Origin of the sequence: Streptomyces sp. DH24 (assembly GCF_029813775.1) — a bacterium.
GTDB lineage: Bacteria > Actinomycetota > Actinomycetes > Streptomycetales > Streptomycetaceae > Streptomyces.
On record NZ_JARVKW010000003.1, the window covers coordinates 1 to 57,671 of the forward strand.

Consider the following 57,671-nt stretch of genomic DNA (forward strand, 5'->3'; position numbering starts at 1 on the left):
CCCGATGCCGTGCGCCCGGACCTGGCCGAGGTGCGCCGGCGGCACGCCTTTGGGCTCGACGAGAACCGTCCGGCGGCGGTCGCGAAACGTCACGCGGCCGGTCGCCGCACCGCCCGCGAGAACATCGACGACCTGTGCGACGCGGGCTCGTTCACCGAGTTCGGGGCGCTGGCGGTCGCGGCCCAGCGACGGCGCCGCCCGATGGACGACCTGATCCGGTCCACGCCCGCCGACGGCATGGTCACGGGCACCGGCCGGGTGGACGGTTCGGCGTGCGTGGTGATGTCGTACGACTACACGGTCCTCGCGGGCACGCAGGGGGTGCAGAACCACCGGAAGACCGACCGGATGCTGGAGCTGGCCGGGCAACGGCGGCTGCCCGTCGTGCTGTTCGCGGAGGGCGGCGGCGGGCGGCCGGGCGACACGGACACCACGTCGGTGGCGGGCCTGCACGTGACGACGTTCCACCGGATGGGCCGGCTGAGCGGGCTGGTGCCGCTGGTCGGCATCGCGTCGGGGCGGTGTTTCGCGGGCAACGCGGCGCTGCTCGGCTGCTGCGACGTCGTGATCGCCACGCCCGAGGCGACGATCGGGATGGGCGGGCCCGCGATGATCGAGGGCGGCGGGCTCGGGGTGTTCCGGCCGGAGGAGGTCGGCCCGCTGTCGGTCCAGGTGCCGAACGGCGTCGTGGACATCGCGGTCGCCGACGAGGCGGAGGCCGTGCGGGTGGCCCGGCGGTACCTGTCCTACTTCCGTGGCGCGCAGCCGGGTTGGGAGGCGCCCGACCAGCGGCTGCTGCGGCACGCGGTGCCGGAGAACCGGCGGCGGGCCTACGACGTGCGCCGCGTCGTGACGGGGCTCGCGGACACGGAGTCGGCGCTGGAGCTGCGGTCCGGGTTCGGCGTCGGCGTGCTGACGTTCCTGGTGCGGGTCGAGGGCCGTCCGATGGGGCTGATCGCCAGTAATCCGGGGCATCTGGGCGGGGCGATCGACCGGGACGCGGCCGACAAGACGGCCCGGTTCCTGCAACTGTGCGACGCGTTCGGGCTGCCGGTGGTGTCCCTGTGCGACACACCGGGCTTCATGGTCGGCCCGGACGCCGAACGGACCGCCACCGTACGGCACTTCGCGCGGCTGTTCGTGACCGGCGCGAACCTGCGGGTGCCGCTGGTGAGCCTGGTGCTGCGCAAGGCGTACGGGCTGGGCGCGATGGCGATGATGGGCGGCTCCACGCGCGCCCCGCTGGCCACGGCGGCCTGGCCGAGCGGCGAGTTCGGCGGCATGGGCCTGGAGGGCGCCGTGCGGCTCGGCCACCGCAAGGAGCTCGCGGCGATCGAGGACCCGGCCGAACGGGCGCGGACGTTCGAGGCGCGGGTCGCCGAACTGTACGAGCACGGCAAGGCGGTGAACGCGGCGGCCGCGCTGGAGCTCGACGCGGTGATCGACCCGGCCGCCTCACGGGAGTGGATCCTGGCCGCTCTGGACGGCTGCCCCGAGGTTCCGGCGGGGCACCGGCCGTGCGTCGACACGTGGTAGACCGCGTGCTCGCGCGGAACGTCCGGAACTGACCTCGTCCGGCCCGTTGACGCTCCCCGGCCCCGTACCTATCGTCTGGTCGATCACTCGCACAACGTTCGTCATGTCGAACAGCAAGACATGACTGTCCCGTCCGTGGACCCGTGGAGGCGCACCCATGGCACCGCCCCTCTCCAGACGAACTCTTCTCCAGGCCGCGACCGTGGCCGCGACGGCGTCGGCAGCCTCCCTGGCCGGCGGCGGGCGCGGTCTCGCCGCACCCGCCGCCGGCGCGACGGCCGAGGCGCCGACCGCGTGGACCGTGCGCCCGTTCGCCCTGGAGGACGTCACGCTCCGCCCGGGCCTCTTCGCCGCCAAGCGCGAGCTGATGCTGGAGCACGCCCGCGGCTACGACGTGAACCGGCTGGTCCAGGTGTTCCGCGCCAACGCGGGCCTCCCGACCGGCGACGCGGTCGCCCCCGGCGGCTGGGAGGGCCTGGACGGCGAGGCCAACGGCAACCTGCGCGGGCACTACACCGGCCACTTCCTCACCATGCTGGCCCAGGCCCACCGGGGCACCGGGGAGCGGGTGTTCGCCGACAAGACGGACACCGTCGTGACGGCGCTGACCGAGGTGCGCGAGGCACTGCGCCGCGATCCCGTCGTCCTGAGCACGGACGGCCGCTTCGGCACCGCCGTCGAGAACGTCCGCGGCTCCTACCAGTACGTCGACCTGCCGTCCCAAGTCCTCGGTGGCGCAGCCGCGATCACCCTGTCCGCCTGGGTGCGCCCCACGCACGCCGGGAACTGGGCCCGCGTCCTCGACTTCGGCGACGACACGACCCGCTATCTGTACCTGGCCGCCCGAAACGGCAACGGCGTACCGCGCTTCGCCGTCACCACCTCCGGACCCGGCGGCGAACAGGGCCTCGACGGCACGGCCCCGCTGCCGCTCGACACGTGGAGCCACCTGGCCGTGACCCTCGCGGACGGCACCGGCACGCTCTACGTCGACGGCGCCGCCGTAGCCCGCGACACGTCGATGACGCTGACCCCGGCCGCGCTCGGCACCCTCGCGCACCACTGGCTCGGGCGCTCCCACTTCCCCGCCGACCCGGTGTTCGCGGGCGCCTTCGACGAGTTCAACGTCTGGTCGCGTGCCCTGACCGCCGCCGAGATCGCCGCGTTGCAGGAGGCCCGCGCGGCCGACACCCCCGCGGGCCGCGGCGACCTGGCGTCGTACGCCCTGGACGAGACGTCGGGCAGCACCTTCGCAAACGCCTCCGGCCGGGGCCCGGCCGCCACCCTGCGCCGCACCTGGGGCGGGCCGAGCCACCCCGGGTTCCTCGCGGCGTACCCGGAGACGCAGTTCATCGACCTGGAGTCGATGACCGGCAGCGACTACACGAAGGTGTGGGCGCCCTACTACACCGCGCACAAGATCCTGCGCGGGCTGCTGGACGCCCATCTCGCCACCGGCGACGAGCGGGCGCTGGACCTGGCGTCCGGCATGGGCGACTGGATGCACTCCCGGCTGTCGAAGCTGTCGGCGGCCACCCTGCAGCGCATGTGGGGCATCTTCTCCAGCGGCGAGTTCGGCGGCATCGTCGAGGCCCTCTGCGACCTGCACGGGCTCACCGGAAGGGCCGAACACCTCGCGTCGGCCCGCCTGTTCGACCTCGACCGGCTCATCGACGCGTGCGCCGAGAACCGCGACATCCTCGACGGCCTGCACGCCAACCAGCACATACCGGCCTTCACCGGCTACGTGCGGCTGTACGACGAGACCGGCGAGGAGCGCTACCTCACGGCCGCGCGGAACTTCTGGGACATGGTGGTGCCGGGCCGCATGTACGGCATCGGCGGCACCAGCACCGGCGAGTTCTGGAAGGCCTCCGGCGTCATCGCGGGCACGATGGGGGCGACGACCGCCGAGACCTGCTGCGCGTACAACATGCTCAAGCTGAGCCGGGCGCTGTTCTTCCACGAGCAGGACCCCAAGTACATGGAGTACTACGAGCGGGCCCTCTACAACCAGGTGCTCGGCTCCAAGCAGGACCGGCCCGACGCCAAGAATCCGCTCGTCACGTACTTCATCGGGCTCACGCCCGGCCACGTCCGGGACTACACGCCCAAGCAGGGCACGACCTGCTGCGAGGGCACCGGCATGGAGAGCGCCACCAAGTACCAGGACTCGGTGTACTTCGCGCGGGCCGACGGCAGCGCCCTGTACGTCAACCTCTACAGCCCCGCCACCCTGAAGTGGGCGGAGAAGGGCGTCACCGTCACGCAGACCACCGACTACCCGAGGGAGCAGGGCGGCACGCTCACCGTCGGGGGCGGCAGCGCCTCCTTCGAACTGCGGCTGCGCGTGCCGGCGTGGGCCGGCGCGGGATTCCGCGTGACGGTCAACGGCCGTGCCATACGGGGCAATCCGGTGCCGGGCAGCTACTTCGGCGTGTCCCGGACCTGGCGCGGCGGTGACACCGTGCGGGTGTCCGTGCCGTTCCGGCTGCGGGCGGAGAAGGCGCTCGACGACCCGACCCTGCAGACCCTCTTCCTCGGACCGGTCAACCTCGTCGCCCGCGACCCGTCCACCGACCACCTGAAGGTCGGCCTGTACCGCAACGCGGGCCTCTCCGGAGACCTGCTGCCCAGCCTCACCCCCGTGCCCGGCAAGCCGCTGCACTTCAGCCTGGACGGCGTCGAGTGGGCACCGTTCTTCGAGGGCACCGAGGACCCGACGCACGCGTACGTCCGGCGGTCCGAGCCACGCGTCGTGTTCGGCGGCACCGACTCCGGCGTCGCCAACCCGGCGAGGGCCGGCGGCACCACCCTGCTGGACGAGATCTGGGCCGGGGCACCGTTCGACGACAAGGCAGCGCTGGTGGCGCGGGTGCGGTCCACCGTGGCGGACTGGGTGTCGGCCGGACTGCTCGGGGAGGCCGACGGCGCCAAGGTGGTGAACACGGCGCAGCGGGCCACGTACGCGCCCTGAGTCCGCGCCGATGTGCGGGTGCCCGGTGCCGGACGGCCGTCCCTGACCGCCGGCATCGGGCATCCGCGGCTCCCCACCGGCATCCTGCAGCCCGGGGCCGGGCCCGCGCATTGCCGTGTTCCGGCAACGTTGACTAGCCTCCCAGTGCCGGACGGCGTCAAAGAGGCGTCAACGGCGTCACGGACACAGAAAAAAAGGGGGGCACGTGGGCGAGCCTGTGCGGGCACCGCGGCATCTGGAGGGCTACGCCGAGATCCTGGCCGAGGTGTCGGCGACCGGACGCCGGCTCACCCGTGACGAACTCCAGGCGCGCCGCGCCCTCGGGGAGCGCGCGGCCGACGAGGGTCTGAGCCTGCGCACGCTGGTCCGGCAGCACCTGGAGGCCACCCGGGAGTCCTGGCCCGGCGGCGCCCGCTCCGCGGACCACGTCCTCGCCGCCGTCTCCCAGGCCGTCGACGCGTTCGCCGAGGGCTACGAGCGGGCCCAGCGGCTCGCGGTGCGGCAGGAGGAGGCGGCCCGCCGGGAGTTCATCGACGACCTGCTGTACGGCCGCAGCGATCTCGGGCGGCTCGCGGAACGCGCCGAGCGGTTCGGGCTCGTGCTGTCCCGGGCGCACGCCGTCGCGGTGGCCCGGGGCCCGGAGGCCTACGACGACACCGCGCCCGTCACCCGCCGGGTCGAGGCCGAGCTCATCGCCCGCTTCGGCGACCGGCGCATCCTGCTCACCACCAAGAACGGGCTGCTGATCTGCATCGCGCCCGGTGAGCAGGACGACGTGCTGACGTACTTCGCGAAGCAGGCGCACGCGGCGACGGACTTCAGCCGGGTGGCCATCGGCCGCCCGCAGCCCGGCGCGGGCGGCGTCGTCCATTCCTACGAGGAGGCGCTGAGCACCCTCGACCTCGCCGAGCGACTGGAACTCCAGGACCCGGTGCTGCGCGCCGCCGACCTGCTGGTCTACCCGGTGCTCACCCGGGACCGGCAGGCGATGGCCGACCTGGTGCTGAGCGCGCTGGGCCCGCTGCGGGACGCCCGGGGCGGCGCCGAGCCACTGCTGCGGACGCTGGAGGTGTACTTCGAGTCCGGCTGCACCGCCGCCGAGGCCGCCCGCCGCCTCAGCCTGAGCGTGCGCGCGCTCACCTACCGCCTGGAACGCATCCGCGGCCTCACGGGCGCCGACCCGTCCGACCCGGTGCACCGCTACACACTCCAGACGGCCGTGATCGGCGCCCGGCTGCTGGGCTGGCCGGCCAACGAGCTGTGAGCGCGGCGGCGCCTGCGGCCCACGGTCCCGGGCGCGCCGGGCGTCTCGCGGCGGCGGGCGGGGCGGGCGCGGACGCCGCCCCGCGCGCGTGACGCGGTGGTGTGCTACCCACGCCCCCGCGGCTTGCCCCGGCGGGCGCCCTTCGGGCCGGCCGAGCCGCGCCGCGCGCCCTTGGCGCCGGTCTTCCCGCCGCCCGCCTTGCCCGCGCCCGACCTGCTCGCGCCGCCCTTGCCGGCGTCCGCCCTGCCCGTCCCGGTCTTCCGGCCGGCCGTGTCGCGGCGGGTGTCGGACTCGGCGGTGGACCGGGTGCGGCCCCGGGTGCTGTTGACCGTGCGGCCCCGGACGATGCCGATGAAGTCCTCCACCTCGTCGGTGGTCGCCGCCTCGGGCCAGGACAGCGCGACCCGCGACTCGGGGGCGTCCTTCAGCGGCCGGTACGTGAGGTCCTTGCGGTGGTGCAGCCGGGCCAGCGACAGCGGCACGACGAGCACGCCGATGCCCGCCGCGACCAGCTCGACGGCGTCCGCCGTGGTCGCGGGCCGCTCCAGCGCGGGCCGGCCGGGCAGGCCCCGCTCCCAGTCCAGGACGTCGTCGAGGGGGTGCAGCACGATGTCGTCGGCCAGGTCCTGCGGGGTCACCTCGTCGACCGCCGTGACGAGGTGGTCCTTGGGCACCACGACGACCGTCTGCTCCGTGTAGAGCGGGATCGCGCTGAGGACCGCGCGGTCCACCGGCAGCCGCACCAGACCCGCGTCCGCACCGCCGCCCACCAGCAGGTCCCGCGCCTCGGCGGCGGATGCCAGCAGCAGGGTCAGCGGGGTGTCGCGGTGCCGCTCGTTCCAGACGCGCAGCCACTTGTCGGGCGTCACACCGGGTACGTACACCAGCCGGAACGAGGGGGTTTCTGCCGAGCCTGTCACCGGGCCAGGCTACCGGGCGTGGTCGGGAACCGGTCACGCGCTCGATACCCTGGTCGTCATGAAGTCGCACCAGAGCACCCAGACGATGAAGCCCGCGACCGCGGCGAAGAAGCTGGGTGTGTACCTCGAGGCCACCCCCGCCGAGTTCCGTGAGGGTGTCGTCTCGCGCGCCGAGCTGAACGCCCTGCAGACCGATCCGCCCGAGTGGCTGCGGGAGCTGCGGCGCACCGGCCCGCACCCCCGGCCGGTGGTGGCGGCGAAGCTGGGCGTGTCGATCTCCGGGCTCGCGCGCGGCGGCGTCACCGAGCCGCTGACCACCGAGCAGATCGAGGCGCTCAAGGAGGAGCGCCCCGAGTGGCTGGAGCGGGAGCGCGCCACGCAGGCCGAGGTCCGCAAGGAGGCCGAGCGCGTGAAGAAGAAGCAGACGGAGGACGCCGAGCAGGCCGGCTAGGCCGGGCGGTTTTCCGGACCCATGTCGTCCGGCGTGCCCCTCCCCGGTGCCGCACCGGAGAGGGGCACGCCTGTGTTCACGTGCGGCGGGCGGGCACCTTCAGCCGGTCCCAGCTGACCTTGCCGGGGATGCCGTCGGCGTCCTTGCCGGTGAAGCCGAGCTTCTGCTGCCAGGCCGCGTAGGAGCGGCGGTCGGCCTCGGTCCACTCGGGGCCGGGGCCCTCCTCGTAGCGGCTGCAGCCCTCGGCGACCAGGCGGCGGCCCATCGCGGTGACGACCGGGGAGTTCTGCCCCGGGTGGAAGAAGGCCGAACCGGGGAACGGCTCGTACGACGGCTTCGGCTGCGGCTTCGGGTCGGGGTCCTTGCCGCCGCCTCCTCCGCCGCCCTTGAGCCGGTCGGCGATGCGCCTGCGCATGCCGTCCATGGTGAAGCCGCGCGGGTCCTGCTTGCCCGGTTGCCACTCCTTGTGGCCGATGACGGACCGCTCGCTCCAGCCGTGGTGCCGGCATATCGCGGCGGCGGCCTTCTCGATGGCCTCCTTCTGCGCCTCGGGCCAGGGGTCCTTGCCGTCGCCGAGGTTGATGCACTCGAAGCCGTAGAAGTGCCGGTTGCCGTCGGTGTCGGCCTCGTTGTCCGACGGGAGTCTCGTCTCGTTGATCACCGCGCGCAGTACGTCGCTGTCGCCGAGTCCGGCGTGGTTGGCGCGGCCGTTGCCGACGAGGTGGATGTGGCCCTTCTTGTCTATGACGCCGTGGCACAGCGGTCCCGGCAGGCCGGAGTAGCCGTTGTAGCAGATGTTCACGGACGCCTCGGTGCCCGAGGTGACGGTGTGGTGGATCATCACGCCGTTCACCGGGCCCCAGGGTCCCTTGGTGTTGCGGTTGTGGGTGCGCCAGTTGCGCACCTCGTGGACCGTCAGGCCCTCGGCGCGCAGGATCTCCACCATCTTGGAAGCGCTCAGGGGCTTCGCCATCACTCGTCTCCTTCCACCGCGGCCTCGGCCTCGGCCGTGGTCTGCGACCGGCCCCGGGAGGGGTCGGCCTCGGCGGCGAGCTCCTCCCGGCGGGCCTGTTCCTCCGCCGCGAGCGTCGCCTCGTCGGCCGCGGGCACGCTGCTGGCCAGCGGCCCGAAGGCGCGGCGCAGGTCGACGGCCCCGGCCTCGCCCTTGACCAGGGCCAGCGGGGCGAAGTGGCGGGCGATGCCGGCGGGCGCCCGCAGCAGGGGGCGGCGCGCGGCGTCGGCCGGCCACTCGACGCTGCCGGTGGCGGTGCGGGCGGGGATGATCCAGTGGTCGCCGGTGCGGTAGGTGCCGCCCTTGGCGAAGTACACCTCGACGCCGTCCTCCAGGGGCAGCCACTCCCCCTCCTCGACCCGGACCGCGCCGTCGCGCAGGGCGGCGGTGCGGCCCTTGCGCCGGGGTCCCTCGTGCTGGTCCCAGCGCCGCAGGAAGGGGTGCAGGTGGGGCAGGCGTCCGACGGTCGGGCCGGGTTCGCCGGACAGCCGCACCCGGCGGCCGGGCAGGTCCAGTTCCTCGACCCGCAGCAGCGGCAGGGCTTCGAGTCGGGAGGCGTAGGCGGTGTCCACGAACTCGACGTGGTCGCCGACGTCGAGGTCCAGCTTGTCGTCGTGGCCGAGGGACGCCAACCGCACCCAGGTGCCGTCGAGTTCGTCGACCGGGAAGACCACCGAGCCGTTCTCGCGGGACCACTTGAAGGTGGCCTCGCCCGCCTCGCCGCCGGCGTGGACCTCCACGCGGTACAGCTGGTTCTCCGGGCCCCGGTAGCGGGCGTCCGGCTTGACCAGGCACGGGTCCTCGTCGGCGTGGTCGGGCCGCTCGCTGCGGGCGGCGAGTCGGGCCGAGGGTGCCGCCCGGCGCTTCGCCCAGTCGTCGAAGGCGGCGCGGACGACCTCCTTCGACGGCTCGGGGTCCTCGATCCGCAGATCGGCCAGGGAGAGCGGCAGTACCTGCCAGACGACCTTGACGCGGGCCGCGGTGTCCGGCATCGCCGCGCCCAGGGCGACCTCGCGCAGCGCCGGGTCCTCGGCCGCGGTGACCGAGCGTTCCCACACCAACAGGTAGACCACGAACGGCGCCTGGGCGGGCGAGGGCAGCCGGTCGCCGGGCTTCTCCGGGTCGCGGAAGCCGTCGGGCTGGTCCCAGTAGGTCCAGTGGGCGAGCGGCTCGGCGGTCTCCTGCTCGGCACCGTCCTCGTCCGGCACGGGTGTCCCCGGTGCCGGGCGGGTGGCGTCGCACAGGATGCCGTCCACGTAGTAGCGGCCGCCGTGGATGTGCAGGGTGTCGAGGTCGTGCTTGCCGCCCACGTACTCGATGCGGAATCCGGCGGCGTCGCGCGGCCCGCCGTAGGGCCCGATCAGGTCGGCGGCGAGGGTGCGGGCCCGGTGGAGCTGGATGGCGGCCTGTTCGTTGAGGTCCGCGTCGAGCTGGACGCGGCCCTGCTGGGCGACGACCGCGGAGTAGTGCCGCTCCGGGCGGAACGTGGAGCGGGAGAGGTCAGCGTGCATGTATGGGGTCCCCCTGGTTCGGGAAGGTGCGTGCGGGTTCGGTGGCTCTGCGGTCGCTCACGTCACGAAGAAGATCCCGGCGTCGGTGCCCGCGGGCGCGTACTCCGCGAGCCGTGCCCGCAGGCCGTCCTCGCGCTGCGGCCGGTACAGGTCGTGGCAGGCGCCCATCTCGGCGCCGTCGTCCGCGCCGCGCCGGATCTCCTCGGCACACCGGTCGGCGAGCAGCCCGTACCAGGGCGTCCCGTAGCGCTGCGAGGCGAACAACGGCCTGACGCGGCCTGCCTGTCCGGTCCCGGCGAGGTCCGGCTGGCAGCGGTGGCGGCGCGGTGTCCGGGACCCGGCGGGCACGTACGAGTACCGCAGGCAGCCGATGCCGCGCCGGGCCACGTGCAGGCGCCCGGTGAACACCGAGTTCTCCGCGATCCGCACGGCGTGGGTGTGGATCTCGCCGATGACGGTGGTGCGGTGCAGGTGCAGCACGGCGTGGGCGTGGCGGCAGTCCGGGGCGGACAGCGCCTCGCGGTGGTCGGAGGTGGCGTCCACGACGCTGTCGCGGATGTGGATGGCGAGGGGGTCCTCGCTCACCTCGTCGCCGATGACCTCGATGGTGCCGAGGATGCTGTGCTCGACCTGGAGGCAGGCGGTGGTGCGTTCCAGGACGACGCTCGGTTCCTCCGGCGAGTGCGGCTCGCACTGGGGCTCCAGCGACCAGCCCGGTACGAGGGTGCAGTGCCGCAGGACGACGGAGCCCACCGGGCCGGTGACGTTGATGCCGCGTCCGGCGACGAGCAGCCCGTCCAGGACGATGCCGGGCCGCTCGTGCGGGGCGCAGTCGCCGGACACCGCGCGGACGTTGAGGGCGTCGGGGCGGTTGCTGTACCAGTCGAGCAGTCGGATCACCGGACGGGTGCCCTCGGCGGCGCGCACCTCCAGCCGGTCGCCCGGGTCCAGGTCGAAGTCGAGCTGTTCCTGGTAGGCGCCGCTGTGCGTGATCTCGATGATGCCCGCGGGCCCGGTGCGGTCGGCCCGGCGGTCGTGCTGCCAGGCCCGGTAGGCGTCCATGATCTGCCGGTAGGGCTGTCCGGGCCCGACCCGGTAGACCTCGGCGTCGGGCCGCGGTTCGCGGTCGCGCTCGTATGCGCCGCCGCCCATGTCGGCGCCGAACGCGTAGTGGTAGTCCACCCACACGCCCTGCCGGGGCGCGGTCCGGGAGCCGAACGCGATCCGCCCGAGCTCGGGGTCCACGGCGACCTGGCCGCGCCTGGGCCGGTAGCGCCAGTCGGACAGGTCGGCGACCACGATGTCGGAGGGCGGCACGGGCCGGTCCTCGCCGTCGCGGCGGATGACGAGGCTCTTGCCGGGGCCGTAGTAGTCGAGGAGCCGGTCGTGCAGCAGGCGGCGGGTGACGAACGCCGGGACGTTGTCGACGGCGGCGATGTGCGCGGGCGAGGGTTCCGGGAGGGCCTTGGTGACCAGCGGGGTGTCGTTGCCCAGGATGGAGAAGGTGTACAGGTTGCGGGCGCGGTCGACGCAGTACGCCGGGGACCGGGTGAGCGAGTACGCCTTCAGCCGCCAGACGAACAGGGCCACGCCGGCCGGGGTCAGGCCGCCCTGCCGGTGCCGGGAGTCGGCGCGGCGGACGTCGACCGTGCGGGCCGTGGCCCCGAACGGGCCGCTCTGGAGGGCGAGTGCGGCGCCGTCGCGGAGGTCGGCGAGCCGGCCGCGGTCCCCCCGCCGCCCGCTCCCGTAGAGCTTCACGGGCTGGGTGTGGGAGACCTGCCGGGACAGTTCGACGGCCCGCGCGGGCCAGTTGGCCACCTGCTCGGACAGCTCCTCCAGCAGGTGCAGGGTGCCTTTGCGGCGGCGGCTCGCGACCGTGCCGGCCACGTCTTGGCGCGGGGCGACCGCCTCGGCGAGTGCGGCCCGGCCGCCGTCGTGCAGGCCGGTGGTGAGGACGCGTTCGTAGCCGGGCAGTGTGCGGTAGCCGACGAGGTCGCCGAGGTAGGGCAGCACCCAGGGCGCGGCGGTCTCCACGAACAGGTCCTCGTAGCCCTGCTGGACGCCGTCGCGGACCCGGTCGAGCTGTTCGCTGATCACGGCGAGCAGGGCGCGCAGCGGCTCGCCCTCCTCGGCGTCGCGCAGCCGGTGCCATCGGGGCAGCAGCGCGGCGAGCCCGTCGGGGTCCCCGGTCACCGCCGGGGCGGGCGTCGCGGGCGGGGTGTCCGGGGACATCACTTGACCTCCGTAAGGATCAGGGTGTCGGCGGCCCGCGGTGACAGCATGGCGAGCTGGGCGGGGCGGACGCCGCGGAAGACGAACACCGACCTGCCCCTGGCCAGGCGCCGGGTGTCGGTGATGTCCGGGTTGAGGCGCAGGAGTTCGGCGAGCGGGACGCCGTACCGGGCGCAGACCGACGTCAGGGTCTCGCCTTTGTCGTCGCGGACGGTGTGGACCTTCTCGTCGTACGTCGCGGGGTGCGCCGGGACGGTCGCCCTGGGCGGGCCGGGGTCGGTGAGCAGGGCGGTGAGCTCCTCGGGGGTGGCGGAGGAGGGCACGCCGGTGAAGACGTCGACGTCCATGTGGTCGACGCCGGGCACGGAGTGCGCCGTGGCGAGCACCTCGGACAGCCGGGCGGGCCGGGCCAGTTCGCGTCCGTCGAAGCCGAGCCGGCGCAGCAGGGCCTGCCGCAGCCGCGGTTCGACGATCTCCCACGTGTGGTCGGGCGCCACCTTCACCTTGGCGGCGAGCAGCAGCAGGACCAGTTCGCGGGCGTCCACGCGGACGGGAAGGCCGGCGTCGCCGTACTCGGTGAGCGCGCCGCGCAGGGCGCGCAGGGTGGCGGAGTCGCCCGCGACGGGCACGTCGTCGGTGCCGGCGACCGTCACGTGCAGCACGCGCCGCCGTCCGTCGAAAAGTTCGCGTGCGGCGGCCCGGCCGATGCCGGCGCGGGAGCGGGCGAAGTCCTCGTAGTCGGCGGCGGACACCAGCCGGTCCAGGGCGGACACGGCGAGCGGGATCGTGCGGCGGGTCAGGCCGGGGCCGTCCGCGTCGGCGCCGCCCGTCGCCGGGCGCGGGTTGGTGACCGCGGTGACGCCGAGCGGGCGGGTGAGGGGCTGGGTGACGCGGTCGGCGGGCACGTTGGCGGCGCGGCCGGTGCCGAAGCGGTAGCGGGCGCGGACGTTCTCGTGGCCGGTGGGCAGGCGGGCGCCGTGCACGCCGTCCCCGAAGGTGACCGTGGTGCGTCCGCCGGCCGTGGAGCCGGTGATGTAGACGCGTTCGGCCGGGCCGCGTCCGGCGAGGCTGTCGACCTCGTGCCACAGCACGCCGTCGACGCGGATCTCCAGCACGGGTGTCGCGCCGAGGGGGTTGTCGTCGGCGAGCCAGGTCAGCGGGGACTGCCACAGCGCGAACGTCTGGTTCGTGCGGTCCGAGTCGCCGCTGCCGATGGCCTCCTCGCGGCTCTCGCCGTGGGTGGCCTCGACGACGTTGCCGAGGATGCGCACGGTCTCGCGCCGGTAGCGGTGGGCGAGGCCGGCGGTGAGGGCGAGCCGGGTGTGGACGTGGTCGCCGGGCAGTTGCGGGTCGACGGCCGGTTCGGCGGCGGCGACGGTGACCACTTCGGTGGCCCTGACGCCCGCGACGCCCGGGATGTCGGAGCGTTCGCCGGTGACGATCAGGGTGCGGCCGGGGCGCAGGCCGTCGTACAGCTCGGCGAGTTCGATCTCGTTGCCGTGCACGTCCTCGCCGAGCGGCTCGTCGGCCAGGAGGAGCGGTTCGCCCGCGGCGTACACGGTGGTGTCGCGGATGTGGGACAGCAGGACGTCGAACTCGTCCAGCCAGGGGTCGGCGAGGGTGAGTTCGGTGCCGCGGCCGGTGATGCCGTAGTTGGTGTACACGGCGGTGCGCGCGGCGACCACCTGGGTGGTGACGAACGCCAGTTCCGGGTCGCCGGGTACGCCGTCGTCGGCTCCCTTGGCGGGGCGTCGCACGGCCACCCAGCCGCCGACGGTGATGCCCTCGTGCACGGTGTCCAGTTGCAGGACGCGGCGGTTGACGGGTTCGGGCTTGCTGGCGATGACGATCTCGACGTGGGGCTCGGCGCTGCCCACCGTGTACTTGAGGCTGATCTCGTGATCGCCGTGCGTGAACTGCTCGCTGCTGCCGGGCCGCAGAGCGACCTGCTCGGAGGTGCCGTTGTGGACGCCGACGTGGACGAGGCCCTCGTTGTCGGGCCGCGACACGAAGACGGTGCGTTCGGGCAGGCCGGAGTGGAGGCGGGCGGTGACGCCGGGTTCCTGGGAGCCGGCCGGGATGGGGGTCCCCCCGCTCGAGCGAAGTCGAGAGTGGGGGAGGTTGAGCCAGCTCAGGTCGCGGTCCTGGCCGGAGCGCACCGACAGGTCGACCCGGCCGGGGCCGAGCGTGAAGGCGACGGGCTGGGCGACGGGCAGGTTCTCCGCGCGCTGGTCGGAGCTGCTGCCCTCGACGTACTGGAACTCGGCCCGCACCGGGGTTTTGCCCGCGGTGTCGTACACGACGCGCATGCTCGCCAGTACGGCGCCGGTCAGCGGCCAGTCGGCGGTGCGGATGACCCGGCCGCGGTCGTCCTGGACGGGCTTGAGCGGGGCCGTCGCGCCGAACGGGGCGGCGGTGACGCGCAGGGCGAGCAGTTCGCGCAGGAGCTGCGGCGTGCCGGGCGCGGCCGCCGTGCGCCAGGCCGGGTAGAGGCTGCCGAGGCCGGGGTCGAGGGCGGACAGCAGGCGGGCGGTGTCGGTGCTGGGACGCTGCGGTCCGAGGGCGCCCCGGGGTGCGGGTGCGCTGCCGCGCAGGGCGGGCAGTACGGCGCCGAGGGCGCGCAGGGCGGCCTCCTGGGGGGCTGCCGTGTTGCGGGGGCCCGACGGACTCGCCGCGGCCGCCGCGGCGGCGGGTTCGGCGGTCCGGGCGGGCGCCAGCGCCAGGGCTCGCTCGGCGAGTTCGGCGAGCACCGCCTCCAGCTGTGCGAACCAGGCCGCCACGTCCTCGTACGGCGTGGCCAGCACCTGTGCCTCGCCGAGACGGGCGACGGGTTCGGCGAGGCGGGCCGCGAGCCGCTCGGGGGTCCTGACGCCGTCCAGGTCGGCGCGCAGCGGCGTGAGGACCTGGTCCTCGAAGTCCTCGATCAGGCGGCTGACGGGCCGCGGGTTGGGCACCTCGGGCGTGGGCGGTTCGTCGCCGGGCTCGCCGGGCCCGGCGGGGTCGGTGGTCCAGCGCCGTACCTCGTCGACGAGTTCCTTCAGGGTGGGCGGGGCCGACTGCGGCAGGGAGATCGCGGTGACGTCGTCGTCGCGGTCGACGCGGACTCCGGCGACCGGCAGGAGTTTCCGCTCGCCGCCCGCGCGTTCCCCGAACACGAACAGCAGTTGGTCGCCGGTGCGCAGGGAGGCGGAGGTGCCCGCGACAAACAGCTGGGAGCGCTTCGCCAGGTCCTGCGGGGTGACCAGGGAGGGCCTGCGGCGGCGGACCTTCAGCTCGTTGAAGTCCCAGCGGGCGGTCAGGTCCCGGCTGGTCTCGAAGGTCAGCGACTCCTCGTCGGCGGACGCGGGCACGCTGTGGCTGCGGGCGCCGCGCGGCACGACGACGGGCAGGGCCTCGGCGCGCGGGTCGCGTTCGAGGGTGTACGCCAGGTGCGTCGTCGCGGCCACGCCGGGGCGCGGCCGGTGTCCGACGAGCCGGCCGAGCAGCACCAGGGAGCGGTGCTCGTTGGCCGTGCGGACGTAGGCCTCGTCGGCGATCCGCTCGGAGTGGAAGGTCAGCAGGTCGCCCAGGACGGCGGTGGCGTCGAGAAGCCCGATCGCCGGGTCGTCGGGCGTACGGACGGTCAGGCCGTGCAGGGCCGGGTAGGCGGGTGAGGCGAGCCGGTCGAGGAGGGCGGCCAGGAAGGAGCCGTACTCGCCGACGCGGTAGTCCAGCGCGGTGCGGCCGGGCGGGTTGTGGAGCGGGGCGGGCGCGAGCTGCTCGTCGTGGCCGCCGCGGCAGGCGCCGCCGCAGGTGCACTCGTCGGTCGCGGTCATCGCGTGCCTCCCAGGGAAATCGCCAGCCGCCCGTTCTCCGGCCGGTCCGGGTCGTTGTCGCAGGTGGCGATCTCCAGCGGGCCGAGCCGCAGCACGCCGTCCTCCCGTTCTCCTCGGTCCTCCTCGAACAGCCGCCGCAGCCGGGTCACTTCGACGCTCTCCACACCGGGGACGGCCGCCGCGGCGGCGACCAGGCGGCTGAGCCGCACCGGTTCGCCGAAGGTCAGCGCGTCCGGGTGGAAGAAGCCGAGCCGCCCGCCGGGCAGCCGGCCGTTGCCCAGTACGCGGTACAGCTCGGCGAGGATCTGCCCGTGCTGGTGGCCGGGCGCGGCGCACACGGTCAGTTCGACGTCGAGCGGCACCAGGCGCGCGGGCCCGACGACGAGGTCGTGGCCGATGCGCCGGTACGTCTCCAGGACCTGGGTCACCGCGTCCAGCAGCTGGGGTGACGGGGCGCCGGTGCCGTGCGCGTCGACGGCGACGTGCGCCTCCTGGACGCTGCCGGTCCAGCGGAGGGCGGCGGCGGCCCGCCGCACGCCGGGCAGGGCGGAGGCGAGGGCCGCGTAGTCAGCGGCGGTGATGGCGCGCAGCCGGGTGCGGCGCAGGTCGAGCGGCGCCAGCTGGCGTACCTGCTCGACGGGTTCGGGCTCGGTGCCGCCGGTGGCGGGCAGCGGGTTGCGGACGGCGGCGATCGGCGCCTCGCACCCGTCCCGTACGACGAGGTGGTTGATGGCCTCCGCGCCGACGTTGCCCGCGGTGCCGCCGCCGAGCCGGTAGCGCAGGGCGAGGCGGGCTCCCGGGGTGGGCCGCGCGCCGTGCCGGCCGTCGCCGAAGCGCAGCGCGAGCCGCCCGTCGTCCTCCAGCTCACCGACGAAGTGCCGCTCGCGCGGGCCGCTGCCGAGCAGGTCGCGGCGCGGCTCCCACTCCAGGTCGCCGTCGAGGACGCGCACGGCGGGCAGGGCGCGGCGCGGGTCCTGGGCGAGGGCGGCGGCCGCGGGGCCGCGCAGCACCTCCTCACCGGGGTGCAGTCCCGCCGCGTAGCCAGGTCCCCAACTGTGCGCGATCTCCCACGCGATGTGCCCGTCGAGGACGGTGCCCGCGCGGGCGCGTGCGGCCAGGATCTCCACGCGGCGCAGCTTGGCGTCGAGCAACCGGTCACTGCGGTGCAGGAGTTCGCGCAGCGCGCGGACCGGGTGGCGGCGCAGTTCGAGGCGTTCCAGTACGTCCAGGCCGTAGATCACGGCGAGTTCGGCGATCTCCGTCTCGCCGAGGCCGTCCCGGTCGCGGGCGCTGCGCCACAGCTCCACGAGGCGCTGCCGCACCCGGTCCGGGATGGCCGCGATCCGCTCGGCCTGCCCCCGGGCGACGACGGCCCGGTCGGGGAACGGCACGGTCTGCGTGACGGGCGTCCGGCCGAGGACGGGACGGAAACGGGGCCGTGTGCCGGGGTACACGGACTGCGCGAGCAGGGTGCGCAGCGCGGCGGCCTGGGCGTAGGCGGTGCCGGGCACGACGCGTTCGTGCCGCTGCCCGGCGCGTTCCAGGCCGAGTCCGGCGCGGTTGACGGCCCTCTCGCCGACCACGCCGAAGAGTTCGCGGACGTCGTCGGGTCCGAGGACCCGGCCGTCCTCCGTCCGGTCGGTGAGCGCGTTGATCAGCCGGGCGGGCGCGTTGCCCTGCTCCGGGTCGGCACAGCCGAAGGCAGCGGGGTCGCAGGGTGCGGTGACGGCCGGGTCGGGCGGCACGGTGACCGTCTCGGGCAGGCCGGTGAGCGTGCGTCCGTGGTCGACGAGGACGACGTTGCCGCGCACGAGGGTGACGTCCTCGACGGGCAGGCAGTCCCGTCCGGCGCGGGTGGTGAGGCAGAACGGGAAGCGCAGGGCGTCCTCGGCGGCCCAGGTGACCTCCAGGACCGGCTGGTCCTCGATGCGGTCGAGGCCGGGGGTGACGGAGGTGAGGCGGACGGCCTGGCGGTGGGCCGGGTCGGCGTCGCCGGAAGTGCCGGTGCGCGGGCCCCTGACCTCCTCGAACACGACGACGTCCCCGGGCCGCAGCGCGAGGCGGCGCTCCCGGCAGGTCTCCCGGTCCACCCACGCGTCCCGCAGGGTCGCCGAGGTGGCGCCCGCGGGCAGGGCGCACACCTCGCCGCCCCACGTCCACAGCCGGATCGCGTTGTGCGCGGCGCGCAGTTCCAGCGGGTCGGCCGCGACGACCGGTTCGAAGACCTCGACCGAGCCGCGTTCGTCCAGGTCGCCGAGGTCGTTCTCGTCGATGACCGTGCCGGGTTCGGGGCGGTCGTGCGGGTCGAGGCTGCGGACGTCGACGGAGGCGAAGCGGAACGTGCCCGGGGCGAGCGTCTGGTCGTCGGCCGTGCGGACGGTGACGTAGGCGCGGGCGTTGCAGCCGTCGTGCATCGCGTAGTCGATGAGCCGGACGTGCCGGCGCACCGAGACGCGGCGGCGCGCCGTGTCGAGGTAGGCCTCGGTGGCGACGGCGTCCTGCTGGTAGCTGATCCGGTCGCCGGTGTACGCGAGCAGTTCGACGAGGGTGGTGCCCAGGTCGGCGGGGTTGCGCTCGACCCAGTCGGGGGTGGTGAGCGCGAGCCGGTCCAGGAGCAGCTTGCGGATGGTGTCGTAGTCGCGGGCCGTGTAGTCGATGACGGGCGCGGCCGGGAAGACCGTGTCCGCGCCGTGGTCGTCCTTGCAGTCGAACGGTGTCGGGCAGTCGGGCCGGAACACGAACGTCGCGCTGTGGTAGCGCTGGTCGAAGCCGCGGTACGGCTCGCTGCCGGGCCGCCCGTACGGGTCGGTCTCGACCAGGGACAGCCGGTAGCGGGAGGTGTCGCCGGCCCGGTCGACGGTGACGTACAGCCGGTCGTCGAGCTCCGGGTCCTCCTCGCGTTCCACGCTGAGGTCCACTGCGGTGATGCCGGTGACGCGTCGGCCGCCGTCGATGCGGACGTTCTCCGGGCCCAGCCCCTGCGGTGCCTTGCCGAGGAAGGTGACGGTGAGCAGCAGCCCGTCGTCGCTCACCTCGACGGCGTCGATGCCGTTGAGCTGCGCCGCGCGGGCCTTGGCCCGGCGGGACGTGGTGGCGGCGCTGGTCACGCGGCCCTCCCTTCGAAGACGTCGTCGCGCCGTGCGCCGGTGGCGCGCACGGCGTACGACAGGTGCACGCGGACGAGGTGGTCCTCGCTGACGACGTCGAGGGCCTCCACCTCGATCAGGTCGCCGAGCCAGCGCTGGAGCGCGGCCTGCACGGACAGCTCCAGGGTGTTGATCAGCTCCGGGCTGTTGGGCGCGAACACCAGGTCCAGCAGCCCGCAGCCGAAGTCGGGGCGCATCACGCGCTCGCCGGGACTGGTGAACAGCAGCTGTTCGATGAGGTCGTGGACGTGCTCGCCGTGCCGGGCGTGCGCGGTGCGTCCGCGGCGGTCGGCGCGGAACGGGAACGCGATGTCGGAGCGGGGCCGGGTGTCCCGGCTGGTGGGGCTCATCGGACGGTGACCTTTCGCTGCGCGGCCTGGACGACGGGCGGCCCCTGCGGGACGAAGGCCGCGGAGAGGCACTGCGCCGCCGAACTGTCGAGCAGCACGGGCCGCCCGTCGACAGTGATGCCGGACTCCTCGGCGGCGGCCCAGCGGACCGTGACGCACGGTGACGGCACCCCGCTCGCGGTGTGCGGGCAGCCGGTGACGACGTACTGGTGGGCGGCCGTCGAGACGGCGGCGCCCGCGACCCGCACTCCCCCGGCGGATGGCCCGGCAGCGGTGACACGGCCGCCGTGCGGGCAGCCGATCACGGCGTCGGAGACGAGCAGACTCCCGGTCAAGGTGTTCCTCCCCCGTACTTCCTCATCGCTTTCCTCATCGCTTCGAGAGCACGGTCAACTGGCCCTCGTTGATCGTCACTTCACGGCCGCGCAGCACGACCTCGGCACCCGCGCCGGTCGCGATGACGACGGCGTCCCGGGTGATGCTGATGTAGGCGCCGCCCTGGGCCTGCAGGAGAATGCCCTGCTCGGCGCCGGGCGTGTCGTTCATCACGATCTTGTGCGCGCCGGGTGTCTGCACCACGACGGGCTTGTCCGGCGACGCCCCCTGCAACTCGCGGCGCGCGTCGGGCGGCAGCTCCTCGGCGGAGCCGTACCAGCAGCCGGTCCACACCGGGAAGCTGGGATCGCCCTGCTCGAACTCCACCCACACGCCCGCCCCCGGCGGCGGCACCACGAACTGCCCCGACTCGGGCCCGGTGAACGGCAGGCAGGGCAGCGCCCAGGTGGACGGCTCGTCGCCGAGGACGTCCGGGACCTCGACGGTGATCCGGCCGATCCGCAGCGGGTCGTCGTTGCTGACGACCCGGCCGCGGAACTTGCCGAGGTAGCGATTGCTGGGTGCCGCCATGCTGAACTGCTCCTGGTGGTCGGTGACTCGGGCCTTACGGCCGTACGTAGTCGCTGCGGGCTTCGAGACCCTCGCGGGAGAGGGTGAAGTTCTGCTGGAACGAGCCCGGCCGCAGGTTGTGCGTCACGGACTTGACGAAGTAGTCGCCGTCGTACGCCCGTCCGGCGCCGCGTACGCCGACGAGCTGACGCGGCTGGAGGATGTAGCCGTGCCGGTTGACGTCGAGGGAGCCGGAGCCGGAGACGACGTCGGCGGACACGGCGGCGCGGGCCAGCAACTCGGCCTCGGCCTGCTCGCGTTGCTGCTTGGCGGTGCCGGACAGCGTGCGCCGCTTGAGGGCGGGGGTGGGCCGCTTGCCGAGGGGCGGGCGCAGCGGGCTGATGGAGGGCTGGGGCAGCAGCGCCGACTGCCGGGTCCCCGGGTCCTGCCAGCGAGCCTGCGGCTCCTCCCGGGCGGTGCCGTCGTAGGCGAACGTCAGCTGGTCGACGGTGGAGTTGACGTCCATGTTGACGCTGAGGGCGTGCTGCCGGGCGCCGAGGCGCATCTCGGGTCCCCAGCGGGCGGAGGACTGCCCCGGGTCGGGCCCCGGCTCCAGGTAGAAGGTGTAGCCGTTGGCGCGCGCGAGGTCGGTGACGTACTGCAGGTCGGTGCCGGTCTGGTAGTGCACGCGCAGGTCCTGGTGCGGCGGCTGGGCGATCTTCTCCCGGTAGACGTCGGGCCGGATGCCGTAGTCGGAGTAGCGCCGCAGGATGGCGAGGACGCGCTCCGAGGGCGGCAGGTTCGGGTACCGGGCGGTGCGCTCCTCCAGGTCCATCAGCAGCGTCAGGTCCTCGCCGGTGACGGTGAGCGTGGAGTGGCCGGGCCGGTTGCTGGCGCCGACCTCGTGCCGCACGACGAGCCCGTCGAAGAGCACCGCGGAGGTGCCCTTGACGCTGACGGTGACGACCAGCCGGGTCTTGGGGTCGAAGAACCCCTCGGGCAGGAGCCGGCGGCTGATGATCCCGTTCTTGGTGAGGTCGAAGGCCAGCTGGAAACCGCTGCGTTCTCCCGCGGTGGCGGTGATCTGCGCGGAGAGCAGGGCCTCGGTGACCTCGGCGGGCACGGGGCGGGCGAGCCTGGGCCCCATGAGGAGGGTGATGTGGACGGGGCCCTGCCCCACGGGCAGATCAAACACGCCGGTCCCCCTGCGGGAACCCGCCGCCGGCGGGGATGCCGATGACGCGCCCGGCCTCCTCGGTCAACTCGCGTGGATCGAGTACGGGATTGGCGTCGGCGATCTGCCACCACTGCCCGGGGTCGCCGAAGTAGCGCTGCGCGAGCAGATCGGGCCGCTCACCGGCGCCGACGGTGTGCGCCCGCGTCTCCTGCTCCTCCACCGGGGGCAGCAAGCGCCGCTTGGCGTACCGCACTTCGGTCCCGTCCGGCAGCTGGTGCACGCCGATCTCGGCGTCGTGGTAGCGGCTGGTGCGGGGGTAGGGATGGGCACCGGGGACCGAGTCCAGGGCGCTCTCGTAGGGTTCGATGTCGGCCATGTCGGCTCAGGCCCTCCTGAACGATGTGCCGGGTACCGCCGCGGTGCCGCCGAACCCGCCGATGCCTCCGAGGCCGAGCGAGCCGACGCTGCCACGCCGGGCCGCCGCGGCGAGCCGCTCCTTCTGCGCGAGGTGCGCCATGTAGAGGTCGGCGCCGCGGTGCCCCGCGGGCAGGTCGCTGACGGTGAGGATCTTCATGCCGATGCTCAGCGAGGCGCGGATCGGATTGAGACTGACGTCGAAGGCGGACTCGTTGACGGACAGCTCGGTCAGCCGCACCGGCATGACCCGTTTGCTGCCCCACGTGAACAGCGTCAGCGGCATCTCGATCGGGCTGATCTCGATGGCGCCCTGCTTCGACAGCCGCATGGACTCCCGCAGTTGGGCGGTGGTGGGCTGGACCAGCATTTCGAGCGTGGCGAGCTGCGGGTGGATGCCGTCGGGGGCGGCGACCTCCAGCTGGTCGGTCGCGTCGATCTCGGCGGTGAACTTCCAGGTCTCCTGGGCGGGGCCCTTCAGCCGCAGCGCCTCGTTGCGGTCCCCGCTGCCGGCCCCGCCGCCACCGGCGTCGCCGCTGTCACCGGCGGACTGCGGGGACACGCTGCGTTCCAGGGTGTCCGGGTTGAACTGGAGCACGATGACGCGCTGGGGGGTGCCGGTGTCGGGGTCGAGGACGACTATTCCGGAGCGGATGGGTTTGGGGATGTCGGGGTAGCGGGTCATGTGCGCTCCCGGAGGCGGGCCTGCAGGTCGGTGTAGTCGTGGTGGGGGAAGAGGCGGGGGAAGACGTCGAGCATCTCCTTCAGCCCGTCCACAAGCGGGATGAAGCCCATGCCGCAGTCCTCCGGCGCGCAGTACAGGTACTGCCAGCCGATGACACCCTTGGTGACGAGCAGGGTCTCCAGATAGCCCGGATAGTCGAGGTCCATGCGCAGGGCGCCGTCGCGCAGGTCGTGGAACCAGATTTCCGGGTCCGTCGCACCCCGGGTGGCTCGCAGGGCGGCCAATCGGCCCGTGCCGGTGCGGGGCGTGTCGTCGAAGACCCGCAACTCGCCGTACAGCAGGCGCTCCTCTTCGTCGTCCCCCTCCCAGACGTCGTCCATGTGGTTCTGTGCCACGGCACTCAGCAGATGGGACAGCCTGAACTCGCCGACCATCTCCGACTCCTCGTTCAGCGGACGCCAGGAAGCCGTGATCTCCTTGTGACGGAAGTAGTAGTTCCGAACCGCCTCGTTCAAGGGAAGACCGTGCCGCTCGGCCAGCGATTCGAACACGGGAGCCGGGTCCTGCATCAGCTTGGACAGCTTGCCGAACTCCGCTTTCGCCACGCGGAACTCGTCGACGCTCCTCAGCTCCTGGAACATACGCGCACAGCTGCGCTCGTAGGGGAATGGGAATTCCTCATCCCGCTGCGTCATCCTAGAACTCCCATTTCCAGTTGATTTCTCGTTCCTTCTCGCGAAGGGCGGCGAGCAGGACATCAAGCCCTGTAAGCCTCAGAGTCGGATGGTCCCTCTTGTAGTTGTCCATGAGCACTTCGATGTCGCCCACGTCGGAGAGGCTTTCCTCATCGTTGTGCAGCTCGTTGCGAGCATCAACAAAATGCTTGGCGAGCGCCTCGTACCTGTTGCCCAGGAGACGCTTTTTGATGGCCGGGCGGCCGGCGCCGTTGATGGACAGCTTTTTCATGTCGCCGGAATCGAGGGGTAGGGGTGAGCGGTCGAACTTGTCCCGCGGCTGTTCTATCCGCTTCCAGTCCTTCTGTTCCTTTCCGGTCCCGCCGATCTTCTCGTAGCCGCCGTACTCCGCGTAGATGTAACTCGCCACGTGGGGGGTTTTCTGGTGGAATTCAGCCCTGGTGCGGTACCAGATGATCGGCTCCGGGTCGGGGACGGCGTGATACGCGGGCCCCTCGAACTTGCGATAGAACTCCTTGTTGGTCTCACCGCGCGCCGGAACCAGGTTGTTGCCCTTCGCGTGCCCGCCCAGGCTCTCCGGCAGCAGGTGCATGCGCACCCAGGCGCCCTTCGCACTCAGCCCACGCTCGGCGATGTCCTCCCAGCCGGGAGGCTGTCCGTCCGCCGCCTTCCGGGCGTCCTGACCTCCCCCGCCGAACAGCGTCTTGGTCGGATTGCCGATGTAGCCCGACATGTGCTCCTCGCTGCGACGCGTGTCCTCGTCATCCACCGGAGAGACGTCCGTGAAGTCCTGAAGATCTTCCTTCGGTATGTCGAAGTAGATGCGGTTGCGTGCTTCGTCGGCGAACCTCATCATCGCCTTCTTCAGGTCACGCTCCTTGTCCCGCTTCTCCTTCTTCCGCTTCTTCTCGTCGGTTTCCATCAGAGGGCGTGCCTGCTCCTTCAGGACATCGGCGTACTTCACACGCGCCCGGGTCAGGAAACCCTGCTGTTCCGACTTGCGCCGCTTGGCCTCCGGCTTGCCGAGATCTCCCGCCCAGCTGTCGAGGAACGGCGGGATCTCGACCGGCGTGCTGTGGATGTACAGCGGCGCACGCGCGCCCTGGCCGTGGAACATGAGCGTGTGCCGTTCACCGTCGTCGGCGTCGGCGAACCGCACCTTGGGCAGGGTGATGTCCGAGGTGTCACGCTCTCGCTGGTGCGGGCGGTTCCTGCCGGTCCTACGACGCGAGTGATCGTCGCGCAGCCGGTCCCGACGCCTGCGCCACCTGTCCCGCAAGCGGCGCAGCCGGTCGTTCAGACGGCTGCCGAGCCTACGGCGGGCCTTGCCGTGGAGCTTGCGGGCGGCACGCCGGGCTCGGCGCGCAGCCGCCTTGACGGTCTGGCGGGCGCGCCGGACGCGATTCCCGGGACGCTCGCGTTTCTCACGGTCCTTGTCACCGTCCCTGTCCCTGTCGCGACGGCGGTCGTCCTTGTGGTCGCCGTCCGTGCGACGGTCGTCGGATCGGCGCCCGTCCTGGGGGCCGCGCCGATCGCCCGGCCGGGTGTCCCTGGGGTCGCGGTCCCGGTCGTCCGCGCGGTCCCTGCCGGGGCGGCCGCGGTCCGGGCGGAGGGTGTCGCGGGCCGGGCCGCGCCGGGTGGGGTAGGTGTCCCGGTCCTCGTCGCGCGTCCTGCGTTCCGCGTCGCGCGCCCGCCGCCTGGCGGCGTTGACCTCGCGTCCCTCTTCGCGTCGTTCGTCGTCGTCGCGGCGCTTCTTCGCCCTGGTGGTGTGTCCGGGGCGCGGCTTCTTCCCCGGGGAAGGACGCTTGCCGGGACGGGGCCTGGAGGCGGGGCGGGACGCCCTGTCGGGCGAGGGCTTGCGGGGGGCGGGCCGGTCGGCTGGTTTGTCGGTACGCTCGTCGTCCTTCGGCTTGTCGTGTGCGGGCTTGTCGGGGGCGCTCGGCCGGTCCGGCGCGTCCCCGCCCGGCGTCTCCTTCTTCCTGCGAAGGCCCTTGAGCATGTCGCCGAGCCGTTCGGCCACCTTGCCCATGAAGCGGCTGACGCCCTCGATCAGGAACTCGTAGACGAGCTCCAGCAGGGCGACGACCCCGGCCGCGACCGCCTTGGCGAAGGGCAGCGCGCCGTTGCCGCTCTTGACCGACTTCAGGAAGTCCATGAACAGGCCGAACGCGGCGAGGATCTCGCTGAGGGCGCCCCACGCGGTCTGCAGCGCGTCGATGATCGCCATGACCCAGCCGGCGCCGGGGATGAGCTTGGCGACGACCTTTTCGACGACCATCACGCCGATGATGACGGGCAGTTGCGGCAGCGCCTCGTCCCAGGCCATCTGCGCCATCTGCTCGACGGTGACGCCTCCGGAGATCAACTCCTGGAAGTCCTCCACCGGAATGCCGATGATCTCCTGGACCTTCTGGTTGAACCAGGCCTTGACCGCGGTCTTGATCTCGTCGAAGAGGTGTTCCTTGGCGCCCGTCTCCGCCGCCGCCCCGGCCTTGCTGATCCAGTCGCCGGGGTCGGAGACGATGTCGTTGAAGATGGCCGCCCACTCGCCCAGAGCCGCGACGGCGGCCGCGCCGAACTCCAGGGCGCCGACCGTGACGGTCTCCGCGATGTCGACGGCCGCCAGCAGACCGCCCTCCAGCATGTCGAGGCCGGCGAGCAGCGCGCCGCACAAGCCGTCCAGAAGCCTGCCAGCGACCTCCTTCAGGGCGTTGGCCGCCTCGTTGACCTTCTGGACCGCCCAGTCCCGCGCGCCGTCGATCGTGTCGCGCCACTTGTCGCGCATCGCCGGGTAGTCGGCGAGGAGTTCGTCGCCGAGGGCGATCAGCACGTCCGCGAACTTGTTGATCTTGTCGATGACCCAGTTGCGGGCGTCGTCGATGAGCTTGAAGACCTGCTGCTTGAACCTGTCGATGAGGTCGGTGACGACCTGGCGGGCCTTCTCGAAGACGGTCTTGATGGCGTTCTTCAGGTCCTCGAAGAACTGCTTCAGCTTCTCGATGGCCTCTTCGAGCCAGTTGTCGGCGTCGCTCTTGCCCTCTTCCTGCTTCTTCTCCGCCTCGCGTTCGGCCTTGGTGTCCTCGTCCTCGATCTTCTTGTTGTCGTCCTCGGTCCGCTTGTCGACGTCCTTCTCGGTCTGCTCGTCCTTGTCCTTGATGTCCTTGCGGACCTCGTCGTACTTCTTGCCCTTCTTGCCGTCGATCTCCGCGACCTTGTCGTCCTGCTCCTTGCGCCACTCGTCGCGGGAGTCGGCGATGTCGGAGCGGCCCTTGTCGCGGGCGTCGGCCTGCTTCCTGCCGCTCGCGGACACCTCGCGCCGGAGGTCCTGGTCGTGCTTGTCGCGGTCCTGCGCCGCCTTCTTGTCCTTGGCCTGGCGCTCCTGCGCCATCTTCTGCCGGCCCTGCGCGAAGCCCGCCTGGATCTGCGGGCCGCGGTCGTGCTCGGCCACGGCGGACGCGGACTCGATCGGCACGCCGCCGCCGGACACCGACTTGGTGCCGCCGGCGCCGGCGTTCTTCTTCCCACCGGCCACCTTGCCGGTCAGGGTCTCCTTGGGCACGTCGGGGTAGATCTGGTCCTCGCCCATCGGGCGGGCGGCGTCCTCGCGTCCCGACCGGTGCAGCTCGTTCTTCCGCTCGTCGAGCTTCTGGCCCTGCTCGTCGGTGCGCTGCGGGTCGGAGTCGTTCTCCAGGGGGAGTCTCGGGGCGTCACCCACCTTGGCGTTCTTCAGGCCCTCGTCCTTGGTCGGCAGCCCCAGGATGGAGTCGATCAGATCGTCGAGCGGCAGGATCTCCTTGAGCAGCTTGCCGAACAGCTGGGCGCCAATGGTGACGGCGATGTCCCACCAGCTCGGCTCCGGCACGTTCGCGCCGGGAACCTCGCCCTCCGGCTTCTGCTCGCCGGTGATCTCGGGGGTCTTGCCCGGGGCCGCCTCCGTACGGGCGACCTTGGCGTTCGTGTACGTGCCCGGGGCCGCCGGCCTCGGCCCGCCGGGCACCGTGCGCGGGGAGCCGGAGGGCCGCTGCGTCTTCGGCGGTGCCTTGCGCAACGCCGAGCGTTCCTCGTCGACGGAGCGGCCGACCGCGCCGTCCACGCCCTTGAGCGTCTCAAGGGCCTGGTGCGGTTTCAGGCCGGAGGCCGTCGCCAGTCCGGTCTCGGGTGTGGCATGGGAGACGTCCGGTGCCGGGGCCTCCCGCTTGGCCTTCGCCGGGCCGGACCCGGCGGCCCGGCCTCCACCGCGGCCACCGGACCGCACAGGTGCGGGAGCGGAAGCGGTACGGCCGCCGCCTCCGACACCGCGGCGGGCGTTCCGGGTGGCCCGCCGTGCCGCCTGGCGTGCCTTGGGGGTCGGGCGGGACTTGGTTCCCCCGGCGCCGCCGGACCCTGTCGCCTCCGTGGGCCGGGGGCCGTCGGTCTTCGGTTCCGGGCCCGCGGACATGGGGGATGGTCCGTTGCCAGGGGCGAGTCCGGGCGCGCTCGTGGGTCCCGGTACCGAGACCCTGTCCCGGCCGGTCCGCGGGCCGGGGGTGGTGGCGGGGCCCTTGCCCTCGGAGACCTCCCGGTCACCGGGAGCGGGCGTCGACGGCCCCGAGCCGGCATCGTCCTCGTTCTGGCTCGCGTCGTCCTTCCCCGGCGCCGTGCCGCTGCCGTCCCGGCCCTGGCCCGCGCCGCGCGAAGACTGGTCCGCGCCCTCGCCCGCCCGCTGGTCGGCGGCCTTTCCGGCTCCGGCCTCCGTGCGACCGCCGCCGGGTGCGTCCGACTCGGCGGCCCGGCCCGAGCCGCCGTCGGCCGCGCCCTTGCTGCCCGAAGCCGAGCCGACCGACTGCCGGCGGGCATCCTCGTCCGCCTTGGCCAGTTGGTCCGGCCCGGCCGTCTCACCGGGACCGGGGAGGGTGACCGGCCCGGCACCGTCGGCGGCGCGCGCCTCGGCCTCGCGGCGCGCTGCCTCGGCGTCCTCCTGTCGGGCCTGCTCCTGCTCCCTCTCCGCGTCCTTCCCGGTGACCGGCAGGGACGCGCCCACCGGTCCGGAGGACAGTGGCTCGGCGGCCGAGTCCGCCCCGTCCCCGGCGGAGTCCGGGTCCGCCGCCATGACGTCCCACAGCTCCGGGACGGCCCGGTCCTCGACGTCCTCATCATCGGTGCGCTCGGAGCTGCTCGCCCCAGGTTCGGCTTCCGCGACGTCCCCGGCGTCGTCCGTCGAACCGCCGGAGAGGGACAGGGCCGGGGGACGTGGCGCGCCGCGCTTGCGCCGCACGAACAACCGAGGGTCGTCCGCGATGCCCTCGCCCGACGGGGCGGTGTCGGCATCGGACGCGCGGCCTCCGGCCGCTTCGTCGCCCGGCTCGTGCTCGACGTCCTCTTCCGCAGGCTCGGCCTCCAGACCCAACGGTTCGTCGTCCGCGTCCTGCTCGTTCTCCGGGTCCCCCGGCACGCGGGAAGCCGTCGGGCCGGAGGCCGTGCGGGAGCGCTCGCCCGGTTCGGCGCCGCTGCGGTCCACGGCTTCGAGAGCCTGGGCCGGTCGGCGACCGGCGTCGGCCTCGTCCTGCGGCCCGCGCTGCTCCTGTTCGCTGCCCTGCTGATCGGCCTCCTGCGGGTCGCCCGCCTCGTCCTGAGCGTCCTGGTCCTGCTGGGCCTGCCGGCCCTCCTGCTCGCCCTTGCGTTCCTCGACCGCGTCCTGCTGTGCCTCCCGGCCGGAGCCGTCCCGCTCCTCCTGCCGTTCCTGCGCGCGCTCCTGCTGCGCCTGGGAGTGCTGCTGCCGGTCCGTGTCCCGCGTTTCCCGGGGACCGGCCTCGGCGCCGGTGTCCCTCCTGGTGTCGCCCGAGCCGCCCTCGCCTTCGGACCTCTCGCCCCGCGGACCCTCGTCCGTCCCCTTGCGGTCCTTGTCGCCCTCGGTTCCGCCCTCTCGCCGGTCTCGTCCCGTCGAGGGCTCGCCGGTCCGGTCCTGGGCCGCCTCGCGCTCCTCCTCGATCTCCTCCCCCGCACCGGCCACCGCGTGCGGAGCCGCCGCGGCGTCCAGCGGCAGCGGGCCCGCCTCCTGCGTCTCCTCGACGAGTTCCAGCAGGTGGTCGAGGGCCGGCGCGGGAAGGCGCACCTCCAGCCGGTCCAGCACGCTGTCCTGCACCTGCGGTGCCATGCGGGCCAGTTGCAACCGTACGCGGCCCGAGCGGTCCTCCGGGTCGCCGCGCAGCGAGCGCAGCAGGCCGTTGGCCAGGCGGTCCACGAGTGTGGCGGGGTCGAGCTGCTCCATGCGGCGGCGGTCCGCGTCCACCGTCGCGTACCGCAGCCACCCCGGCGTCGCCTGCCTCTCCTCGACCTCGGCAGCGGCGTCCGGCTCCGCGCGCACCAGGTCCTGGGCTGCCGACTCCGCCTCCCGTTCGACGGCCTGCTGCGGCAGGCTGACGGCCCCCAGGTCGCGGCCGGCGCGCAGGGCGCCGAGGCCGTGCGGGTTCTGGACGGTGTGCAGGAGTTCGTGGGCGAGCAGGCGGCGGCCCTCGTCGGTGCCCGGCTTGTACGCGCCCTCGCGGAAGAAGATGTCCTGTCCGACGGCGACCGCGTCGGCGCCGAGCAGGTCGGTCAGCTGTCCGGCGTCGCGGTCGGTGTGCAGGCGGACGCCGCCGAGGTCGTGCCCGAGCTGTTCCTCCAGTTCGCGCCGGACGCCCGGGTCGAGGGGCTGGCCGGCGCCGCTGACGATGTTCTTCGGCTCGGGGGCACGGGACTTGGCGGCCCGTTCCCTGCGCTTGCGGCGGCGCTGTTCGGCGGACTGGTCCGCGTGGTTCTGGTCCGTCCGCGAGCTCATCGCGTCACCTCCCCGTGGCCGCTGAGCCCTTCGTGCACCACACGCGCGAGTTCCTGGCCGAGCCGGCGGGCCGACAGGTTCGCGGGCAGCGGCGGAAGTCCGGACAGGAGGTCGGCGGACAGCGGGCCGTGCGACGCCAGCGGCACGCCGTGTTCCCGGATCAGGCGGGTCAGTTCCCGCTCGAAGGACGCCGACACGTGCTCCGGGTCCGCGCGGAAGCCGTCGAGGACGAACTCCCCGATCTCCACGCGGATCGCGTCCGGTTCCCCGTTCACACCCATCCGCGCACCTCCGTGGGCGTCAGCGAACGTTCGAGCTTCAGGTACTCGGTACGGGCCGCCGCGAGCATGTGGCGCATCTGCAGCGCCTCGCCCTCCTCGGCGGCGAGGAACGCCCCGGACAGGGTGATGTTGCGGATCGAGCCGCCGGCGACGGTGAGCTGTGCCAACAGGCCGACGTCGATGTTTTTGACCGGCGTCTGCGGGGGCAGGACACGGCGCCAGATCTCGGCGCGCTCGTGCTCGGCCGGGAACGGGAAGTCCACGACGAAGCGGATGCGGCGCAGGAAGGCGGTGTCGAGGGCCTGCTTCATGTTGGTGGTGAGGACGGCCAGGCCCCGGTAGGCCTCCATGCGCATCAGCAGGTAGCTGACCTCGAGGTTGGCGTACCGGTCGTGGCTGTCCTTGACCTCGCTGCGTTTGCCGAACAGGGCGTCGGCCTCGTCGAACAGCAGCAGCGCGCCGCCGCGTTCGGCGGCGTCGAAGACGCGGCGGAGGTTCTTCTCCGTCTCGCCGATGTACTTGCTGACGACCTGGGAGAGGTCGATGACGAAGAGGTCGAGGCCGAGTTCCCGCGCCATCACCTCGGCGGCCAGGGTCTTGCCGGTGCCGGAGCCGCCCGCGAACAGGGCGGTGACGCCGAGGCCGCGCCGCAGCGTGGCCGCGAAGCCCCATTCCTGGTGGACCTTCGGCCGCTGCCGCAAGTGGGCGACGATCTCCCGCAGCACGCTCGTCTGCCGCTCGTGCAGCACCAGGTCCGTCCAGCCCGCCCGGGGTTCGACGCGCCGTCCCAGCTCGTCCATGCCGACCCGCGCCTCGTCCAGCCCGGCCCGCCAGGCGAGACCGGCGGCGTCCAGGTCGTCCTCGCCGGGCAGATCACGGCGTACGGCGGCGGCGGCGGAGCGTACGACGTGCGGTGGCAGCCGGAACTGTGCGACCAGCGAGCGCAGTTCGTGGTCCGTCAGGTCGGTGACGCCCTCGAACGCCTCGGCCCACAGGGCGAGTTGTTCCTCGTCGTCCAGGCGGGGCACGGTCACCCGGGCGGCGTGGGACCGTTCCGTGCGCACGGGGTCCTCGCTGGACACGACCACCGGGACGGCGGTTCCCGCCAGGAACGCCTCGGTGGCCGCGCGCTGGTCGCGGTCCAGCTCGCCCACCTCCACGAGCAGCGCGGCGGGCAGCAGGATCGCCTCGCGCTGCCACAGCCGGGCGAGCCGGTCGCGTTCCGCGGGGTCGGTCGGGACGTCCTCGGCGCTCATCGCGTAGAGCCCGAGCCCGGTGCGCGCGGCGGCCGTCGCGGCGATGTCGGCGCGGCTGCGCAGGTCGCCGCCGGTCACCTCGACCAGCGGCGCGGCACCGGTCTCGGCGGCCCAGCCGGCGGCGAGCCTGCTCGCCGCCCGGTCGTACGACGGCGGCAGCGCGTCGGGGACGGGGGCGCGGCGCAGTCGGCCGTGCAGCCGGGCGTCGAGGTAGGGCGAGCCGAGCAGGAAGTGCAGGACGCGCTCGTCGAGCCGCAGACGGGACGTGGTGAGGCGGGTGTCGTCGTCCAGTTCCACGATGCGCCAGCGCCGCAGCGGGGCGACGGGGGTGAGGGCGCTCCAGTGGGCGTCGGCGAGTGCGGCCAGGGCGAGCGAGAAGGTGGGGTGGGCGCGTTCCGGGTCGCCGCAGGCGGCGGCGCAGCGGGCGGCCGTGGTGGGGTCGAGTTCGTGGGCGGCGGTGAGGAGGACGACGTCCCGCTCGAAGGCGGTGAGGCCGAAGCAGGCGACGAGGGCGTCGAGCGGTGCCGTGCCGGGCCCGGCGGCGGGCTCCACGGCGGTGCCGGAAGCCGCCGCGGTTTCCGGGGAGTTCCCGTGACCGGTCGCGTCGGCGCGGGCCGCGTGGGCGTCGAGGCGGGTCAGGACGCGCCGAATCTCGGCGGTCAGCGTCGAGCCGCCGCCGTCGCGGGCACCGGTCCGCCCGGCCGCGTGCGTTCCCTGCGCTCCCATGTCCTCACCCGCCCCCGTCGGTGTCACTTCGCCTCAGTTCTCCGTGTCCGCGTCGCCGCCGCGGCGGCGCGTCCTCGCGCTGCTGTCCGTGCCGTCGTTCTTCGCGTCGGCGGCGGGTTTCGCCGTCTTCTTCGCGGGCTGCGCCGCCTTGGTTGCCCTGCGGACGCGGGCGGCCGGTGCCTTGGTGGTGGTCTTCGGCTCGGTCGTGGCGGCCGCCTTCGCGACCGTCCTGGCGGGCGTCCGGGCGAGCGCGCCACCCTGCGACGCTTGCCCTGCGGTGGTTTCCGGGCGGTCGCCGGTGCCGGTCCCGCCCTCCGTGGCCGGCGCGCGGGCGGGCGCCGCGGGTCCCGGCGGCACGGGCGCACCCGGCGCCCCGAAGGGCAGCACCCGCACGTCGGCCCGTTCCACCGGCTTGCGCGGGACGGGGGTTTCGAGGCCGTCGATGAGGACGAGGGCGGCCTGGTAGACCACGGACAGCGCGTACGGGGTCTGGTGGAGCATCCCCCACAGCTTCGACGTCTCGTCGATGTCCATCACGGTCGGCGTGAAGCGCACGCGCTGCACGGCCTCCGCGAGGTTGCTGCCGGCCAGGTACGGCCGTTCCCCGGCGCGTTCGACGACGTCCTTGGGCAGGACCGGCGTCTCGTGCAGGGTGCGCACGACGGAGCCGATCAGGCGCTGGCCCACCAGGTCCTTCTCGTCGCCGTACGCGCTGATCAGGTAGTGCAGGTCGAGCGCCGCCGAGGCCCGCCGCACGAGCGTGCCGTCGGCGGCGCGGGTGGGCAGGTCGTTGTTGCGCTGCGAGGTGTTGGGCGTGACCTGGTAGAGGAACACGGAGACGGTGGGTTCGCCGGGCGGCTCGACGGGCGGCTTGCGCGCCTCGACCTTGACGGCCTCGTCGACCTCGGGTCGCAGGTTGTCCGCGATCAACAGGGCGAGGGCCTGGCTGACATGGGCGATGGCGAGTGCGTTGCTCATGGCGTCGGTTCCTCGGTCCCTGTAGTCCTTCGCGGCCGCTGTGCGCGGCCCGTCGTGGCGGTCATTCGCGCCCCCTCGCCAGGTAGTCGGCGAGGCTCACCGTGGCCTGCGGGCGCCCCGTCTGCCGGGGCCGGTGCTGTCCGCCGCCCCGGGCCGGCTCGGCGGCCGTGACCTCCAGGCGCCCGATCTGCACCTGCACCACCTGCTCGCCGCCGCGTCCCGTGCGCCGGGCCGAGGCCTGGCGCACGGCGTCGCGCGCGGCGGCCGTGTCCGCGGCGCTCGGCCGCGGGGCGGCGGGCCCGGTGGCGCGGGACGCGGTGTCCGTGCCCGGGGGGCTGGGCACGGACACCGCGCTCGGGGCGGGTGCCGGCTCGGCACGGCCGCGTCCCGCCGAGCGGCGGCCGGTGTCGGGCACCGGTCGGAGCCCGGGCGTGAGCGGCGTGACGGGCCGCAGCAGCGGCGTCTCGGGCAGGGGCGGTGCGGCCGGGCGGGGTGCGGGGGTGTCCGGCGCGGGTGCCTGTTCGGTCCGTACGACGGTCCGTTCCCGCTCCGTGCGCAGCACCTCGCGGGCCGTGGGCCGGGCCGCCTCCTCGCGGCGCTCGGTGAGCGGGGCGGTGACCGGCCACAGCGGTTCTGTGCCGTCCCGGTCGGCGTCCCGGCCCCGTACCGCCTCGATCCGTTCGAACGGTCCGGGCAGCCTCGGCCGCACCCGCGCCACGTCGGCCCGCGCGGCGGCGACCGGGGCGTGCCGGGCGAGCAGCCGGTCGAGGAAGTCGGGCGTCGGCCCGCCCGGCCGTCCTGCGGTGGGGTCAGACATCCGCACACAGCTCCAGGTAGTAGCGGCGCCGCAGCGGGCTGAGCGCCAGGATCTCCGGTTCGCTCCAGCCGTAGGCGGTGGCGAGCAGGTGGACGTCGAGAAGCAGGTCCCGTGCCCAGGCGTCCAGTTCGGTCCACAGGTAGGAGGCGATGTCGAGTTCGGCGCGGGTGGCCTCGCCGCAGTCGGGGCAGGCGACGTTGAGTGCCACGTCGGCCGCCGGGTCCGCGGTCTCGGCGGCCTCGGCGATCCGGCGCTGCACCCCGGCGGGCAGCTCGTCCGCCGGGACGGGCCGCCCGTCGCGCGCGGCGGACACCACGCACCGCGCGAGCAGGGCCCGCCGCGGGTCGGCGTCCCGGGCCGCCGCCGTCAGGTCGGCGACGGCGGGCACCCGGAACTCGACCTCCCAGCCGCTCTCGGCGACCCGCACGACCGGGTCGCGTCGCTCGGCCAGGGTGCGGGCGAACTCCCCGGCGTCCAGCTCGAACTCCATGTCCTCGCCGCACGCCCGGCACGCCAGCCGCACCTGCATCAGGTCACCGAACAGCGCCCGGCGCAGGGTGAACAGGTCCGCCTCGCGCTCGCCGACGGGCAGCGCCAGCAGGGCCGCCGGGTCGCCGGCGAGGTCCGGGCGCGCCGCCTGGTGCAGCAGCAGGGCGCGCCCGGCCGGTGCGCGGCCGGTCCCGGCCTCCCAGGCGGCCAGGACATCGGCCGCCCCGGTCATCACCATCGTCTCCCCCCGTGACGTCCCCTGGTCAGGCCGGGTTGAGGAAGGACGGTTCCTCGGGCTCGGGCACCTCGTAGTCCCGCTCCCAGCCCTCGCACTCGAGCTTCAGCGACTGGATGGCCACCGCGTTGGCGTTGGCGTCCAGTTCGCCGAGGACCTGGTACTCGCTGGGCCAGGTCCGGTAGAGCTTGTGCGAGACGGCGACCTGGCCGGCCTCGTTGAGGACCTGGATGACTATGTCCTTGCGGAAGTCGGCGAGGGACACCTCGGAGCCGAGACCGGCGCCGACCTGCCAGACCTTGTTGGCCCAGCGGTCGAACTCGGGGTCGTGGGTGACGCCCCGCTCCAGGGTGATGCCCTCGAACTCGGAGCGGCCGGGCGACTTGCGGGGCGACGACGGGTCGCCGCCGTGCCGGTGCTTGACGACTTCCGTGGTCCGCTTCAGCGGACTGATCTTGCTGATGCCCGCGACCGTCCGACCGTCCCACAGGACCAGGAACTTGAAGTTCTTGTAGGGGTCGAAGCGATGGGCGTTGACCGTGAACTCTGCCATCGGATTCCTTCAGTTCTCCACGATTCCCGGCGCCTAGAGCGCGAACTGCCCGGACGTCTGCTGGATTTTGACGATCACGAACTCTGCCGGGCGGACCGGTGCGAAGCCGACGAGGACGTTCACGATGCCGTTCTCGATGTCCTCGGCGGTCGTCGTGTCGCTGTCGCACTTGACGAAGTACGCCTCGCGCGGGGTGCCGCCCTTGAAGGCGCCCTGGCGGAAGAGGGTGTGCAGGTACGAGGAGGCGGCGAGCCGGATCTGCTGCCACAGGTTCTCGTCGTTCGGCTCGAACACCACCCACTGCAGGCCGCGTTGCAGGCTCTCCTCGACGTGCAGCGCGAGGCGCCGTACCGGCACGTACTTCCACTCGCTCTCCAGCGCGTCCGAGCCCTCCAGCGTGCGCGCGCCCCACACGACCGGGCCGGTCACGGGGAAGCTGCGCAGGCAGTTGACGCCGAGCGGGTTGAGCAGTCCGGCCTCGCGGTCGGTGAGGTTGACCGTGAGGGAGTGCACGCCCGCGAGCCGCGCCTCGGTGCCGGCCGGTGCCTTCCACACGCCGCGCTCGGAGTCGGTGCGGGCGATGACGCCGGCGACCGCGCCGGACGGCGGGAAGGCGCGCAGCCGCCCGGTGAGCGGGTCGGTGAGCTGCAGGTGCGGGAAGTACAGGCCCGCGTGGTTGCCGCGCACGGCGTCGAAGGCGGCGAGCCCGGCGCGTGCGGTGTCGACGCTCACCCAGGTGCTGGGCGCGTCGACGAGCAGGAAGATCCGGCGCTCGACGCACAGCCGCTGGGCCGCCGAGACGACGGTGACCATGTCCTCGGTCTTCTCGTACGCCGCGATTTCGGGCAGCACGAGCAGGTTGACGTCGGCGACGCCGCGCAGGGCCTGGATGCCGGTCTTGCCGGCCTCGCTGCCGATGAGGTCGCGCGGGCCGGGCGCCGCGCCGTCCTCGCCGCCCTCCAGCGGGAACACCGGCGGGTTGACGGACGCCTCCAGGCCGAGGTCGTTGGCGCACTCGCCGACGAAGCGGACGACGTCGTCGGGGTCGGTGGAGCCGGCGACCACCTGGATGCGGCGGCCGAAGGCGGTGACCTCGGCGCCGGCGAAGGCGTGCCTGCCGGGCGCGTCGGGCAGGGCGCGCAGCTTGCGTTCCAGGAGCAGCGCCAGCCCGGTCACGGAGGACGGGGCCTCTCCGTCGCAGTCGGGGTCGTAGAGGGTGAACTCCCGCTCCACGTCGCCGATCTTGACCGTGAGGTCGACGGCCAGGTCGGGCAGTTCGTGCCCGAACGGCTTGGAGACGGTGCCGGACGGGTCGGGCCGGCCCTCGCCGACGGCCTCGACGCGGATCAGCCGGGAGCCCGCGTTGATCACGGTCTGCGCGTGGCGGCCGTGCGAGGGGTCCATGGACAGGCCGGTGAAGCTTTCGCGGGCCTCGCCCTTGGCGTCGTAGACGCGCAGGTTGAAGGTCTCGTCGGGGCAGGGCGTGTCGTAGTCGACGGCGACGCGCAGGCCGTTGCCCCACACGCCGGGCTCCTTGGCGTGCACCTCCAGGACGCGGCTCTCGCTGTGCCCCTCGGTGGACTCCAGGACGACGCAGGCGGCCTTGCCGCTGCCGGACCTGGCGACGCGGACGACGACGGCGACGGTGCCGCCGTTGCCGAAGAACTGGTGCACCGCGTAGCCGACGGCGCTCTGGGAGCTGAGTCCGCCGAAACGGCGCTCGAACTCCGTGAAGCTGGTGACGCGGACCGGTTCGTTCAGCGGGCCCCGGCGGGTGTGGCCGACGAAGGCGGTCACCGACGTGGTGAGCGTCGAGATCGTTCGGGTGCTGCTGGGAAGCTCTTCGACGTAGACGCCGGGATACGTCGGCTTGGCGGCGCTCACTGGACTCATCGGCATTCCCCCTCCTATCCCTGTCGCGGGCACCGGACGACGGCACCAAGAGGACGGCGGAGGGAGAGGTTTCGGCAGCAACGCGAGCACGGCCCCGCGCCCATGGCGACGTCGGCCTCGCGCACCGCATCAGTTTTCCCCCGTCAACGCCCCGGGCGGTCAGCCGCGGGCCAAGCAACTCGGCTTGTGACTCCTGATGCTCAGGTGCTCAATCCACCTTCGTCCGTGGCAAGTTGCCGCAACAAGGCATCTTCCGGCCAGTCGGTATGGAGGTCCCATGAAGGCACGTTCGCGACATTCGCACATCCCGCCCGCGCGCCCCGGACAGCCGGTCCACGACTTCTGCACAGCGCCGCGTCCGCGCACGTCGCAGTCGACGCCGCAACCACTCACAGGAGCGGCGCGCGCCCGCGCGCTCCTCCGCAGTCGCGCACATCCACCCCTGTCCGGTTTCACGAGGGTGACGTGATCACGGCGGCGCCGGCGCCGCCGAAACCTCTCCTTTGACATAGGTATGTCTTCATACCTAAAGTTGGGGGGTGACCAGTTCCAGCGCGTCCGCCCAGGACATCGACCACGTGGCCGCCGAGCTCGTGGCATGCCTGCCCGCGCTGTGCCGCGCCCTCGACCGGCGCGTCGACCGGGAGTTCCCGCACCCGAAGCCGCCCGAGGCGCAGCTCGCGCTGCTGCGGCTGGTGCACACCCAGGACGGGGTCACCGTCCGGGAGGCGGCCGACGCGCTGCTGATGCGGCCGAACAACGTCAGCGCGCTGGTCACGCAGATGGTGGGCCTCGGGCTGTTGGAGCGCCGGCCGGACCCCGCCGACAAGCGGATCGCTCACCTGCATCCGACGGCTCTGGCCCGGCAGCGGGTCACCGAGGTCGACCGGCTGATGAGCGCCCACCTCACCGAGGTCCTGCGCGCCCTCACGGACGGGGAGCTGGACGCCCTCGGATCGGCCGTGGGCTCGCTGCACTCCGTGAACCGGCTGCTGCACGCGCGGACCGACTGACTCCTTTCCGCCCCTCCCTCTTGCCCTGCGGGCGCCGCCCGTCGTGGCTGAGCCCTGTCACGGGCCGGGCCGTCGTGGGCCGCACCCCGCCACACACGGCGTTGCCGCGCCGTGGGCCGCGCCGCGCCGTGGGCGTGCCGCGCCGTGGCCTCCTCGCCAACCTCGGGGCCCAAGAAGCCCAGAAGCTCAGAAGCTCAGAAGCCCAGAAGCCCAGAACAAGGACAAACCGTCTTGCCGTCTTCCACCACCGACCACGCCGTCCCCCTCACCCACACTCCCCCTCCGCGCGGTGACGCCCGGCGCGGGGTGCGGGCCAATCCCTGGCTGACCCTGATCGCCGTGGCGTTCGGCCTGTTCATGGTCGGCCTCGACGGCTCCGTCGTCGCCATCGCCAACCCGGAGATCGGACGGGACCTCGGCGCGTCCACCGCCGACCTCCAGTGGGTCACCAACTCCTACCTGCTCGCCCTGGCCGCCGCGCTCATCCTCGGCGGCAAGCTGGGCGACCGCTTCGGCCGGCGCACCTTCTATCTGGTCGGCGTCGCCGGATTCACCGTCGCGTCCGTCGCGATCGGGCTCGCCGGCTCGATCGGGGGAGTCGTCGCCTTCCGCGCCGCGCAGGGCTTCTTCGGCGCGCTGCTCATGCCGAACACGCTGGCGCTGCTGCGCGCGGTGTTCCCGCCGAAGAAGTTCGGGATGGCGGTGGGCATCTGGGCGATGGTCTCCTCCGTCTCGACCGCCCTCGGCCCGATCGTCGGCGGCCTGCTCGTGGAGCACGTCACCTGGGAGTCCGTGTTCTACATCAACGCGCCCATCGGCGTCGCCGCGCTCGTCTTCGGCGCGCTGGTGCTGCCGCAGAGCCGGAACACCGCCGCCGCGGACGAGCGGTTCGACATCCCCGGCGTCGTCCTCCTGGCGGCCGGTCTGCTCGCCGTGGTCTTCGGCGTGGTGAAGGGCGAGACCTGGGGCTGGGCCTCCCCCGGCACCCTCGGCACCATCCTCGCGGGCGTCGCCGTCCTCGTCCTGTTCGGCCTGTACGAGAACCGGACGGCGCATCCGCTGCTGCCGATGCGGCTGTTCCGCAACCCGGCGCTGACCATCGGCACGGTCGTCGTCGCGCTGAACTTCTTCGTACTGCTCGGCGTGATCTTCTTCGTGATGCTGTACCTGCAGAACGTGCGAGGCTTCACGCCCGTCGAGGCCGGTGTGCGCACGCTGCCGCTGAGCCTGGCGTCCGTCGTCGCCTCCCCGCTGGGCGCGGCGCTGACCGACCGGTTCGGCGCCCGGCTCACGATGCCGCTGGGCATGCTGTTCCAGGCCGCCGCGTCGTTCTGGATGCTGACCTGGGACGCGCACTCCTCCTACGGCGCGCTGTGGCCGCCGTTCGTGGCGCTCGGGCTCGGGGTCGGCATGGTGATGGCGGCGTCGTCGGAGGCCGTCGTCGGGAACGCGCCCGTGCGGGACGGCGGTGTGGCGGGCGGCCTGCAGGCCACGGCGCTGCAGATCGGCGGCGCGCTCGGCACGTCGGTGCTGGTCTCCCTCATCAGCAGTCGCGTCGGCACCGGTCTCGCCGGCGAACTGACCGACGCCGGGGTCCCGGTCGCGGCGGCGCACGGCCTGTCCGAGGCGAAGGACGCGGTGGCGATGGGCGTGGCCCCGGTCTCCGGGGAGATGCCGGCCGGGCTGCGGTCGGCCGTGCTGGAGGGCAGCCACGCGGCGTTCATGTCAGGGGTGCACACGGCGGTGCTGGTCACGGGCGTCCTGACGGTGCTGGGCGCGGTGGTCGCGGCGGTGGGCGTACGGCGCGCCGCTGCCGCCGAGTAGCGGGCGGGCGGCGCGGTCCGTCCACGGGGGCGTGCCGCGCCGCCCGCGGTCTCAGGCGCGGGCCACGCCGTCCGGACGCGCCGCCGCGCCCTCCGGCTCGCGCAGGCGGTAGCGGCGTTCCGGCCGGCCCGCCACCCCGTAGCGGAGGGTCACGTCGGCCGTGCCGGTGGTGTGGAAGTGCTCCAGATAGCGGCGGGCGCTGACGCGGGAGACACCGGTCAGGGCCGCGCACTCGCTGGCGGACAGGGTGCCGTCGGCGTCGCGCAGGGCGCGTTCGACGAGTTCGGCGGTCTCCACGCTCATGCCCTTGGGCAGGGTCATGACGCCGGGCGAGGGGGCGGCGGTGCCCGCGAGCACCCGGTCCACGTCGGCCTGGCTGCGGACCACGGTGTCGAGCAGCCGGCAGCGCCGGGCGGCGTACCGCTCCAGGCGGGCGCGCAGGTCGTCGGACTGGAACGGCTTGAGGAGGTAGTCGACGACGCCCTGCCGCACGGCACCGCGCACCGTGTCCGCCTCGCGGGCCGCGCTGATGACCATGACGTCGCAGTCGTGCCCGGCGGCGCGCAGCCGCGGGATGACGTCGAGGCCGAAGACGTCCGGCAGGTACAGGTCCAGCAGGACCAGGTCGGGGCGCAGGGCGTCGACGGCGGCGACGGCCTGTTCGCCGGTGCCGGCGACGCCGGCGACCCGGAAGGACGGGACGCGTTCGACGAAGGCGCGGTGGACGCGGGCCACCATGAAGTCGTCGTCGACCACGAGCACGTCGATCGCCTCGGCCGTTCCCGGCGCGCTGTTCATCGTGAAGCTCCTTCCGCCACCGCGTCGGTGAGGTGGCTGACGGTCATGCGTGCGGTGAACATGGCCCCGTCGGGGGTGTTGGTCACCGACATCTCACCGCCGTGACGTTCGCAGACCAGGCGGGTGAGCGCCAGACCGGACTGTGTCTGCGTGGAGTTCACCAGCGGCGCCAGTGCCTCGCGCGGCGCGGGCCGCACCAGTTGGCCGCGGATCAGCGGGTTGGCAGCCAGTTGCTCGGCCAGCGCGGTCACCCGGCGGCCCTCGACTGGGCGGAAGGCCGCCTCCGACCGGGCGAGCGAGACCCCGGCGACCGCCGGCAGCACCACCACGACGACGGCGAGCCGGAGCACCAGCATCTCGCCCGCGAGGGTCTGGCACGGAAGGCGGCGACCACGGTGTACCCGATCTCTTCCTGCCGACACTCCGGCTCTCCTTGCCGGCACTCCGGCTCTCCCTGTCGGCACTCCCGTTGGGACGGCACTCCCGTCGGGACGGCTCTCCGGCGGGGAGCGGCTGTGTGCCGGGGCCGCCCATGATGGCCCCGACCTGCGCCGAAGGAAGGGGATGCGGCGCCCGCACGCCGTGACCGCAAAGACCACAACCTCCGTTGGTTGCGCAAGAGAGACAGACGGCGCCCGCGCGGGCACCATGTGGCCCACCTCACCCCCGTACCCGCAACGACCGACAGGTGGTGGCACTCGTGCGCCTGCGCACCCCCCTCGCCCTGTTCGGGGCCGCCGTGCTCGTGCTCGCCGGGCCGCCGCTGCTGACCACCGGCAGCGGCGCCGAGACCGGCACGCAGATCCCGGGCCTGCGCTTCATGGTTCCCAACACGCCCGGTGGCGGCTACGACATCACGGCCCGCACGGCCGCGAAGAACGCCGAGGACGCCGGGCTCACCCACAACGTGGAGGTGTTCAACCTGCCCGGCGCCGGCGGCACCGTCGGCCTGAGCCGGCTGGTGAGCGAGCACGGCAACGGCAGGCTCGCCATGTCGATGGGCCTCGGCGTCGTCGGCGCCGTCCACTCCAACCACGCGCCGCGCACCCTCGCCGACGCCACCCCGATCGCCCGCCTCACCGAGGAGCAGGACGTGGTGGTCGTCGCCAAGGACTCCCCGTACAAGACGATCGACGATCTGATCGGGGCCTGGAAGGACGATCCCGGCAAGCTCCCCGTGGGCGGCGGGTCCTCGCCGGGCGGGCCCGACCATCTCGCGCCGATGCTGATGGCGCGGGCCGCCGGGATCTCCCCGAAGCAGGTCAACTACGTGCCCTTCGACGGCGGCGGCGAGCTCCTGGCCTCCATCCTCGGCAACAAGGTCGCCTTCGGGGTGTCCGGCGTGGGCGAGTACCTCGACCAGATCAAGGCGGGCGAGCTGCGGCTGCTCGCGGTGACCGGCCCGGAGCGGGTCGACGGACTCGACGCGCCCACACTGCGCGAGGCGGGTTACGACGTGAACTTCACCAACTGGCGCGGCGTCGTCGCCCCGCCGGGCCTGTCCGACGCCGAACGCACCAAGCTGATCCGGCTGTTCGAGGAGCTGCACGACTCCCCCGAGTGGCAGAAGTCCCTCCGGCAGAACGGCTGGGACGACGCGTTCCTCACCGGCGGGAAGTTCGGCGCGTTCCTGGACGCCCAGGACAAGCGCGTGGTGTCGGTGCTGAAGGAGCTGGGACTGTGACCACGCGCACGGATCTGCCCCCGGCCGGGACGGACGCCCGGCGCTCGTGGCTGCGCGGCAACTCCGAACTCGGCGTCTGTGCCCTGCTGCTGGCCCTCGGCGTGCTCGTCCTGACCGACGCGCTCACGATGGACGTCGACATCACCCAGCGCGGCCCCGTCGGCCCCAGGACCGTCCCGGTCGTCGTCGGCGTCGCGCTGCTGGTGGTCGCCGCCCTGCTCGCCGTCGACGTGCTGCGCGGCGGTCGCGGCCGGGCGGAGACCGGCGAGGACGTCGACCTGTCCGAACCGGCCGACTGGCGCACGGTCCTGCTGCTCGCCGGGATCTTCCTCGGCACGGCCGTCCTCATCGACCCCCTCGGCTTCCCCGTGGCGGGCGCGCTGCTGTTCTGGGGCGCCGCCTACGCGCTCGGCTCGCGCCGCACCGACCGCGATCCGCTCATCGCCGCGGTGCTGTCCCTCGTCACCTACGCCGTCTTCAACAACCTGCTCGGCGTGCCGCTGCCCGGCGGGCCCCTGATGGGAGTGCTGTGACATGAACGCCCTCAACTCCCTGCTGGACGGCTTCGGTACGGCACTCACGCCGGTCAACCTGCTGTGGGCCGTCATCGGCGTGCTGCTCGGCACGGCGATCGGTGTCCTGCCCGGCATCGGCCCCGCCATGGCGGTCGCGCTGCTGCTGCCGGTGACGTACGGGCTGGAACCCGTCGGCGCGTTCATCATGTTCGCGGGCATCTACTACGGCGCCATGTTCGGCGGCTCGACGACCTCCATCCTGCTCAACACGCCCGGCGAGAGCGCGGCCGTCGTCGCGGCGATGGAGGGCAACCCGATGGCCAGGTCGGGGCGCGGCGCGCAGGCCCTCGCCGCCGCCGCGATCGGGCACTTCACGGGCGGTCTGGTCGGCACGGTCCTGCTGGTGGCGCTGGCGCCGACGGTCGCCGAGCTGGCGGTGGACATCGGCGCGCCCGACTACTTCGCCATCATGGTCCTGGCGTTCATCGCGGTGACGTCCGTGCTGGGCTCCTCGCGGATCCGGGGCCTGGCGTCCCTGCTGATCGGGCTCACGCTGGGCCTGGTGGGCCTGGACCAGATGACCGGGCAGCAGCGGCTGACGTTCGGCTCGCTGCAACTGGCCGACGGCATCGACGTGGTGATCGTCGCGGTGGGTCTGTTCGCGATCGGCGAGGCTCTGTGGGTGGCCGCGCATCTGCGCCGCCGGCCGCCCGAGGCGATCCCGGTGGGCCGGCCGTGGCTGGGCCGCGACGACGTGCGGCGGACGTGGACGTCGTGGCTGCGCGGCCCGTTCATCGGCTTTCCGTTCGGCGCGATCCCGGCGGGCGGCGCGGAGATCCCCACTTTCCTGTCGTACGTGACGGAGAAGCGGCTGTCGAAGCACCAGGACGAGTGGGGCAAGGGCGCGATCGAGGGCGTCGCCGGACCGGAGTCGGCGGCGTCGGCCTCGGCGGCGGGCACGCTGGTGTCCATGCTGACGCTCGGTCTGCCGACCACGGCGGTGGCCGCGGTGATGCTGGCCGCGTTCCAGCAGTACGGCATCCAGCCCGGCCCCCTGCTGTTCGAGCGGGAACCGGACCTGGTGTGGGGCCTGATCGCGTCCCTGTTCGTCGGCATGGTGCTGCTGCTCGCGCTGAACCTGCCGCTGGCACCGCTGTGGGCGAAGCTGCTGCGCGTCCCGCGGCCGTACCTGTACGCGGGCATCCTGTTCTTCGCGGCGGTCGGCGCGTACGCGGTCGGCGGCGAGGTCGTGGACCTGGTGATCCTGCTCGTGATCGGCCTGGTGGGCTTCGGGATGCGGCGCTACGGCCTGCCCATCCTGCCCGCCGTCATCGGCGTCATCCTGGGCCCGGGCGCCGAGCAGCAGCTGCGGCGGGCGCTGCAGATCAGCGACGGCAGTGTGACGGGCCTGGTGAACACGCCGTTCGCGGTGACCGTGTACGCGGTGATCGTGCTGCTGCTGGCGTGGCCGCTGCTGAGGCGGCTGACGGCCGGGGTCCGGCGTTGAGCGGCATCGGACGACCGTGAGGGGCGGGGAGTCGTCGTGGACTCCCCGCCCCTTTCACGCCGCGCGGTGGATCGGCTCAGCCGTGCCGGTCAGCGGGAGGCCCGTTCCGCCGCGCCGCAGGGCGACGATCTCCGCCGCGATCGACAGCGCCGTCTCCTCGGGCGTCCGGGCGCCGAGGTCGAGCCCGATCGGCGACCTGAGCCGTGCCAGCTCCTCGTCGGTCAGCCCGGCTTCGCGCAGCCGCCGCTCACGGTCGGCGTGGGTGCGGCGCGACCCCATCGCCCCGACGAAGGCGACCGGCATCCTGAGCGCCTCTGTCAGCAGCGGCACGTCGAACCTGGCGTCGTGGGTGAGCACGCACAGCACCGTCCGCCCGTCGGTGTCCGTCCGCCGCAGATAGCGGTGCGGCCAGTCGACCACGATGTCGTCGGCGTCGGGAAAGCGGGTCCGCGTCGCGAAGACGGGACGGGCGTCGCACACGGTGACGTGGTGGCCGAGGAACTTGCCCGCCCGGACGAGTGCCGCCGCGAAGTCGATCGCCCCGAACACGATCATGCGGGGCGGCGGCACGCTCGACTCGACGAACAGGGTGAGCCCGCCCGGGCAGTGCGAACCGTCCTCGGACAGGCCGACCGTGCCGGTGCGCCCGGCGTCCAGCAGGGCGCGGGCCTCGGCCGCCGCCGTCCCGTCCAGTCCGGCGGCGCCGCCGAGGCCGCCCTCGTACGACCCGTCGGCGTGCACCAGCAGGGCGGTGCCGAACAGTTCGGCGGGGCCCTGGACGACACGGGCGACGGCCGCCGGACCGCCCCGGGCGGCGGCCGACAGCGCCGCCCGGAGCACCGGCCGGGCGGGTGCCGCCGCCCCGACCGGCGTGACCAGCACATCGATGACTCCGCCGCAGGTCAGACCGACGGCGAAGGCGTCCTCGTCGCTGTACCCGAACCGTTCGACGACCGTACGGCCGTCCCGGAGGGCCTGCGCGCACAGGTCGTACACCGCGCCCTCCACGCAGCCGCCGGACACCGAGCCGATGACCGTGCCCGCGCCGTCGACCGCGAGGGCGGCGCCGGGACCGCGCGGCGCGCTGCCGCCGACGGCGACGACGGTGGCGACGGCGAACTCCCGGCCCTCCTCGGCCCAGCGGTGCAGTTCGCCGGCGATGTCAAGCACGGGGTGCCTCCGCCGCGAGGACCCGGTCGGGGCGGATCGGCAGGTCGCGGTGGCGTACGCCGGTGGCGTGCCAGACGGCGTTGGCGACGGCCGCCGCCGCGCCGACGATGCCGATCTCGCCGACGCCCTTGATGCCCACCGGGTCGTCCGGGTCGTCGTCCTCGATCCAGTCGGCCTCGATGTCCGGGACGTCGGCGTGGGTGGCGACGTGGTAGCCCGCGAGGTCGGCGCCGTAGTGGCCGCCCGAGGCCGGGTCGCGCAGCGCCTCCTCGTGCAGCGCCATGGAGATGCCCCAGGTCATGCCGCCGACGAGTTGGTTGCGCGCGGTGAGCGGGTTGACGATCCGGCCGGCGGCGAAGATGCCGAGCATGCGCCGCACCCGGACCTCGCCGGTGGTGACGTCCACGGCGACCTCGGCGAACTGCGCCCCGAAGGAGTGGCGTTCCTTCTGCGCGAGGGCGGCGATCGCCTCGGTGGTGTCCGACCGGACGGTCACGCCCTCCGGCGGCAGGTCCGCGCCGAGCGCGATCCGCTCCCGCAGCTCTCGGGCGGCGGCCGTGACCGCCCACGCCCAGGAGCGGGTGCCCATCGATCCGCCCGCGATCATCGCGGGACCGAAGTCGCTGTCACCGATGCGGACGCGGACCCGGTCCGGTGCCACGCCGAGCCCGTCTGCGGCGACCAGGGTGAGCGCGGTGCGCGCCCCGGTGCCGATGTCGGCCGCGTTGATCCGCACGGTGAAGGTGCCGTCGGCCTCGGCCGTCACGGCCGCCGTGGACGGTGCCGCGCCCGCCGGGAAGGAGGCCGCCGCTGTGCCGGTGCCGAGCAGCCAGCGCCCGTCGCGGCGCACCCCGGGACGGGGGTCGCGGTCCGCCCAGCCGAACCGGCGGGCGCCCTCCCGGAAGCAGGCGAGCAGATTGCGTCCGGCGAAGGGCAGCCCGGACACCGGCCCCCGGTCGGGCTCGTTGCGGGCGCGCAGTTCGATCGGGTCGACGCCGCACTTCTCGGCGAGTTCGTCGAGGGCGGCCTCCAGCGCGAACGACCCCGGTGCCTCGCCCGGCGCGCGCATCCACGTGGGGGTGGGAACGTCGAGACGTACGACCTCGTTGGCGGTGCGGTGGGCGGCGGCGTCGTACATCACGCGGGCCACGCCGGCGCTCGGCTCGACGAACTCGTACACGGTGGAGGTCAGGTTCAGCGAGCGGTGCTCCAGGGCGCGCAGCCGTCCGTCCGCGTCGGCGCCGAGCCTGACGCGCTGCCTGGTGGGGCTGCGGTACCCGGCGAGGGAGAACATCTGACGACGCGTCATGACGACTCGTACGGGCCGCTGGAGGACGGTCGCGGCCATCACGGCGGCGACCTGGTGGGCGCGGACGCCCTTGCTGCCGAAGCCGCCGCCGACGTGCTCGGACCGCACCCGTACCGCGCCCGGGTCGAGCGAGAACAGTTTGGCGAGATCGTCCGCGACCCAGGAGGTGCCCTGGTTGGAGTCGACCACGTCGAGCCGGCCGCCGTCCCAGCGGGCCGTCGCCGCGTGGGGCTCCATGGGGTTGTGGTGCTCCTCCGGAGTGGTGTACTCGGCGTCCACGACGGCGGCGGACGCGGCGAGTTCGGCGTCCAGGTCGCCCTTCTCGGTCACGCCGGGCATGTGGCCGTCGGCCGTGTAGGCGTCGGGGCGCGCACCGGAGAAGGCGACGTCGTGCGGCTCCTGCTCGTACGTCACGACGAGCGCCTCGGCGGCCTCCCGGGCCTGCTCGGACGTCTCGGCGACGACCAGCGCCACGGGCCAGCCCGCGTGCGGCACCCGGTCGTTCTGGAAGAGGCGGACGCCGGGGTCCGGCGGCACGCCGAGCATGCCGGTGTAGTCGGTGTCGACACGCGGGGCGTTGTGGTGGTGGAGGACGGTCAGCACGCCCGGCATGGCGAGCACGGGTTCCGTGTCGACGCCGAGGACGCGTCCGCGGGCGACGGTCGACAGGACGAGCCAGCCGTGGGCGAGGTCGGCGAAGGGGATCTCCCCGGCGTAGCGGGCGGCTCCGGTGACCTTGTCCCGGCCCTCCACGCGGGTGTGCGCGGTGCCGACCGCACCGGTGACGGCCGCGGTGGTGGTCGTGGTCATCGGGCGGCCTCCTCGGCGAGTTCGCTCAGTACGGCCACGACGAGGTTGCGCATCAGTGGCACCTTGTATCCGTTGTGGGGAAGCGGTCTGGCGTCGGCCAGTTCGGCGTCCGCGGCGGCGGCGAAGGCGGCGGCGTCGGCCGGTCCGCCGGTCAGCGCGGCCTCGGCCCGCCGGGCCCGCCACGGCCGGGACGCGACCGCCCCGAAGGCGAGGCGCACGTCGTGGACGCGGCCGTCGCGGACGTCGAGCGCGGCGGCGACCGACCCGATGGCGAAGGCGTACGAGGCGCGCTCGCGCACCTTGCGGTAGCGGGAGTTGGCGGCCGTGGGCGCGGGCGGCAGCACGACGCCGGTGATCAGCGCGCCGGGCGGCAGCGCGGTCTCCCGGTGCGGTGTGTCACCCACCGGCAGGTAGAGCTCCGCGAACGGCAGCTCGCCCGGCCCGTCGGCCGTTTCGTACGTGACGACGGCCTCGAAGGCGGTGAGGGCGACGCCCATGTCGGAGGGGTGGACGGCCACGCAGTGCTCGGAGGCGCCGAGCACCGCGTGGTTGTGGTGCTCGCCCTCGATCGCGGGACAACCGCTGCCGGGAACGCGCTTGTTGCAGGGCTTGGTCACGTCGGCGAAGTAGCCGCACCGGGTGCGCTGGAGCAGGTTCCCGCCGACGGTCGCCATGTTGCGCAGTTGTCCGGACGCCCCGGCCAGCACGGCCTGCGCCAGCGCCGGGTAGCGGCGCCGCACCTCGGGGTGGGCGGCGAGGTCGCCGTTGGTGACGGTGGCGCCGATGCGCACGCCGCCGTCGGCGGCCACCTCCACGCGGTCCAGGGGCAGTGCGCGGACGTCGACGAGCCGGGCGGGCCGTTCGACGCCGGTCTTCATCAGGTCGACGAGGTTGGTGCCGCCGCCGAGGTAGCGCGCGTCCGGGTCGGCGCCGAGCAGGGCGACCGCGCCGGGCACGTCATGGGCGCGCCGGTAGTCGAACTCCCTCATACGGCCGCCTCCGTGGCCTCGGCGGACCGCGCGCGTTCGGCGGCGGCGCGGGCGACGGCCTGGACTATCGACACGTAGGCGCCGCACCGGCACAGGTTGCCGCTCATCCGCTCCCGGATCTCCTCGGGGGTCAGGGGCGGCGGTCCCGCCTCGGGCCGTACGTCGTCGGTGGCGGCGCTCGGCCAGCCGGCCGCGTGTTCCTCGATCATCGCGATGGCCGAGCAGATCTGGCCCGGCGTGCAGTAACCGCACTGGTAGCCGTCGAGGTCGAGGAAGGCCTGCTGCACCGGGTGCAGCCGCTCGCCGTCGGCCAGGCCCTCGACGGTGGTGATCTCGCGCCCCTCGGCCGCGACCGCGAGTTGCAGGCAGGACACGGTCCGGCGGCCGTCGAGCAGGACGGTGCAGGCGCCGCACTGGCCCTGGTCGCAGCCCTTCTTGGTGCCGGTCAGGTCCAGGCGTTCTCGTAACGCGTCGAGGAGCGTGGTGCGGTGGTCGACGGACAGCGTGTGTTTCTCACCGTTGACGGTCAGGGTGACCGAGCTGGACGTCGAGGTCCTCATGTACAGCCTTCTTTCACGTCTCCGGCGCGCGTCGACGGGGACGCGCGCAGGCGGGCGGACGAGATCGGACGGAAGTCGTAGAAGAATCGGCGCCGTGATCCGGCACCGGTCACGATGCGGAGCGGAGGCGCCCGGCAGAGCGCGCCGGCCGCGTCCGCCGCTATGGTGGACCCAACCGGACATCCGTCCGCTTACTGAAAACGTAGTGGACAGTTGTCCGGTCAGCAAGGGAATTCAGGCCAAGTCGCCTGTGAGGAGGACGAGTGCGGCAGGAGAAGGACGCCCCTCGGCGCTCGGACGCGCAGCGCAACCGCGAGCGCATCCTCGAGGTCGCACTCGCCGAACTGACGCGCTGTGCCGACGCTCCGCTGAGCCTCATCGCCAGGAAGGCCTGCGTCGGGCAGGGCACGTTCTACCGCAACTTCCCCAGCCGTGAGGCGCTCGTGCTGGAGATCTACCGGCACGAGATGCGGCAGGTCGCGGACAGCGCGGCCCAGTTGCTGGAGAGCCGCCCGCCCGACCGGGCGCTGCGCGAGTGGATGGACCGGTTCGCCGAGTTCGCCATGGCCAAGGCCGGCCTCGCCGAGGCGATCCGCCAGGCCGTCAGCGCGCCGGGCAGCCCGGGGCGCCCCGGCAACACCCCGGTGATGGAGGCGGCCGAACTCCTGCTCCGTGCCAACGAGAGCGCCGGCACCATCCGGCCCGGGGTGACGGCGGACGACTTCGTCCTCGCCATCGCCGGTCTCTGGCAGATCGACCCGCGCGGCGACTGGCGGCCCCGCGCCACCCGCCTGTTGGACCTCGTGATGGACGGCCTGCGCGCCGGGGCACGCGGACCGGCCGCCGGGTGAGGCACGGCTCCCGGTCCCCACACCCGTTCCTGTCCGCCCGTCCGGCACACCTCACTTCGGAGACCCCGTGAACCATGCCGCCGTCCGCGCCGCGCGCCGGCCCTGCACGCTCGTCGTGTGCCGGGGCTGTTGCTGCGGCAACCCCCGCAAGCACCCCGGCACCGACCACGCCTGGCAGCTCGACCGGCTCCGGGCCGGCGCGGCGGCCTCCGGCGGCCGGTTCACGGTGCGGACGACGGACTGTCTCGGCCCCTGCGACCGGGCCAACGTCGTCGTCGTGCAGCCCTCCACCGCGGGGCGCCTGGCCGGGGGCCGTGCCGTCTGGGTCGGTTTCGCCATGGACGACGACTGCACGGACGACCTGCTGAGCTGGGCCTCGGCGGGCGGCCCCGGAATCGCCGAGCCGCCGGCCACGCTGCGGCTCCAGTTCATCCCACCGCCGCGGGAGGCACGGGTACGGACGCGCCGGTGAGGCGTTCCGTGGCGAACACGGTGCGCCGGTGAGGGCTCCCGTCGGCGAACACCGTGCGCCGATGGAATTCCCGTCGTGAAACCCTCTGCGCCGATGGGCAGTTCCGTCGGCGATCACCGCACGCCGGTGACGGTTCCCGCCGGCGAACACCGTGCGCCGACAGGGATTCCGGCGGCGATCACCGCACGCCGGTGAGGTGTCCCACGGCCGCCGTCCTCCGCGTCAGGACGGGGCGACCGTCAGGACCCGGTTGAGGGCGCTGTCGGGGCGGGCGGTGAGCTCGTGCCAGGTGCCCTCCTCCGCGATGCGGCCGTTCTCGAGGACGGCGATGCGGTCGGCGCGGCGGATGGTGGCGGGCCGGTGGGCGATGACGATCGTCGTGCGCTCGCCCCGGCCGAGGGCGGCGGCGAGTTGGGCGTCGCCCGAGTTGTCCAGATGGGCGGTCGTCTCGTCGAGCACGAGGACCCTGGGCCGCGCCAGCAGGGCACGGGCGAGGGCGATCCGGGCGCGCTGACCGCCGGACAGCGTGCCGCCGCGCTCCCCGACGAGGGAGTCCAGCGGGGCGATCCGGTCGACGCCGCACAGCCGGGCCGTCGCCGCGAGCGACTCGTCGTCGGCGTCCGGGGCGGACAGGCGCAGGTTCTCGGCGAGGGTGCCGTGGAAGAGGGGCGTGTCCTGGCCCACCACGGCGAGGGCGCGGCGCAGTTCGGCGTCGGCCAGATCGCGCAGGTCGACGGGGGCGCCGTCCGCGGGCAGCAGCAGGACGGCGCCCGAGGCCGGGTCCCAGAAGCGGGCCAGCAGATGGGCGCAGGTCGACTTGCCGGCGCCCGAGGCGCCGACCAGGGCGAGTGTCCGTCCGGGGGGAACCGTCAGGTCGACGCCGTCCAGCACCGGTCGTCCCCCGTAGCCGAAGCGCACGCCGCGCAGGGCGACCCCCAGCGGCCCGGGGGGCAGCGGGCGGGGCGCGGCGGGCGGCGGGGCGAGGGCGGGGGCGTCGAGGGCCGCGCCGACCCGCGCCGCGGCGGCGCGCAGCGCCACGGCCTGGCTCAGCGCCCGCGCCGACTCGGCGACCGGGCCCAGTACCGCCAGGGCGAGCGCCATCGCGGCGGGGGCCCACGCGCCGTGCAGCCGTCCGGACGTCACGGACTGCGCGGCGGCGGCCACCACGCCGAGGACCGCGAGGACGATGAGCAGGTCCCGGGCCGCAGCGGCCGTCGCCTCCCGGCCGGCCTCGGCGCGCTGCGCGGCGCCCACCCTGCGGCCCTGTTCGGCGAGGAGCGCGCGCCGCTCGGCGAGCCGTCCGAACGCGAGCAGTTCGCGCAGCCCGTCGACGGTCTCCACGGTGTCGGCCGAGAGTTTCGTGGCGGCCTCCCGGGTGCGCGCGCCGCGCGTCGCACGCCCGCGCGCGTCCGCGAAGGGCGCGGCGGCCAGCAGTGCGGCGACCGGCAGCACGGCCACGAGCAGCCACGGCTCGACCGCGGCCAGCACGGTCCCGCCTGCCGCGAACACCGCTCCGGACGCCAGGAGTTGGGCGGTGGTGTGGGCGTAGAAGAACTCCAGGGCCTCCACGTCGGCCATGGCGGTGGCGGCCAGGTCGCCGCTGCGCCGGCCGGCCACCCGGGCGGGCGCGCTGCGGGCGAGCCCGTCGAAGACCCGCACGCGCAGCCCGGCCAGCACCCGGTAGGCCAGGTCGTGCGAGAGGTCCATCTCGTGCCAGGTCGTCAGAGCGCGGAGGAGGGCGAGGACGACGAGCGCGGTCACGGTGACGGACGAGGGTCCGCGCCCTTCGACCACGGCGGTTCCGACGGTGTGCGCGGCGAGCGTCAACAGGGCCACCAGGGACGCCTGTTCGACCAGTGCGGCGAGGCACGTGCGCGCCATCATGCCCCGGTGCCCGGCGAGCGCGGGCAGCAGCCCGCGCAGGGAGCCGCGCGCGGGCTGCCCGGGGGAGGTGACGGCGCCGGGACGAGTGGTGCTGCTGCTCATGCGGTGAGCTCTCCTTCATGGGTGCGGCCCGCCCGGACGAGCTCCGTGTAGACGCCTCCGGCCCCTACCAGGGCGTCGTGGGTTCCGACGGCGTCCACCCGGCCGCCATCGAGGACCACGATGCGGTCGGCGTGCCGGACGGCGGCGAGCCGGTGGGCGACGACCAGGACGGTCCGGCCGCCGGCCGCGTTCAGCAGTTCGCGGACGATGTCCGCCTCACGGCGTTCGTCCACGGCGCTGGTGGCCTCGTCCAGGACCAGCACGGGCGCGTCGGCCAGCAGGGCCCGTGCGAGGGCGAGCCGCTGCCGCTGCCCGCCGGACAGGGTGGCGCCGCGTTCGCCGAGGACGGTGGCGTAGCCGTCGGGGAGCGCGGTGATCTCGTCGTGGATGCCGGCGGTCCGTGCCGCGCGGACGAGTTCGTCGTCGGTGGCGTCCGGCCGGGCCAGGCGCAGGTTGTCGGCGATGGAGGCGTGGAAGAGGTACGTCTCCTGGGAGACGACGGCGATGCCCCGGCGCAGCGAGTCGAGCGTGTGGTCGGCGACGTCCCGGCCGGCGACGGTGATCCGGCCGCGCTGCGGGGCGCGGTGGCGCAGCAGCAGGGCGAGCAGGGTGGACTTGCCGGCCCCCGAGGGGCCGACGACGGCGGTGGTGCGCCCGGCCTCGGCCACGAAGGTGACGCCGCGCACGGCCGGCGTCCCCGCGCCGCCTTCGTAGCCGAACTCCACGTCCTCGAAGCGCACTTCGGGCGGTTCCGACCACCGCGCCCCCACCGTCCCGGTGTCGGGGACGGCGGGCTCGGCGGTGCGCAGGGCGGCCAGCCCGTCCGCCGCCGACACGCCCAGGTACCCGGCGTGCCACTCGCGGGACAGGTCGCGCACGGGACGGAAGCACTCGGAGGCCAGCAGCAGCATCAGATAGGTGCCCGTCGCGGTACCGGCCCCGGTGACGGCCGACCAGCAGGCGAGCAGCGCGGCGGCGACGGTGCCGCCCTGGATGGCCAGATCGGTGATGCCGGTGTCGACCAGGGAGACGCGGAGCTTGGCGACGGTGGCCCGGTGCAGTGCCGCCGAGCGTTCCTCCAGCCGCTGCCGGGTCCGGCCCACGGCCCCGGCGGCACGCAGCGCGGGCATGCCCTGCAGGGCTTCCAGATAGTCGGCGCCGAGGCCTTCGTAGGTGTCCCAGTGTTCCTTGCCGCGCTCGGCGAGCAGCCGGTCCCAGGCGCGCGGTCCGGCGAGGGCGAGCAGCAGCGCGGGCACGAGGCCGAGCAGCACGGCCGGTTCCACGACGGCCAGCGCGGCCAGCAGCAGGGGCGGCACGGCGAGGGTGACCATGAGCTGGGGCAGGTAGCGCGAGACGTAGGCGTCGACGCCTTCCACCCCGTCGACCAGGGTGGTGCGGACGGCGCCGGCGCGCGCGGTGGTCAGATGGGCGGCGCCGAGGCGGCCGAGGTGGGCGACGAGTTCGTCGCGCAGTCTCACCCGGACCCGGGCCCCGGCGCGGGTGGCGGTGCGCCGCTGCCAGGAGGCGAGCACGGCGCGGGCGACGACGACGCCGAGGACAGCCCCGAGCAGCGGCGGGAGCCCGTCCGTTTCGCCGCGGGCGACTCCGGCCAGCGCGACGGCGAGCAGGACCGCCTGGGCGAGATGGGTGAGGGTGACGGCGCCCTGCAGCAGGGTGGCCGTGAGCAGCGGGCGACGGGCGTGCCGTGCGGCGCGGCGCAGCTCGGGGTGGACGATCACGGGGTTGTCTCCTCGGGGTGAACGGTGCCGAGGACCAGGCCGTGCACGACCCAGTCCCGCCCCGGCGCGGCTCCGAGCGCGGCGCCGAGATCCGCGCGCTGCCAGGAGCCGACGGGCCGGGCCGCCAGGCCCAGTCGTACGGCGGTCAGGTGAGCCATGTGGACGGCGAACCCGGCGTGCAGGTGGGCGCGGCGGATGTGGCGGGCGTCGGCGTCGTCGGGGCATCCGTGGGCGAGCAGCACGGCGCCGGCGTCCGCGAGCCAGGCCTGCCCGGCGGCCCAGCGGGCGAGCGTGGGCCGGGCGTCCCCGGCGGCCAGCCGCCGCAGGGTGCCGTCGCCCGCCGACTCGACCAGTCCGGGTCGGGGTTCACCGACGGCGACACACCAGCCGAGCTCACCGGCACCCGCCGCCTCGGCGGCGGCCAGGACGGCGCGGAGGGCGTCGGGGGGCGGGGCGCCGGTCAGGGGCGGCGCGGCGCTGCGACGGGCCAGGAGATCACCGGGGCCGGGCGCATCGACCGCCCGGGGCGCCGGTGATCCGCACCCGGGGACCCGGGGCGGACGTACCGGCGACGTGTCCCCCACCGCCGGAAACGACGTTCCGCCGGACACCGGGACCGAGGACACCGCCACCGACCGCCCCTCCGACCCGGACACCGCGCCCTCCACCGCCGGAAACGACGTTCCGCCGGACACCGGGACCGAGGGCACCGCCACCGACCGCCCCTCCGACCCGGACACCGCGCCCTCCACCGCCGGAAACGACGTTCCGCCGGACGCCGGGTCCGAGGGCACCGCCACGGGCAGCCCTTCCGACCCGGACACCACTCCCCCGGACACCGGAACCCCAGCCTCCGCCACCGGGTGCCCTTCCGGCGGCGGCACGTGCACAGCGGCCAGAGGTCCCTCCCCGGGCAATGCCCCGAACCCGCTCCCGTCCCCGGGCCGGTCCCCGTCTTCGTTCAAGTCCATCCGGGGCACCGCCGGCCCCGCGCCCACCGCCCGTGCCGCCGCCCACACGGCCGCCGCGGCGTGCCCGGTGTCCAGCAGCACCAGCGGCCAGGCGCGGTGTCCGTAGTGGGAGACGGTGCGTTGCGGGGTGACCCGGAGCTCCACCGTCACCCCGGGCGGGGCGTCGGCGGGCGCGAGGTGGTGTACGCGGTGGGCCACCGGGTCGTAGCCGTAGCGCCCGGGCGGCAGGGGGCAGCGCGGGCCCACGACGAGTTCGGTGTCCACGGGGTGCAGCGCGCCCGCGGACGGGGCGGGGCGGAGCCGTCCGGTGCGGTCGGCGGCCGCCAGGGACAGCCGGAGCAGTCGCTCCAGCGGCAGTTCCCCCGGGCCGTTGTCCGGGACGGGACGCGGCGGGCCGGGCCAGGCGCGGACGGCGGCCCCGGCGGGCGTGTCCGGGCCGGGCACCTCGGCGGAACGGGCGCGGGCGAGGGTGGTGACGAGATCCACGGGAGGCCTCACATGTGCGGCGGAGGAGCCAGCGAGAAGTCCTCCGGCGCGCTCGGGGCGGTCGTCCGCCAGCCCCGGGCGGCGGCGGCCTCGGCGAACCGCGGGCTGCCCAAGTAGGCGAACGCCGCGGGGGCGTTGGGTATCAGCCCGGACACCAGGACGCGGGCGACGCGCAGCGTCGTCTCGGCGACGTCCTCGGTGGTCAGGTCGAACGTCATGACGCGGTGGCCGCCGTCGCGCAGGGCCCGCTCCAGCCGGTCCCGGCTGCCGGGTTCGACCGCGTCGACGGGGACGACGCCGTGGGCCGGTTCGGTGAACCGGCGGGCCTCGGGCGCCATCCGTTCGTCCAGCCACACCTGGACGTGCGCGCCCAGGTCCCGCACGTGCTCGAAGTGCGGGCCGCACGCGTCGAGATAGCGGCCGTCGGCGCGGTGGTCCAGGTAGAGGCCGCGGGCGAGCAGTCCTGCCTCGACGGCCTGGAAGACCCACCCGTCGGGGCCGGTGAGACCCTGGGTGAAGACCCAGGTGTGGACGGCTTCGAGGACGGCCTTGCGGGCGGCCTCGGCCGGATCGTACTTGCAGGCGAACCCGGCGGCGTACAGCCCGAGTCGGGGATCGTGCACGAGCGCGGCCATGCAGGGCGCGAACTCCGACGGCATCTCAACGAGCCACACGTCGAGCGCGGAGCCTGCGAGGTCGTCGGTGAGGCCGGGGACGCTGGCCGGGTCGATGCCGCGGGTCGGGCCGTCGAGGTGCCACCACAGTTCGAGGGCGTCACGTTCGACGGTCTCCAGCAGGCCGCGCTCGACCGCGTCGTCGAATCCCTGGCCGGTGGCTATGCCCGCGTAGTTGAGGTGATGGGTGCGGGGCAGCGAACGCAGCTCGCCCTGCCGCCAGTTGAGGTGGGTGAGCGCGACGGGCGCCCAGACCTCGGCGCTCTCCCCGCCGGGCAGCCGCTCGGTGCCGCGGGCCCACAGGGCGGGCGTGTCGGGGGTGAGGGGCCGGTAGGGGAACCCTTCCCTGCCGTACTGCCAGTCGGCGTAGGCGGGCAGTTCGTCCGGCCCGTACAACCGCAGGCCCTTCGCGGCCAGTTCGTCGGCGGTGGCGCGCAGCGGCGCGTCGGGGTGGCCGGGCGGCGGGACGCGGTTGCCGCAGTAGCGCTCGACGCCCTCCGCCAGCGCGGCGATCCTGGCGCCCTCGGGGTCGCCGAAGGTGGTGCCGAGCGACACCCGGTCGGCGGGCCACAGGCCGAGCCTGCGCGCGTCGGCGATCTCGGCGGTGAGCGCGGTGTAGCGGGGCGGCGCGCCCGCGGGGTGCTCGACGGGCTTGATCTTGCGGACGATTCCGCAGAGCGGGTCGACCAGGGCTTCCGGCGGCAGCGCCGTCATCGCAGGATCTCCTGTACGGGATCGGTGGGGGTGGGACGGGACCGGAGCACGGGCAGCCGCAACGCCACCGCCGCGGCGTCGACGTCGCGGCGGGAGGCGAGCAGCCGGGTGGCCGTGACCGGGTCGTCGCCGGTGTGCGGATTGCGGGCGTGCGCCGGGAAGTGGTGTCCGGCGATCTCCAGGCGCAGCCGGGTCCCGGCCGTCAGCCGCCGGGCGAGCGGACCGAGCGGGACGGTGAACTCCGCGGCCCGCGCCGGGTGGTCGGCGCGTCGTACGGCACCGACGGCGAGCCGTTCGGCCACGCCGTCGGATCGGACCGCCACGAGCCGCGCGAACCAGTCGGCGCAGGCGGTGTCGGCGGAGGCGCGCAGCCGCACCTCGGCGGGTCCGAGGACATCCAGCGGGCGCGGCAGCGGCGGCGTGGCGAGGAGGCAGCGGTCGGGTGTGCCGTCGGCGGGGACGGTGAGATCGTCGGACGGCACGGGCCGGTCGGGTTCGGCGGTGA

At 74.0% G+C, this 57,671-nt stretch carries 42 protein-coding genes and 1 pseudogene (1 of these 43 running past the window's edge); 11 read left to right on the forward strand and 32 right to left on the reverse strand.

Going from position 1 to position 57,671, the window contains the following annotated elements; translation table 11 throughout:
* From QC282_RS02595 to QC282_RS02605, 3 genes are all read left to right on the forward strand, one after another.
* Positions 1-1,536: acyl-CoA carboxylase subunit beta (locus tag QC282_RS02595; protein ID WP_279547511.1), on the forward strand; the 1,536-nt coding region annotated here is incomplete at its 5' end.
* 157 nt (positions 1,537-1,693) lie between these two features.
* Entirely contained in the window at positions 1,694-4,513 is a 2,820-nt protein-coding gene (locus QC282_RS02600; RefSeq protein WP_279547512.1) for a beta-L-arabinofuranosidase domain-containing protein, read from the forward strand.
* Between the two features lie 205 nt (positions 4,514-4,718).
* Positions 4,719-5,777 (forward strand): CdaR family transcriptional regulator, encoded by a 1,059-nt coding sequence (locus tag QC282_RS02605; protein WP_279547513.1) that lies wholly within the window; start codon positions 4,719-4,721, stop codon positions 5,775-5,777.
* Between the two features lie 104 nt (positions 5,778-5,881).
* Here the strand turns inward: QC282_RS02605 and QC282_RS02610 are convergent, their stop codons facing one another.
* On the reverse strand, positions 5,882-6,697 hold the full coding sequence (locus QC282_RS02610; protein WP_279547514.1) for a LysR family transcriptional regulator substrate-binding protein: 816 nt from the start codon (positions 6,695-6,697) through the stop codon (positions 5,882-5,884).
* Between the two features lie 58 nt (positions 6,698-6,755).
* Here QC282_RS02610 and QC282_RS02615 point away from each other — a divergent pair, with 58 nt between their 5' ends.
* Complete coding sequence (locus QC282_RS02615) at positions 6,756-7,148, forward strand: DUF5997 family protein (protein WP_279547515.1); 393 nt, start codon at positions 6,756-6,758, stop codon at positions 7,146-7,148.
* Positions 7,149-7,224: 76 nt separating this feature from the next.
* Here QC282_RS02615 and QC282_RS02620 read toward each other — a convergent pair whose 3' ends face one another.
* From QC282_RS02620 to QC282_RS02715, 20 genes are all read right to left on the reverse strand, one after another.
* Complete coding sequence (locus QC282_RS02620; RefSeq protein WP_279547516.1) at positions 7,225-8,121, reverse strand: peptidoglycan-binding protein; 897 nt, start codon at positions 8,119-8,121, stop codon at positions 7,225-7,227.
* Complete coding sequence (locus QC282_RS02625) at positions 8,121-9,671, reverse strand: DUF6519 domain-containing protein (RefSeq protein ID WP_279547517.1); 1,551 nt, start codon at positions 9,669-9,671, stop codon at positions 8,121-8,123. The genes QC282_RS02620 and QC282_RS02625 overlap by 1 nt, the downstream gene beginning before the upstream one ends.
* A gap of 57 nt (positions 9,672-9,728) precedes the next feature.
* Complete coding sequence (locus QC282_RS02630) at positions 9,729-11,903, reverse strand: hypothetical protein (protein ID WP_279547518.1); 2,175 nt, start codon at positions 11,901-11,903, stop codon at positions 9,729-9,731.
* On the reverse strand, positions 11,903-15,718 hold the full coding sequence (locus QC282_RS02635) for a putative baseplate assembly protein (RefSeq protein ID WP_279547519.1): 3,816 nt from the start codon (positions 15,716-15,718) through the stop codon (positions 11,903-11,905). Before QC282_RS02635 ends, QC282_RS02630 begins: the two co-directional genes overlap by 1 nt.
* Positions 15,715-18,825 (reverse strand): putative baseplate assembly protein, encoded by a 3,111-nt coding sequence (locus QC282_RS02640; RefSeq protein WP_279547520.1) that lies wholly within the window; start codon positions 18,823-18,825, stop codon positions 15,715-15,717. The genes QC282_RS02635 and QC282_RS02640 overlap by 4 nt, the downstream gene beginning before the upstream one ends.
* Complete coding sequence (locus tag QC282_RS02645; RefSeq protein ID WP_279547521.1) at positions 18,822-19,214, reverse strand: GPW/gp25 family protein; 393 nt, start codon at positions 19,212-19,214, stop codon at positions 18,822-18,824. The genes QC282_RS02640 and QC282_RS02645 overlap by 4 nt, the downstream gene beginning before the upstream one ends.
* On the reverse strand, positions 19,211-19,549 hold the full coding sequence (locus QC282_RS02650) for a hypothetical protein (RefSeq protein ID WP_279547522.1): 339 nt from the start codon (positions 19,547-19,549) through the stop codon (positions 19,211-19,213). Before QC282_RS02650 ends, QC282_RS02645 begins: the two co-directional genes overlap by 4 nt.
* A 34-nt stretch (positions 19,550-19,583) precedes the next feature.
* On the reverse strand, positions 19,584-20,120 hold the full coding sequence (locus QC282_RS02655; RefSeq protein ID WP_279547523.1) for a phage baseplate assembly protein V: 537 nt from the start codon (positions 20,118-20,120) through the stop codon (positions 19,584-19,586).
* Between the two features lie 34 nt (positions 20,121-20,154).
* A complete protein-coding gene (locus tag QC282_RS02660) occupies positions 20,155-21,294 on the reverse strand; it encodes a hypothetical protein (protein ID WP_279547524.1) in 1,140 nt (379 codons plus the stop codon).
* Complete coding sequence (locus tag QC282_RS02665) at positions 21,287-21,652, reverse strand: hypothetical protein (RefSeq protein ID WP_279547525.1); 366 nt, start codon at positions 21,650-21,652, stop codon at positions 21,287-21,289. The genes QC282_RS02660 and QC282_RS02665 overlap by 8 nt, the downstream gene beginning before the upstream one ends.
* A 6-nt stretch (positions 21,653-21,658) precedes the next feature.
* A complete protein-coding gene (locus tag QC282_RS02670; protein ID WP_279547526.1) occupies positions 21,659-22,375 on the reverse strand; it encodes a hypothetical protein in 717 nt (238 codons plus the stop codon).
* Positions 22,372-23,016, reverse strand: coding sequence for a hypothetical protein (locus QC282_RS02675; RefSeq protein ID WP_279547527.1), 645 nt, complete (start codon positions 23,014-23,016; stop codon positions 22,372-22,374). Before QC282_RS02675 ends, QC282_RS02670 begins: the two co-directional genes overlap by 4 nt.
* 55 nt (positions 23,017-23,071) lie before the next feature.
* On the reverse strand, positions 23,072-29,866 hold the full coding sequence (locus QC282_RS02680) for a DUF4157 domain-containing protein (RefSeq protein WP_279547528.1): 6,795 nt from the start codon (positions 29,864-29,866) through the stop codon (positions 23,072-23,074).
* The gene (locus tag QC282_RS02685) at positions 29,863-30,147 is read right to left on the reverse strand and encodes a hypothetical protein (protein ID WP_279547529.1); all 285 of its coding nucleotides are present in this window, start codon (positions 30,145-30,147) and stop codon (positions 29,863-29,865) included. Before QC282_RS02685 ends, QC282_RS02680 begins: the two co-directional genes overlap by 4 nt.
* Positions 30,138-32,129: an ATP-binding protein gene (locus QC282_RS02690; protein WP_279547530.1), complete on the reverse strand. Its 1,992-nt coding sequence runs from the start codon at positions 32,127-32,129 to the stop codon at positions 30,138-30,140. Before QC282_RS02690 ends, QC282_RS02685 begins: the two co-directional genes overlap by 10 nt.
* Before the next feature lie 33 nt (positions 32,130-32,162).
* The gene (locus QC282_RS02695) at positions 32,163-33,107 is read right to left on the reverse strand and encodes a DUF4255 domain-containing protein (RefSeq protein ID WP_279547531.1); all 945 of its coding nucleotides are present in this window, start codon (positions 33,105-33,107) and stop codon (positions 32,163-32,165) included.
* A 61-nt stretch (positions 33,108-33,168) separates the two neighbouring features.
* A complete protein-coding gene (locus QC282_RS02700; RefSeq protein WP_279547532.1) occupies positions 33,169-33,924 on the reverse strand; it encodes a hypothetical protein in 756 nt (251 codons plus the stop codon).
* Positions 33,917-34,651: a hypothetical protein gene (locus QC282_RS02705; protein WP_279547533.1), complete on the reverse strand. Its 735-nt coding sequence runs from the start codon at positions 34,649-34,651 to the stop codon at positions 33,917-33,919. The genes QC282_RS02700 and QC282_RS02705 overlap by 8 nt, the downstream gene beginning before the upstream one ends.
* A gap of 25 nt (positions 34,652-34,676) precedes the next feature.
* Positions 34,677-35,201, reverse strand: coding sequence for a phage tail protein (locus tag QC282_RS02710; protein WP_004003113.1), 525 nt, complete (start codon positions 35,199-35,201; stop codon positions 34,677-34,679).
* A gap of 33 nt (positions 35,202-35,234) precedes the next feature.
* Positions 35,235-37,100, reverse strand: coding sequence for a phage tail sheath subtilisin-like domain-containing protein (locus QC282_RS02715; protein WP_279547534.1), 1,866 nt, complete (start codon positions 37,098-37,100; stop codon positions 35,235-35,237).
* Positions 37,101-37,633: 533 nt separating this feature from the next.
* On the opposite strand from QC282_RS02715, the gene QC282_RS02720 reads away from it, so the two are divergent.
* Positions 37,634-38,107 carry a MarR family winged helix-turn-helix transcriptional regulator gene (locus QC282_RS02720; RefSeq protein ID WP_279547535.1) on the forward strand — a complete coding sequence of 158 codons (474 nt, stop codon included), beginning with the start codon at positions 37,634-37,636 and terminating at the stop codon, positions 38,105-38,107.
* A gap of 231 nt (positions 38,108-38,338) precedes the next feature.
* Positions 38,339-39,931 carry a DHA2 family efflux MFS transporter permease subunit gene (locus QC282_RS02725; RefSeq protein WP_279547536.1) on the forward strand — a complete coding sequence of 531 codons (1,593 nt, stop codon included), beginning with the start codon at positions 38,339-38,341 and terminating at the stop codon, positions 39,929-39,931.
* Positions 39,932-39,982: 51 nt separating this feature from the next.
* On the opposite strand, the gene QC282_RS02730 is transcribed toward QC282_RS02725, so the two are convergent.
* Together QC282_RS02730 and QC282_RS02735 are read right to left on the reverse strand one after the other, a co-directional pair.
* A complete protein-coding gene (locus QC282_RS02730) occupies positions 39,983-40,729 on the reverse strand; it encodes a response regulator (RefSeq protein ID WP_279547537.1) in 747 nt (248 codons plus the stop codon).
* A gap of 77 nt (positions 40,730-40,806) precedes the next feature.
* Positions 40,807-41,085, reverse strand: a pseudogene (locus tag QC282_RS02735) (ATPase); the annotation flags it as partial.
* A 344-nt stretch (positions 41,086-41,429) separates the two neighbouring features.
* On the opposite strand from QC282_RS02735, the gene QC282_RS02740 reads away from it, so the two are divergent.
* Genes QC282_RS02740 through QC282_RS02750 form a run of 3 tightly spaced genes read left to right on the forward strand, consistent with a single transcriptional unit; the run spans position 41,430 to position 44,435 of the window.
* Positions 41,430-42,413 (forward strand): tripartite tricarboxylate transporter substrate binding protein, encoded by a 984-nt coding sequence (locus QC282_RS02740; RefSeq protein WP_279547769.1) that lies wholly within the window; start codon positions 41,430-41,432, stop codon positions 42,411-42,413.
* The gene (locus QC282_RS02745) at positions 42,410-42,946 is read left to right on the forward strand and encodes a tripartite tricarboxylate transporter TctB family protein (protein ID WP_279547538.1); all 537 of its coding nucleotides are present in this window, start codon (positions 42,410-42,412) and stop codon (positions 42,944-42,946) included. The genes QC282_RS02740 and QC282_RS02745 overlap by 4 nt, the downstream gene beginning before the upstream one ends.
* A gap of 1 nt (position 42,947) precedes the next feature.
* Positions 42,948-44,435, forward strand: coding sequence for a tripartite tricarboxylate transporter permease (locus QC282_RS02750; RefSeq protein WP_279547539.1), 1,488 nt, complete (start codon positions 42,948-42,950; stop codon positions 44,433-44,435).
* Positions 44,436-44,489: 54 nt separating this feature from the next.
* On the opposite strand, the gene QC282_RS02755 is transcribed toward QC282_RS02750, so the two are convergent.
* The 4 genes from QC282_RS02755 to QC282_RS02770 are packed head-to-tail and all read right to left on the reverse strand — an operon-like array spanning position 44,490 to position 49,273.
* Positions 44,490-45,605: an XdhC family protein gene (locus QC282_RS02755; RefSeq protein WP_279547540.1), complete on the reverse strand. Its 1,116-nt coding sequence runs from the start codon at positions 45,603-45,605 to the stop codon at positions 44,490-44,492.
* Positions 45,598-47,724, reverse strand: a complete 2,127-nt coding sequence (locus QC282_RS02760; protein ID WP_279547541.1) for a xanthine dehydrogenase family protein molybdopterin-binding subunit — start codon at positions 47,722-47,724, stop codon at positions 45,598-45,600. Before QC282_RS02760 ends, QC282_RS02755 begins: the two co-directional genes overlap by 8 nt.
* Complete coding sequence (locus QC282_RS02765; protein ID WP_279547542.1) at positions 47,721-48,713, reverse strand: xanthine dehydrogenase family protein subunit M; 993 nt, start codon at positions 48,711-48,713, stop codon at positions 47,721-47,723. The genes QC282_RS02760 and QC282_RS02765 overlap by 4 nt, the downstream gene beginning before the upstream one ends.
* Positions 48,710-49,273, reverse strand: a complete 564-nt coding sequence (locus QC282_RS02770) for a (2Fe-2S)-binding protein (RefSeq protein ID WP_279547543.1) — start codon at positions 49,271-49,273, stop codon at positions 48,710-48,712. The genes QC282_RS02765 and QC282_RS02770 overlap by 4 nt, the downstream gene beginning before the upstream one ends.
* A 263-nt stretch (positions 49,274-49,536) precedes the next feature.
* Between QC282_RS02770 and QC282_RS02775 the strand changes: the two genes are divergently transcribed.
* Together QC282_RS02775 and QC282_RS02780 are read left to right on the forward strand one after the other, a co-directional pair.
* Entirely contained in the window at positions 49,537-50,124 is a 588-nt protein-coding gene (locus tag QC282_RS02775; RefSeq protein ID WP_279547544.1) for a TetR/AcrR family transcriptional regulator, read from the forward strand.
* A 67-nt stretch (positions 50,125-50,191) separates the two neighbouring features.
* Entirely contained in the window at positions 50,192-50,596 is a 405-nt protein-coding gene (locus QC282_RS02780; protein ID WP_279547545.1) for a (2Fe-2S) ferredoxin domain-containing protein, read from the forward strand.
* Between the two features lie 222 nt (positions 50,597-50,818).
* On the opposite strand, the gene QC282_RS02785 is transcribed toward QC282_RS02780, so the two are convergent.
* The 5 genes in view from QC282_RS02785 to QC282_RS02805 are tightly spaced (at most 8 nt apart) and all read right to left on the reverse strand, a layout consistent with a single transcriptional unit that may run on beyond the window.
* Entirely contained in the window at positions 50,819-52,582 is a 1,764-nt protein-coding gene (locus tag QC282_RS02785) for an ABC transporter ATP-binding protein/permease (RefSeq protein WP_279547546.1), read from the reverse strand.
* A complete protein-coding gene (locus QC282_RS02790) occupies positions 52,579-54,321 on the reverse strand; it encodes an ABC transporter ATP-binding protein/permease (protein WP_279547547.1) in 1,743 nt (580 codons plus the stop codon). The genes QC282_RS02785 and QC282_RS02790 overlap by 4 nt, the downstream gene beginning before the upstream one ends.
* Positions 54,318-55,778, reverse strand: a complete 1,461-nt coding sequence (locus QC282_RS02795; protein ID WP_279547548.1) for a nitroreductase — start codon at positions 55,776-55,778, stop codon at positions 54,318-54,320. Before QC282_RS02795 ends, QC282_RS02790 begins: the two co-directional genes overlap by 4 nt.
* Positions 55,779-55,786: 8 nt before the next feature.
* On the reverse strand, positions 55,787-57,166 hold the full coding sequence (locus tag QC282_RS02800) for a YcaO-like family protein (RefSeq protein ID WP_279547549.1): 1,380 nt from the start codon (positions 57,164-57,166) through the stop codon (positions 55,787-55,789).
* Positions 57,163-57,671: the 3' end of a CocE/NonD family hydrolase gene (locus QC282_RS02805; protein WP_279547550.1), read on the reverse strand. It continues 976 nt past the right edge of the window; only the last 509 of its 1,485 coding nucleotides appear in the window; its start codon lies off the right edge, out of view — the gene reads right to left on this strand; its stop codon occupies positions 57,163-57,165. Before QC282_RS02805 ends, QC282_RS02800 begins: the two co-directional genes overlap by 4 nt.

What these genes read in the sequence shown, in the direction of transcription:
- QC282_RS02600 (WP_279547512.1), top strand. Translation starts at nt 1,694, where the DNA reads ATGGCACCGCCCCTCTCCAGACGAACTCTTCTCCAGGCCGCGACCGTG.
- QC282_RS02615 (WP_279547515.1), top strand. Translation starts at nt 6,756, where the DNA reads ATGAAGTCGCACCAGAGCACCCAGACGATGAAGCCCGCGACCGCGGCG.
- QC282_RS02620 (WP_279547516.1), bottom strand. Translation starts at nt 8,121, where the DNA reads ATGGCGAAGCCCCTGAGCGCTTCCAAGATGGTGGAGATCCTGCGCGCC.
- QC282_RS02625 (WP_279547517.1), bottom strand. Translation starts at nt 9,671, where the DNA reads ATGCACGCTGACCTCTCCCGCTCCACGTTCCGCCCGGAGCGGCACTAC.
- QC282_RS02630 (WP_279547518.1), bottom strand. Translation starts at nt 11,903, where the DNA reads ATGTCCCCGGACACCCCGCCCGCGACGCCCGCCCCGGCGGTGACCGGG.
- QC282_RS02635 (WP_279547519.1), bottom strand. Translation starts at nt 15,718, where the DNA reads ATGACCGCGACCGACGAGTGCACCTGCGGCGGCGCCTGCCGCGGCGGC.
- QC282_RS02645 (WP_279547521.1), bottom strand. Translation starts at nt 19,214, where the DNA reads ATGAGCCCCACCAGCCGGGACACCCGGCCCCGCTCCGACATCGCGTTC.
- QC282_RS02655 (WP_279547523.1), bottom strand. Translation starts at nt 20,120, where the DNA reads ATGGCGGCACCCAGCAATCGCTACCTCGGCAAGTTCCGCGGCCGGGTC.
- QC282_RS02665 (WP_279547525.1), bottom strand. Translation starts at nt 21,652, where the DNA reads ATGGCCGACATCGAACCCTACGAGAGCGCCCTGGACTCGGTCCCCGGT.
- QC282_RS02670 (WP_279547526.1), bottom strand. Translation starts at nt 22,375, where the DNA reads ATGACCCGCTACCCCGACATCCCCAAACCCATCCGCTCCGGAATAGTC.
- QC282_RS02675 (WP_279547527.1), bottom strand. Translation starts at nt 23,016, where the DNA reads ATGTTCCAGGAGCTGAGGAGCGTCGACGAGTTCCGCGTGGCGAAAGCG.
- QC282_RS02680 (WP_279547528.1), bottom strand. Translation starts at nt 29,866, where the DNA reads ATGAGCTCGCGGACGGACCAGAACCACGCGGACCAGTCCGCCGAACAG.
- QC282_RS02685 (WP_279547529.1), bottom strand. Translation starts at nt 30,147, where the DNA reads ATGGGTGTGAACGGGGAACCGGACGCGATCCGCGTGGAGATCGGGGAG.
- QC282_RS02690 (WP_279547530.1), bottom strand. Translation starts at nt 32,129, where the DNA reads ATGGGAGCGCAGGGAACGCACGCGGCCGGGCGGACCGGTGCCCGCGAC.
- QC282_RS02695 (WP_279547531.1), bottom strand. Translation starts at nt 33,107, where the DNA reads ATGAGCAACGCACTCGCCATCGCCCATGTCAGCCAGGCCCTCGCCCTG.
- QC282_RS02700 (WP_279547532.1), bottom strand. Translation starts at nt 33,924, where the DNA reads ATGTCTGACCCCACCGCAGGACGGCCGGGCGGGCCGACGCCCGACTTC.
- QC282_RS02705 (WP_279547533.1), bottom strand. Translation starts at nt 34,651, where the DNA reads ATGGTGATGACCGGGGCGGCCGATGTCCTGGCCGCCTGGGAGGCCGGG.
- QC282_RS02710 (WP_004003113.1), bottom strand. Translation starts at nt 35,201, where the DNA reads ATGGCAGAGTTCACGGTCAACGCCCATCGCTTCGACCCCTACAAGAAC.
- QC282_RS02715 (WP_279547534.1), bottom strand. Translation starts at nt 37,100, where the DNA reads ATGCCGATGAGTCCAGTGAGCGCCGCCAAGCCGACGTATCCCGGCGTC.
- QC282_RS02730 (WP_279547537.1), bottom strand. Translation starts at nt 40,729, where the DNA reads ATGAACAGCGCGCCGGGAACGGCCGAGGCGATCGACGTGCTCGTGGTC.
- QC282_RS02750 (WP_279547539.1), top strand. Translation starts at nt 42,948, where the DNA reads ATGAACGCCCTCAACTCCCTGCTGGACGGCTTCGGTACGGCACTCACG.
- QC282_RS02760 (WP_279547541.1), bottom strand. Translation starts at nt 47,724, where the DNA reads ATGACCACGACCACCACCGCGGCCGTCACCGGTGCGGTCGGCACCGCG.
- QC282_RS02765 (WP_279547542.1), bottom strand. Translation starts at nt 48,713, where the DNA reads ATGAGGGAGTTCGACTACCGGCGCGCCCATGACGTGCCCGGCGCGGTC.
- QC282_RS02770 (WP_279547543.1), bottom strand. Translation starts at nt 49,273, where the DNA reads ATGAGGACCTCGACGTCCAGCTCGGTCACCCTGACCGTCAACGGTGAG.
- QC282_RS02785 (WP_279547546.1), bottom strand. Translation starts at nt 52,582, where the DNA reads ATGAGCAGCAGCACCACTCGTCCCGGCGCCGTCACCTCCCCCGGGCAG.
- QC282_RS02800 (WP_279547549.1), bottom strand. Translation starts at nt 57,166, where the DNA reads ATGACGGCGCTGCCGCCGGAAGCCCTGGTCGACCCGCTCTGCGGAATC.